At 64.3% G+C, this 57,043-nt stretch carries 48 protein-coding genes, 1 tRNA gene and 1 pseudogene (1 of these 50 running past the window's edge); 24 read left to right on the top strand and 26 right to left on the bottom strand.

The features are described from left to right. Both ADE01S_RS03610 and ADE01S_RS03605 read left to right on the top strand, forming a co-directional pair. On the top strand, positions 1-966 hold the 3' portion of the coding sequence (locus ADE01S_RS03610; protein WP_062680083.1) for a DUF4880 domain-containing protein. Its footprint begins 21 nt before the window's first position; only the last 966 of its 987 coding nucleotides appear in the window; the start codon falls outside the window, past its left edge; it ends in the stop codon at positions 964-966. Positions 967-1,031: 65 nt separating this feature from the next. After that, on the top strand, positions 1,032-3,431 hold the full coding sequence (locus tag ADE01S_RS03605; RefSeq protein WP_062680082.1) for a TonB-dependent siderophore receptor: 2,400 nt from the start codon (positions 1,032-1,034) through the stop codon (positions 3,429-3,431). Positions 3,432-3,447: 16 nt separating this feature from the next. On the opposite strand, the gene ADE01S_RS03600 is transcribed toward ADE01S_RS03605, so the two are convergent. Together ADE01S_RS03600 and ADE01S_RS03595 are read right to left on the bottom strand one after the other, a co-directional pair. Then, positions 3,448-4,026, bottom strand: a complete 579-nt coding sequence (locus ADE01S_RS03600; RefSeq protein ID WP_082775682.1) for an HD domain-containing protein — start codon at positions 4,024-4,026, stop codon at positions 3,448-3,450. Between the two features lie 46 nt (positions 4,027-4,072). Beyond that, complete coding sequence (locus tag ADE01S_RS03595) at positions 4,073-5,221, bottom strand: GntR family transcriptional regulator (protein WP_228468319.1); 1,149 nt, start codon at positions 5,219-5,221, stop codon at positions 4,073-4,075. 47 nt (positions 5,222-5,268) lie between these two features. Between ADE01S_RS03595 and ADE01S_RS03590 the strand changes: the two genes are divergently transcribed. From ADE01S_RS03590 to ADE01S_RS03560, 7 genes are all read left to right on the top strand, one after another. Then, on the top strand, positions 5,269-5,952 hold the full coding sequence (locus ADE01S_RS03590) for an amino acid ABC transporter permease (protein WP_062680081.1): 684 nt from the start codon (positions 5,269-5,271) through the stop codon (positions 5,950-5,952). A gap of 30 nt (positions 5,953-5,982) precedes the next feature. Further along, complete coding sequence (locus tag ADE01S_RS03585; RefSeq protein ID WP_062680080.1) at positions 5,983-6,627, top strand: amino acid ABC transporter permease; 645 nt, start codon at positions 5,983-5,985, stop codon at positions 6,625-6,627. A gap of 33 nt (positions 6,628-6,660) precedes the next feature. Beyond that, on the top strand, positions 6,661-7,389 hold the full coding sequence (locus tag ADE01S_RS03580) for an amino acid ABC transporter ATP-binding protein (protein ID WP_062680079.1): 729 nt from the start codon (positions 6,661-6,663) through the stop codon (positions 7,387-7,389). Between the two features lie 66 nt (positions 7,390-7,455). Then, positions 7,456-8,253 carry a transporter substrate-binding domain-containing protein gene (locus ADE01S_RS03575; RefSeq protein WP_062680078.1) on the top strand — a complete coding sequence of 266 codons (798 nt, stop codon included), beginning with the start codon at positions 7,456-7,458 and terminating at the stop codon, positions 8,251-8,253. A 17-nt stretch (positions 8,254-8,270) separates the two neighbouring features. Then, positions 8,271-9,836, top strand: a complete 1,566-nt coding sequence (locus ADE01S_RS03570) for a UxaA family hydrolase (RefSeq protein ID WP_062680077.1) — start codon at positions 8,271-8,273, stop codon at positions 9,834-9,836. Between the two features lie 33 nt (positions 9,837-9,869). Beyond that, complete coding sequence (locus ADE01S_RS03565) at positions 9,870-10,799, top strand: dihydrodipicolinate synthase family protein (protein ID WP_062680076.1); 930 nt, start codon at positions 9,870-9,872, stop codon at positions 10,797-10,799. Positions 10,800-10,909: 110 nt separating this feature from the next. Further along, the gene (locus tag ADE01S_RS03560) at positions 10,910-11,899 is read left to right on the top strand and encodes a tripartite tricarboxylate transporter substrate binding protein (protein ID WP_062680075.1); all 990 of its coding nucleotides are present in this window, start codon (positions 10,910-10,912) and stop codon (positions 11,897-11,899) included. A 30-nt stretch (positions 11,900-11,929) separates the two neighbouring features. Here ADE01S_RS03560 and ADE01S_RS03555 read toward each other — a convergent pair whose 3' ends face one another. Further along, complete coding sequence (locus ADE01S_RS03555; RefSeq protein ID WP_062680074.1) at positions 11,930-12,664, bottom strand: SDR family oxidoreductase; 735 nt, start codon at positions 12,662-12,664, stop codon at positions 11,930-11,932. Positions 12,665-12,775: 111 nt separating this feature from the next. Between ADE01S_RS03555 and ADE01S_RS03550 the strand changes: the two genes are divergently transcribed. After that, the gene (locus ADE01S_RS03550; protein ID WP_062680073.1) at positions 12,776-13,579 is read left to right on the top strand and encodes a LysR family transcriptional regulator; all 804 of its coding nucleotides are present in this window, start codon (positions 12,776-12,778) and stop codon (positions 13,577-13,579) included. Positions 13,580-13,869: 290 nt separating this feature from the next. On the opposite strand, the gene ADE01S_RS31090 is transcribed toward ADE01S_RS03550, so the two are convergent. From ADE01S_RS31090 to ADE01S_RS32025, 3 genes and pseudogenes are all read right to left on the bottom strand, one after another. Next, complete coding sequence (locus ADE01S_RS31090) at positions 13,870-16,968, bottom strand: SIR2 family NAD-dependent protein deacylase (RefSeq protein WP_082775688.1); 3,099 nt, start codon at positions 16,966-16,968, stop codon at positions 13,870-13,872. A 126-nt stretch (positions 16,969-17,094) separates the two neighbouring features. Continuing rightward, positions 17,095-17,327, bottom strand: a pseudogene (locus ADE01S_RS32260) (antitoxin VbhA family protein). A gap of 652 nt (positions 17,328-17,979) precedes the next feature. Beyond that, complete coding sequence (locus ADE01S_RS32025) at positions 17,980-18,588, bottom strand: hypothetical protein (RefSeq protein ID WP_242663393.1); 609 nt, start codon at positions 18,586-18,588, stop codon at positions 17,980-17,982. Positions 18,589-19,178: 590 nt separating this feature from the next. Here ADE01S_RS32025 and ADE01S_RS31075 point away from each other — a divergent pair. After that, the gene (locus ADE01S_RS31075) at positions 19,179-19,829 is read left to right on the top strand and encodes a hypothetical protein (RefSeq protein ID WP_075873273.1); all 651 of its coding nucleotides are present in this window, start codon (positions 19,179-19,181) and stop codon (positions 19,827-19,829) included. A gap of 195 nt (positions 19,830-20,024) precedes the next feature. Continuing rightward, positions 20,025-20,525: a hypothetical protein gene (locus ADE01S_RS31070; protein ID WP_242663394.1), complete on the top strand. Its 501-nt coding sequence runs from the start codon at positions 20,025-20,027 to the stop codon at positions 20,523-20,525. Between the two features lie 94 nt (positions 20,526-20,619). On the opposite strand, the gene ADE01S_RS31735 is transcribed toward ADE01S_RS31070, so the two are convergent. Further along, a complete protein-coding gene (locus ADE01S_RS31735) occupies positions 20,620-20,826 on the bottom strand; it encodes a hypothetical protein (RefSeq protein ID WP_062680071.1) in 207 nt (68 codons plus the stop codon). A 633-nt stretch (positions 20,827-21,459) separates the two neighbouring features. Further along, the gene (gene mauJ, locus ADE01S_RS31460; RefSeq protein ID WP_087881371.1) at positions 21,460-22,767 is read right to left on the bottom strand and encodes a methylamine utilization protein MauJ; all 1,308 of its coding nucleotides are present in this window, start codon (positions 22,765-22,767) and stop codon (positions 21,460-21,462) included. Positions 22,768-23,498: 731 nt separating this feature from the next. Between mauJ and ADE01S_RS31445 the strand changes: the two genes are divergently transcribed. Continuing rightward, complete coding sequence (locus ADE01S_RS31445; protein ID WP_165695616.1) at positions 23,499-24,587, top strand: hypothetical protein; 1,089 nt, start codon at positions 23,499-23,501, stop codon at positions 24,585-24,587. Between the two features lie 448 nt (positions 24,588-25,035). On the opposite strand, the gene ADE01S_RS31730 is transcribed toward ADE01S_RS31445, so the two are convergent. The 4 genes from ADE01S_RS31730 to ADE01S_RS03515 all read right to left on the bottom strand — a co-directional run bounded on the left by ADE01S_RS31730 (position 25,036) and on the right by ADE01S_RS03515 (position 28,583). Continuing rightward, on the bottom strand, positions 25,036-25,662 hold the full coding sequence (locus ADE01S_RS31730; protein ID WP_062680070.1) for an SEN1982 family lipoprotein: 627 nt from the start codon (positions 25,660-25,662) through the stop codon (positions 25,036-25,038). Positions 25,663-25,723: 61 nt separating this feature from the next. Further along, positions 25,724-26,851 carry a site-specific integrase gene (locus ADE01S_RS03525; RefSeq protein WP_062680069.1) on the bottom strand — a complete coding sequence of 376 codons (1,128 nt, stop codon included), beginning with the start codon at positions 26,849-26,851 and terminating at the stop codon, positions 25,724-25,726. A 134-nt stretch (positions 26,852-26,985) separates the two neighbouring features. Continuing rightward, positions 26,986-27,070: transfer RNA gene (locus ADE01S_RS03520), tRNA-Leu, on the bottom strand. Between the two features lie 121 nt (positions 27,071-27,191). After that, positions 27,192-28,583, bottom strand: a complete 1,392-nt coding sequence (locus ADE01S_RS03515) for a uracil-xanthine permease family protein (RefSeq protein WP_062680068.1) — start codon at positions 28,581-28,583, stop codon at positions 27,192-27,194. A gap of 220 nt (positions 28,584-28,803) precedes the next feature. Here ADE01S_RS03515 and htpG point away from each other — a divergent pair, with 220 nt between their 5' ends. The 4 genes from htpG to ADE01S_RS03495 all read left to right on the top strand — a co-directional run bounded on the left by htpG (position 28,804) and on the right by ADE01S_RS03495 (position 34,048). Beyond that, complete coding sequence (gene htpG, locus ADE01S_RS03510) at positions 28,804-30,702, top strand: molecular chaperone HtpG (RefSeq protein ID WP_062680067.1); 1,899 nt, start codon at positions 28,804-28,806, stop codon at positions 30,700-30,702. A gap of 184 nt (positions 30,703-30,886) precedes the next feature. Beyond that, entirely contained in the window at positions 30,887-31,771 is an 885-nt protein-coding gene (locus ADE01S_RS03505; protein WP_062680127.1) for a Rossmann-like and DUF2520 domain-containing protein, read from the top strand. Positions 31,772-31,973: 202 nt separating this feature from the next. Further along, the gene (locus ADE01S_RS03500) at positions 31,974-33,014 is read left to right on the top strand and encodes a Bug family tripartite tricarboxylate transporter substrate binding protein (protein ID WP_115598993.1); all 1,041 of its coding nucleotides are present in this window, start codon (positions 31,974-31,976) and stop codon (positions 33,012-33,014) included. A gap of 56 nt (positions 33,015-33,070) precedes the next feature. Continuing rightward, positions 33,071-34,048 (top strand): SMP-30/gluconolactonase/LRE family protein, encoded by a 978-nt coding sequence (locus ADE01S_RS03495; RefSeq protein WP_062680065.1) that lies wholly within the window; start codon positions 33,071-33,073, stop codon positions 34,046-34,048. 17 nt (positions 34,049-34,065) lie between these two features. On the opposite strand, the gene ADE01S_RS03490 is transcribed toward ADE01S_RS03495, so the two are convergent. Genes ADE01S_RS03490 through ADE01S_RS03465 form a run of 6 tightly spaced genes read right to left on the bottom strand, consistent with a single transcriptional unit; the run spans position 34,066 to position 41,580 of the window. Further along, entirely contained in the window at positions 34,066-36,180 is a 2,115-nt protein-coding gene (locus tag ADE01S_RS03490; RefSeq protein WP_062680064.1) for an acetate--CoA ligase family protein, read from the bottom strand. Positions 36,181-36,197: 17 nt separating this feature from the next. Next, positions 36,198-37,193 carry an acrylyl-CoA reductase family protein gene (locus tag ADE01S_RS03485; RefSeq protein WP_062680063.1) on the bottom strand — a complete coding sequence of 332 codons (996 nt, stop codon included), beginning with the start codon at positions 37,191-37,193 and terminating at the stop codon, positions 36,198-36,200. A gap of 18 nt (positions 37,194-37,211) precedes the next feature. Continuing rightward, on the bottom strand, positions 37,212-38,381 hold the full coding sequence (locus ADE01S_RS03480; RefSeq protein ID WP_062680062.1) for an acyl-CoA dehydrogenase family protein: 1,170 nt from the start codon (positions 38,379-38,381) through the stop codon (positions 37,212-37,214). Between the two features lie 3 nt (positions 38,382-38,384). Further along, entirely contained in the window at positions 38,385-39,353 is a 969-nt protein-coding gene (locus tag ADE01S_RS03475; protein WP_062680061.1) for a Bug family tripartite tricarboxylate transporter substrate binding protein, read from the bottom strand. Between the two features lie 17 nt (positions 39,354-39,370). Beyond that, positions 39,371-40,354, bottom strand: coding sequence for a Bug family tripartite tricarboxylate transporter substrate binding protein (locus ADE01S_RS03470; protein ID WP_062680060.1), 984 nt, complete (start codon positions 40,352-40,354; stop codon positions 39,371-39,373). Between the two features lie 59 nt (positions 40,355-40,413). Beyond that, complete coding sequence (locus ADE01S_RS03465) at positions 40,414-41,580, bottom strand: acyl-CoA dehydrogenase family protein (RefSeq protein ID WP_062680059.1); 1,167 nt, start codon at positions 41,578-41,580, stop codon at positions 40,414-40,416. Positions 41,581-41,772: 192 nt separating this feature from the next. Between ADE01S_RS03465 and ADE01S_RS03460 the strand changes: the two genes are divergently transcribed. The 5 genes from ADE01S_RS03460 to ADE01S_RS03440 all read left to right on the top strand — a co-directional run bounded on the left by ADE01S_RS03460 (position 41,773) and on the right by ADE01S_RS03440 (position 47,472). Then, positions 41,773-42,570 carry an IclR family transcriptional regulator gene (locus ADE01S_RS03460; protein WP_062680058.1) on the top strand — a complete coding sequence of 266 codons (798 nt, stop codon included), beginning with the start codon at positions 41,773-41,775 and terminating at the stop codon, positions 42,568-42,570. After that, positions 42,560-43,333, top strand: coding sequence for an IclR family transcriptional regulator (locus ADE01S_RS03455; protein ID WP_062680057.1), 774 nt, complete (start codon positions 42,560-42,562; stop codon positions 43,331-43,333). Before ADE01S_RS03460 ends, ADE01S_RS03455 begins: the two co-directional genes overlap by 11 nt. 157 nt (positions 43,334-43,490) lie before the next feature. Then, entirely contained in the window at positions 43,491-44,690 is a 1,200-nt protein-coding gene (locus ADE01S_RS03450; RefSeq protein ID WP_062680056.1) for an MFS transporter, read from the top strand. A 219-nt stretch (positions 44,691-44,909) separates the two neighbouring features. Continuing rightward, positions 44,910-46,241, top strand: coding sequence for an MFS transporter (locus tag ADE01S_RS03445; RefSeq protein ID WP_242663349.1), 1,332 nt, complete (start codon positions 44,910-44,912; stop codon positions 46,239-46,241). A 55-nt stretch (positions 46,242-46,296) separates the two neighbouring features. Beyond that, positions 46,297-47,472, top strand: a complete 1,176-nt coding sequence (locus ADE01S_RS03440) for a M20 aminoacylase family protein (protein ID WP_075873180.1) — start codon at positions 46,297-46,299, stop codon at positions 47,470-47,472. A gap of 113 nt (positions 47,473-47,585) precedes the next feature. Here ADE01S_RS03440 and ADE01S_RS03435 read toward each other — a convergent pair whose 3' ends face one another. The 4 genes from ADE01S_RS03435 to ADE01S_RS03420 are packed head-to-tail and all read right to left on the bottom strand — an operon-like array spanning position 47,586 to position 51,744. Then, entirely contained in the window at positions 47,586-48,896 is a 1,311-nt protein-coding gene (locus tag ADE01S_RS03435) for an MFS transporter (protein WP_062680055.1), read from the bottom strand. A gap of 32 nt (positions 48,897-48,928) precedes the next feature. Further along, complete coding sequence (gene dgoD, locus ADE01S_RS03430; RefSeq protein WP_062680054.1) at positions 48,929-50,077, bottom strand: galactonate dehydratase; 1,149 nt, start codon at positions 50,075-50,077, stop codon at positions 48,929-48,931. Continuing rightward, positions 50,074-50,727 carry a 2-dehydro-3-deoxy-6-phosphogalactonate aldolase gene (locus ADE01S_RS03425; protein ID WP_062680053.1) on the bottom strand — a complete coding sequence of 218 codons (654 nt, stop codon included), beginning with the start codon at positions 50,725-50,727 and terminating at the stop codon, positions 50,074-50,076. Before ADE01S_RS03425 ends, dgoD begins: the two co-directional genes overlap by 4 nt. Positions 50,728-50,736: 9 nt before the next feature. Beyond that, on the bottom strand, positions 50,737-51,744 hold the full coding sequence (locus ADE01S_RS03420) for a 2-dehydro-3-deoxygalactonokinase (RefSeq protein ID WP_062680124.1): 1,008 nt from the start codon (positions 51,742-51,744) through the stop codon (positions 50,737-50,739). Between the two features lie 307 nt (positions 51,745-52,051). Here ADE01S_RS03420 and ADE01S_RS03415 point away from each other — a divergent pair, with 307 nt between their 5' ends. Then, on the top strand, positions 52,052-52,870 hold the full coding sequence (locus ADE01S_RS03415; protein WP_062680052.1) for an IclR family transcriptional regulator: 819 nt from the start codon (positions 52,052-52,054) through the stop codon (positions 52,868-52,870). 18 nt (positions 52,871-52,888) lie between these two features. Here ADE01S_RS03415 and ADE01S_RS03410 read toward each other — a convergent pair whose 3' ends face one another. From ADE01S_RS03410 to ADE01S_RS03395, 4 genes are all read right to left on the bottom strand, one after another. Further along, positions 52,889-53,509: a glutathione S-transferase family protein gene (locus tag ADE01S_RS03410; protein WP_062680051.1), complete on the bottom strand. Its 621-nt coding sequence runs from the start codon at positions 53,507-53,509 to the stop codon at positions 52,889-52,891. Between the two features lie 17 nt (positions 53,510-53,526). Then, entirely contained in the window at positions 53,527-54,105 is a 579-nt protein-coding gene (gene ampD / locus ADE01S_RS03405) for a 1,6-anhydro-N-acetylmuramyl-L-alanine amidase AmpD (RefSeq protein WP_062680050.1), read from the bottom strand. A gap of 97 nt (positions 54,106-54,202) precedes the next feature. Further along, positions 54,203-54,466: a PP0621 family protein gene (locus ADE01S_RS03400; RefSeq protein ID WP_062680049.1), complete on the bottom strand. Its 264-nt coding sequence runs from the start codon at positions 54,464-54,466 to the stop codon at positions 54,203-54,205. A gap of 1 nt (position 54,467) precedes the next feature. Continuing rightward, on the bottom strand, positions 54,468-55,310 hold the full coding sequence (locus ADE01S_RS03395) for a cytochrome C assembly family protein (protein WP_062680048.1): 843 nt from the start codon (positions 55,308-55,310) through the stop codon (positions 54,468-54,470). Positions 55,311-55,416: 106 nt separating this feature from the next. On the opposite strand from ADE01S_RS03395, the gene ffh reads away from it, so the two are divergent. Continuing rightward, the gene (gene ffh, locus ADE01S_RS03390; RefSeq protein WP_062680047.1) at positions 55,417-56,823 is read left to right on the top strand and encodes a signal recognition particle protein; all 1,407 of its coding nucleotides are present in this window, start codon (positions 55,417-55,419) and stop codon (positions 56,821-56,823) included. Positions 56,824-57,043: the final 220 nt, after the last annotated feature.

Raw genomic sequence — 57,043 nt, 5'->3', positions numbered from 1 at the left:
GGCATCGATCCGCGCGCGCTGGATGGCGCCATCGAATGGTTCCTGGTGCTGACTTCCGGCACCGTCACCGACGCCGACCAGGCCGCCTGGCTGGCGTGGCGCCAGGCCGATCCGGAACACGAGCGCGCCTGGCGCCGCACCGAGGCACTGACCCGCCGCTTCGAGGCCTTGCCCGAAGGCGCGCTGCCCGTGCTGGCGCGTCCGCGCTCGCCGGGACGGCGGCGCGCCCTGGTCAAGCTGGCGGTGTTGGCGGGGGCGGGCGCGGCAGGCTGGTCGGCCTGGCGGGAGACGCCTTGGCAGACCTGGACCGCGCAATACCGTACACCGGCCGGCGCCAGGCGCGAGCTGGCCCTGGCCGACAACTCGCGCATCGTGCTCAACACGCGCACCGCGATCGACGTGCTGTTCGACCGCGCGCAGCGCCTGGTTGCGCTGCATGCCGGCGAGATCCTGGTGGACGCGGTGCCGGACCGGGGGCCGGAGCCACGGCCCTTCGTCGTGCGCACGAGCGAAGGTTTCATCATGACCGCCAGCGCGCGCTTCGTGGCGCGGCACGACGAGCGCGAGTCCCGGGTCCAGGTGCTGGCCGGCGACTTGCGCGTGCAGCCGCTGGGCGCGTCCCGCGCCAGCGTCGTTCCGCCGGGGACCGGGGTGGCATTCTCGGCGGCGCGGGCGGCCTCGCCCGAGGCGCTCGCCGGCGATCCCTCGGCCTGGGCGCGCGGCATGCTCCAGGTGGACGGCATGCCCCTGGCGGAATTCCTCGCGGAACTGCAGCGCTATCGCCCCGGCTGGATCGACTGCGCGCCCGAGGTGGCGGACCTGCCGATTTCGGGCTCGTTTCCTTTGGCCGACACCGACCGCGCGCTGGCCGCGGTGGCCGACACGCTGCCGCTGCGCCTGCGCTACCGGACCCGCTATTGGGTCTCGGTATTGCCCCGCGACGGCGCCGGTTTGTCTTTTTTGTAACGGTGACTGGCACTTTTCGCGTTTCGTCTGGCTATGAAGGCAAGACCAACGATGGAGTGTCCTTCATGTCCTCGCGTATTCCTCCGCGGCGCGCGCGCCGTTCCTCCCTCGCCCTGCGCGGCGCCATGGCCTTCGCGCTGCCGCTGGCGGGTCTGGCCGCGCCGGCCGGGGCCCAGGCGCCCGCGGGCGCGGTCAGCGTCGACATCGCGGGAGGGCCGCTGGGCGCCGCGCTGGCGGCCTATGCGGCCAATGCCGGCGTGCTGCTGTCCTTCGACCCGGCGCTGACGCGGGGCTTGCAGACGCCGGGCCTGCGCGGCACCTATCCCTTCGAGGACGGGTTGCAGCGCCTGCTGGCGGGCACCGGCCTGGCGCCGCAACGCCGGGCCGACGGCGGATATACGCTGCGTCCGGCCCCGCAGGGTACGACGACCCTGCCGGCCGTGACCGTGCATGGCGCGGCCGAGACCGCGTGGGGGCCGGTGGACGGCTATGTGGCGCGTCGCAGCGCCACCGGCACCAAGACCGACACGCCGCTGATCGAGACGCCGCAGTCCATCTCGGTGGTGAGCCGAGAGCAGATCGAGGACACCGGGGCGACGACCCTGGGCGAGGCGCTGCGCTACACCCCGGGCATCCTGTCGCAGGAGGGCAACGACCGAACCACGGACGGCTTCGTCATGCGCGGGTTCCAGATCTCCGGCTACGGCGGCGTCTATCGCGACGGCATGAAGTACATGGCCAACATCTACGACGGCACGCAGGAGCCGTACGGCATGGAGCGGGTCGAGGTACTGCGCGGCGCCGCGTCCGTGCTGTACGGCCAGGCCTCGCCGGGCGGCCTCGTCAACGTGACCAGCAAGCTACCCACCGCCGAGCCGCTGCACGAACTGCGCGCCTCGCTCGGCACGCATTCGCGAGCCGAACTCGCCACCGACCACGGCGGCAGGCTGAGCGAGGACGGCGCCTGGACCTACCGCCTCACGGCGCTGGTGCGGGATAGCGACACCATGGTGGACTACGTGCCGGACGACCGCGAATACATCGCGCCGGCGCTGCGCTGGCAGCCTTCGGCCGCCACCTCGCTGACCCTCCTGGGCACCTACCAGCGCACCCGCTCCGCCTACGTCTACGGCCTGCCGGTGGTGGGATCGCTGGAAGACTCCTCCCAGGGGCGGATCCCCACGCGGCGCTTCACCGGCGAACCCGACTACGACAAATCGGAGACCCGCTACTACGACCTCGGCTACCGTTTCGAGCACGCCTTCAACGATGCGCTGACGGTGCGCCAGAACCTGCGCTATTTCTCGTCCCGCAACGACTTGCCCTCGGTCAACCTGGGTGGATATGTGCCGGGAACGGGCGATACGGTCATCCGCCGCGGCGCGCAGGACCGCGTGGACGACTCCGACAATTTCGTGGTCGACACCCAGCTCCAGGCCAAGGCGCTGACCGGGCCGCTGGCGCACACGCTGCTGGCAGGCGTCGATTTCTCGCACAGGCGCCACCGCTCCGAGCGCTACAACCGCTCGCTGGCGCCGTTGAACCTGTATCACCCGGTGTATGGGGCCGAGCCGGGCGTCCGCGTGCCGGCGCTCAACAGCTCCGCCACCAGCGACGACCGCATCGGCGTCTACCTGCAGGACCAGATGAAGATCGCCGACAAGTGGGTCGTGCTGCTGGGCGGCCGCTACGACTGGTCCACCGAGCGCACCCGCGCGCTGTTCTTCGATGCGAAAGAAAAGACCGACAGCGAAGCCTTCACCGGCCGCGCGGGCCTGGTGTACCTGGCCGACAACGGGCTGGCGCCGTTCGTGAGTTTCAGCCAGTCGTTCGAGCCGACCAGCGGCGTCGACCGCGGCGGCTCGCCATTCAAGCCCACGCGCGGCGAACAGTACGAAGTCGGGTTGCGCTACCAGCCTGCCGGCAGCGATACACTGATCTCCGCCTCGGTCTACCAGCTCACGCAGAAAAACGTGCTGACGCCGGATCCCCTGTTCCCGACGGACTACCAGGTCCAGACCGGCGAAGTGCGTTCGCGCGGCTTCGAGCTGGAAGCGCGCACCGCCGTCGGCGCGCATGGCCGCATCATCGCGTCCTACGCCTACACCGATGCCGAGACCACGCGCAGCAACGACCCCGCGCAGGTCGGGCAGCGGCGCGGCATGACGCCGCGCAACACGGTATCGCTCTGGGGCGACTACCGCCTGGCCGCGCTGGGCATGCCGCAGCTGCGCGTGGGCGCCGGCGTGCGCTACATCGATTCCACGCTGGGGCTCTTCAACACCGCGGTCGAAGTGCCGTCCTACACCATCGTGGACGCCATGATGAGCTACGACGCCGGACCGTGGCAGTTCACGGTGAACGCCAACAACCTGACCGACCGCATCTACGTCGCCTCCTACTCCTATGGCGCGTTCTACGGTCCGCGGCGCAGCGTGGTCGCGTCGCTGGCGTATCGCTGGTAGGGCGGGCACACGCTCGCTAGCGCTGCTCCTGGAAATGCTTGAACACCCATCGCTCGCAAACCGCCCACAACTGCGGCGCGCCCCGGGCGATGGCCGGCCCATAGCGGGCCAGCACCTGCTCCAGCGAAACGCCGTTCTCCTTCCACGTCCCGCCATCGGTGAATACATTCGTGAGCAGAGGCTGGAATCGATCCAGCGCCTTCGCGAACTTCGCATCCTCGCTCTGCGCGAGTTCGAATTCCCGCCAAAGGCCAAGCAGCGCGTCGCCTTGCGGCGGCGGCAACAGGCCGAATATCCGCTCGGCGGCACGGGCCTCCTGCTCGGCCTGCATCTCGCCTGATGTGCCGCCGTGGATCGGGAAATCCCCGACGTCGATCTCGACGATGTCATGCAGCAAGAGCATCTGCATCACGCGATGCGCATCGATCGGCCCGTGCGCGTACTCGCTCAGGATCAAGGCATACATGGCCAGGTGCCAAGAATGCTCCGCCGAGTTTTCCCGCCGGCTGCCGTCCAGCAGGGGTGACTGCCGGGCGATGGTTTTCAGCCTGTCGATCTCCCGCAGGAAAGCCAATTGCCGTTCTAACTTATTCAATCGCGTGATCCTCTTGGCATCCGGTTTGCCGCCGGTCCGGCATCCATCAACTGACGTATGACAGCCGTGGCGCCGGCACCCGTTGCTGTACCAGTCCAACCCGTTCGACCACCTTCTCGCAGGATGCTTCCAGGTGCAGCCTCAGCGCTTCTTGCGCTTGCGCCAGGCGTCCCTGCTCCAGCGCCTCAATGATCTCCAGGTGCTCCTGCATGAACGGGTCGAGGTTAGGCATGGGCGCCGCCGCGCCCAGCACGTGCTTGCTGAGCGTGAGAATGCAGCGGGTCCGCTGCAGGCTTTCGAGGATGCTGTCGTTGGAGCAGTGGCTGAGCAGTTCGACGTGTAGGTCGTGCTCCATCCCGTCCAATGCCGCCCGCGTAAGTTTGGGATAGCGGGACTTGGCTTTGCGCAGTCGTTCGGCCATGCCCGCGAGCTCCTCGGGTGGCGTGTTGCGGGCCGCGCCAGCCAGCGCCGCGGGTTCCAGCAGCCAGCGTAGTTCATAGAGATTGCGGATGCGCCGTTCATCCAGCGGAGTCACCGTCCAGCGCTGCCGGTCATCCTTGCCTACCAGCCCCAGGCCCTCCAGCCGCAGGAGCACGTCGCGGGCGGCGGTTCGGCCCGCTCCGAAGTGCCGTGCCAACTCGACCTCGTTGAGTCGGTACGAGCCGAATACGGAGAGATGCACAACGTCGTGCTCTACGGCGTGATAGATGCTCTCCCAACCCTGGGGCTTGCGCACGGGCTCCGATAGGTCTTCCAGGCCCAACATCTCCGCGGACAAAGGCAGCCGAACGGGGGAACCGCCATCCCCCTCGCCGCCCGCCAGAAGTCCTCTGCCGTCAAAACGCCTGGCCAGGCCCTCTGCTTCAAGTTCGCGCAATGCCTGGCGCACAGGACTGCGCGTCACTCCCAGCAACTCGGCCAGAGGTCCTTCAAGGAGAACAATGCCTTGCGGAAGCTTGCCTGCGGCCAAGGCGCCGCGCAGCAGATCGGCGACTCGGGCATAGAGAGGGGCCCGGGAATTGGCTCCGAGGGCAGACGTTTCAAGAGAGGCAGCGGACGGATGTTGCTTCACGGTGGCGAAATATTGTGTATCTGCCCACATCGTACGGTAGTCCGTCCTCGTCGGGTTCCAGGCTAGGGAAAACGAGAATGGCTGTTGCCGGCAAAGTTCGTTTAATTTGGTTTTTGTCGGCATTAGTCATTTAGTGAATTGCTATTGCAGCTTCCTCTTTTCTCGACACCATGGCCTACGATTTCGATTTCAGCTTTCTGCCTACGCACTGGGATGTCCTGCTCGCCGGAGCCTGGTCGACGGCGCGCATGTCCACGGCGACCATCGTCCTCGGGTTTGTGCTCGGCGCCGTTCTGGCGATACTGCGCACCCAGGGCCCCGCTTGGGCGCGTCGGGCTGTCGTCGTGTATGTGGATGTGATCCGCAACACGCCCCTGGTAATCCAGGCGTTCTGGCTGTTCTTCGGCCTGGCATCCTTGCAGATTCGCGTGCCGGCCGTCACCGCTGCGGTAATCGCGTTGACGATCAACGTTTCGGCCTATACCGCCGAGATCGTGCGCGCCGGCATCGAGTCAATCCCCCGCGGCCAGATCGAGGCGGCTTCCTGTCTGGGCATGAGCCGCTGGAAGGTCCTGCACCTGGTGGTCCTGCCGCAGGCCGTGGAGCGCATGTACCCGGCGCTCGTCAGCCAGTTCGTGCTGATGATGCTGGCGACGTCGATCATGTCGCAGATATCGGTAGAAGAGCTGACCTCCGCCGGCTATGGCGTCCAGTCGGAGACCTTTCGCGGCTTCGAGATCTACCTGGTGGTGGCTGTGCTCTACCTGGTCATGTCCTGGCTGTTGCGCCTGCTGATGGCAGGCCTCGCGCAATTCGCATTCCGCCGTCGCCGCCGTCTCGGCACCTCTCTGTAAATCCCGATTTCCTCCTCGAAGGAGCAGGCGATGCTTGGCATTTCCCTCGAACAACTGCAGTTCATCCTGCGGGGCGCGGGCTGGACCTTGCTGCTCTCGTCCATGGGCTTTCTGGGCGGGGCGGTGGTGGGCCTGCCCCTGGCGCTTGCCCGCAGTCGCGGCGGGCGCTTGCTGCGCGGGGTGACGGGCTGCCTTATCCAGCTGGCGCAGGGCATTCCGTTGCCGGTACTGATGTTCCTTTGCTACTTCGGCATCAGCATCGCCGGCTACGACCTGCCGAGCCTCGTGGCGGCCGGTCTGGCAATGACCGCGTACTCCGGCGTGTTTCTCGCGGAAATCTGGAAAGCCTGTATCCAGGCCGTGTCGAAGACCCAATGGGAAGCGGCGGAATGCCTGGCGCTGCGCCCCATCCAGCGCGTCTGCTACGTCGTGCTTCCCCAGGCCGCGCGAATCGCCGTCGCGCCCACGGTCGGCTTCCTGGTGCAGATCGTCAAGAACTCCTCATATGCCGTGGTCATCGGCTTCTTCGACCTGACCTATTCGGCGCGGGTGGTGAACAACTCGACGTTCGAACCTTTCGCGGTGTTCAGCATCGCCGCCGTCCTGTATTTCGTCATCTGCTATCCCCTGTCGGTGCTGTCGTACCGATTGGAAAAGCGCCTGAAGCGCGCATAGGCACACAACAACAATCACAGGAGACCGGTCTTCATGGACGAGATCATTTGCTTCAAGCAGGTCAGCAAGTCCTTCGGCGATGTGCAGGTGCTGAAGGAAGTCAGCTTCTCGGTCGGGCGTGGGCAGGTGGTCGCCCTGATAGGCCGAAGCGGCTCGGGCAAGACCACGGCTTTGCGTTGCATCAACGGCCTGGAGGAGATCCAGGGCGGCCAGCTTCAGGTCTGTGGCCGGTCCCTGGAACGGGGCAATGTCGATTTGCTGGCCCTGCGCCAGGAAGTGGGCATCGTATTCCAGGCCTACAACCTGTTCCCCCATCTGACGGTGCTGCAGAACATCACGCTTGCGCCGCGCAAGGTCAAGGGTATCGCGGCGTCCGAGGCCGAGACCTTGGCCATGCAGATGTTGGGCAAGGTCGGGCTGCAGGACCGCGCCCATTATTACCCGGAGCAGCTTTCCGGCGGGCAGCAGCAGCGTGTTGCCATTGCCCGCTCGTTGGCCATGCAGCCGAAGTTGATGCTGTTCGATGAAGTCACGTCGGCACTGGACCCGGAGCTGACCGGCGAGGTGCTGCGCGTGATCGAGAACCTGGCCAGCGAAGGCATGACCATGGTTCTGGTCACCCATGAAATGGCATTCGCAAAATCCGTCGCCAGTCAGATCCTTTTCATGCACCAGGGTGTCGTCTGGGAGCAAGGCGACGGCCAGATGCTATCTCAGCCGCGTACCGCCGAATTGCAGCAGTTCGTTGCCAACGGCCTGTAGCAGGCCAAAAACGGGGCGACCAAGCCAGCAATGCGCCCCGCCAAAAAACTCCAGGGAGATATCTCAATGAAATTCCGGTCCCGGTTCTTTGCCACGCTTTCGGTTTCCCTCTTGTTGGTCGCGCCTTTCGCGGCCCGGTCCAACACGCTGGAAACCATCAAACAGCGCAACAAAATCATCGTCGCCGTCGATATCAGCGCGCCGCCTTACGGCATGCTCGATGATCAAGCGCGCCAGACGGGCTCCGACGTCGAGGCAGCCAGGTTGCTCGCCCAGGATCTGGGTGTCGCCCTGGAGATCGTTCCGGTCAACGGCCCCAACCGCGTACCGTTCCTGTTGAGCCGCAAGGTGGACGTGGTATTGGCCTCCTTCTCCATCACCGAGGAGCGCAAGAAGGTCGTCGCATACTCCGAGCCGTATGGGGTTGTTCCGGTCCTCGTCGCCGGGCCGAGTTCGGCCGCGGTCGCCAGCTTCAGCGATCTGAGCGGCAAGACGATCGCGGTCACGCGAGGAACCACCAGCGATCAGGAGCTTTCCCGCGGCCTGAAAAACATCCCTGGCGCGCAGATCGTTCGCTACGAGGACGACGCCACCACGAATACCGCGGTCGCCACCGGCCAGCAAGACTTCCTGGTCGGCGCGCCGAGCGTGCTGCCGGCCATCAAGAAGGCCAATCCGGCGCGCGACATCGTGCCCAAGTTCATCGCCAAGTCGTACCCCTACGCAGTGGGACTGCGCAAGAACGAACCCGAACTGAAGGAATGGCTCGACGGCTGGGTCGAGACGAACCTGAAGAACGGCAAGTTCAACGAAATCTACCAGCGCTACTTCGGCATGCCGTTGCCGGCCGAGATGCAGCGCTGACCGTCAAGGAGAATTCCATGCTCAGCAACCATGCGGGAAGCCCGCGGCCGCCTGTCGGTGCGGCGCGCGTGATCCGGCTGCACCCGCAAGACGACGTGGTCGTCGTGCTGGACCAGATGATGGCCGGCACGCCGGTGGATAGCGAAGGCGTGACCGTGGCGGGCCTGATCCCGCCCGGCCACAAGATGGCGACCCGTAGCATCGCGCAGGGAGAGGCCGTGCGGCGCTACGGTCAAATCATCGGCTTCGCTACCCAGCCCATCCGTCCCGGGCAGCACGTCCACACCCAGAACCTGTCCATCGGCGATTTCGCGCGCGACTATGCCCATGGCGTCGACGCCCGCCCCACCCGCATGGCCGCCGAGCCCGCTACGTTCCAGGGCATCGTACGGGCCGACGGCAGGGTGGCCACGCGCAACTACATCGGCATCCTGACCAGCGTGAACTGCTCGGCCACGGTCGCTCGCGCCATTGCCGATCATTTCCGCCGCGACATTCACCCGCAAGCGCTGGCCGGTTATCCCAACGTCGACGGTGTCGTGGCGCTCACCCATCACAGCGGCTGCGCCATGGATGCCGCGGGCGACGGCCTGAAGATGCTCCAGCGGACCCTGGGCGGATACGCCGTCCACCCCAACTTCGCGAGCCTGCTCATCATCGGCCTGGGCTGCGAGACCAATCAGATCCCCAGCCTGCTCGCCACCCAGGGGCTGAGCGACGGCTCCAATCTGCATACCTTCACCATCCAGGACACCGGCGGCACCACGCGCACGATCGCCCGCGGCATCGAACTCGTCCGCGAGATGCTGCCCCAGGCCAACGCCGTCTCGCGGCAACGCATGCCCGCCAGCCATCTGCGCATCGGCCTGCAGTGCGGCGGCTCGGATGGCTACTCCGGCATTTCGGCGAACCCGGTGCTGGGCGCGGCCGTGGACCTGCTCGTGCAGCACGGTGGCACTGCCATCCTGTCGGAAACCCCGGAAATCTACGGCGCCGAGCATTTGCTGACGCGCCGGGCCCAAACGCCGGACATCGGCCGCAAGCTGGTCGAGCGCATCCGCTGGTGGGAGGAGTACTGTGCCCGCAATGGTGCCTCGATGGACAACAACCCCTCGTCCGGGAACAAGGCAGGCGGCCTGACGACGGTACTGGAAAAGTCATTGGGCGGCATCGCCAAGGCCGGTTCCACGAACCTGGTGGAGGTCTACCAATATGCCGAGCCGGTGCGCGCGCGCGGCCTGGTCTTCATGGATACGCCGGGCTATGACCCCGTGTCGGCCACTGGCCAGGTGGCTGGCGGTGCGAACCTCATCTGCTTTACCACCGGCCGCGGTTCGGCCTACGGCTGCGCGCCCGCGCCCTCGTTCAAGCTGGCCACCAATACGGCGCTATGGCAGCGGCAGGCCGACGACATGGACCTGAACTGCGGCGGCGTGCTGGACGGCACGAGCAGCATCGCCGAGCTGGGTGAAGTGCTGTTCGGCCGCTTGCTGGAAACCGCGTCCGGAAAGCCGTCGCGCAGCGAGCTTCACGGCTACGGACAGCAGGAATTCGTTCCCTGGCAGATCAGCGTCATCACCTGACCCGCCCATTCTCATTGATCATGGAGGAGCCTCATGGCCAGACACAAAAACCCTCGTTATTGCGGCATCTATCCCGTCGTTCCGACGATCTTCAAGGAGGACGGCGCCCTCGATCTAGAGGGGCAGCGGCGCTGCGTCAACTTCATGCTCGACTCGGGCGCCGACGGCGTATGCGTCCTGGCGAACTACTCGGAACAGTTCCTGCTGGCCGATGACGAGCGTGAAGTCCTGACCCGTCACGTACTGGAAGCCGTTGAGGGGCGCGTTCCCGTGATCGTGACGACCAGTCACTTCAGCTCCCGGGTATGCATCGAACGCAGCCGCCGCGCCCAGGAAATGGGCGCGGCCATGGTGATGGTGATGCCGCCGTATCACGGCGCAACCTTCCGCGTGGGCGAAGCGCAGATCCATGAGTTCTACGCGCGCCTGTCCGACGCATTGAAAATCCCCATCATGATCCAGGATGCGCCGGCGGCCGGAACCCCGATGCCGCCGGCATTCCTTGCCCGTATGGCCCGGGAGATCGAGCACGTCTCGTACTTCAAGATGGAGACTGCGGGCGCGGCCGGCAAGCTGCGCGAACTCATCGAACTTGGCGGCGACGCCATCGAGGGCCCGTGGGATGGCGAAGAGGGCATTACGCTGCTGGCGGATCTCGATGCGGGCGCCACGGGCTCGATGACGGGCGGAGGCTTCGTCGACGGCATCAAACCCATCATCGAAGCCCACCGCGAGGGCGACCATGACCGGGCCTTCGCCCAGTACCAGGCCTGGTTGCCCCTGATCAATTACGAGAATAGGCAAGCGGGCTTTCTGGCAGCCAAGGCGTTGATGAAGGAGGGGGGTGTCATCGACTGCGACGCCCCTCGGCACCCGTGGCCGTCGCTGCATCCCGAAACCCGCAAGGGATTGCTGGCTACCGCTAGCTGGCTGGATCCGTTGGTGCTGCGCTGGGGGAAGTGAGGGGGGGAGGGAGCAGCCGGATTGCAACTTCCCTCGTTAAGTTTATAGTCTGACGCCTTTCACCAATGAGCGTGGCTGCCGCACAGCGGCCGATCAAGGAGGAGACAACGATGACGATGCTATCCAGCGCCAAGCTGGGCAAGGCGGTATTAGGAGCGGCGCTGACTGCGTTGACGTTTGCCGCGACGGTTTCGAGCGTGCACGCGGACGACTATCCTTCGCAGCCGATCAAGCTGATCGTGCCCTTTGCCGCCGGAGGCGGCAATGACGGGATCGCGCGTCTTCTGGGGCAGCTGCTGTCCGATGGCCTGAAGCAGCCGGTGGTGGTGGAGAACCGTCCCGGCGCGGGCGGCAAGCTGGGCGTGGAGCAGGGCCTGCGGGCGGCGCCCGATGGCTACACCCTGACCTTGATTTCCAATAGCTATTCCGTCAACCCCAGCCTGTACAAGCTGCCGTTCGATCCGGTGGAGGACATGACGCCGATCGGCATGATCGCGCGCGCGCCCTTCTTCGTGTCGGTCAATCCCAGCGTGCCGGTGGACAGCCTGGGTGACCTGGTGGCCTTGGCCAAGAAGAAACCGGGCGGGCTGACCTATGCCTCATCGGGCACGGGCGGGATATCGCATCTGGCGATGGAGGCCTTCTTGAAGACGGCCGGTATAACCATGGTCCACGTTCCCTATAAGGGGTCCGCCCCGGCGCTGACGGACACTGTCTCTGGCCAGGTCAATGCGATGCTGACCACGGCGGGTTCGACGCTGTCTTATCGCGAGGACAAGCGCCTGAAGGTGCTGGCCGTGACCTTGCCGCAGCGCGTGTCCTCGGCGCCGGATATCCCGACGGTGCGCGAAGCCGGCGTGCCGTACGACGTGACGGTGTGGTACGGCATTGTCGCGCCCAAGGGTGTGCCGCCGCAGGTGCAGGCCAAGCTCAACGCCGCGATCAATGCGGCGGTCGTGAAGCCCGAGATGGCCGACCGCCTCAAGGCAACCGGGGAAGAAGCCGCGCCAGGCAGTCCGCAGGACTTTCGCGATCAGATCGTCAAGGAGATTGCTTTGTGGGGCAATGTGGTGCGTGAGGCGGGCGTGACCGTTAATTGATCGACTCTGCTGCTTGCGGCATCTCGCGTACTACGCCTGCTGCCGCGTGGCAGCCAGAACGATTTCGCGCACGCATACGCCGTCCGGTTGCGCGTAGGCGTAGTGGATGGCGTTGGCCACGTCCTCGGCGGCCAGCACCTTGCCGCCCATCTCGGCCTTCCACGCTTCATAGCCCGTCTTGATGTCGGCATCGGTGGTGTGGCCCAGCAGCTCGGTCTCCACGGCGCCCGGCGCGATCGTGGTCACGCGCACATTGTGCGCCGACAACTCCTCGCGCAGGTTCTCCGACAGGCCGTGCACCGCGAACTTGGTGCCCACGTAGGCCACGTGGTTGGGGAAGGTCTTGCGGCCGGCCACCGAACTGATGTTGATGATATTGCCGCGCTTGCGCTGGACCATGCCCGCCGCGACCGCATGCACGCCGTTGAGCACGCCTTTGACGTTCACATCCAGCATCCGGTCCCATTGGTCCGGGTCCTGCCGCGTGATGTCGCCCAGCAGCATGACGCCCGCGTTGTTGATGAGCGCATCGGCCGGGCCGAAGCGCGCTTCGCCTTCCCGCACGGCGGCGGCCAGCGCGGCGCGATCGGTCACGTCGACCGACAACGCCAAGGTATCGGACAGGTTCAGCGCCTGCATTTTTTCCAGCCGGCGAGCCAGCAGCAGCAGCGGGTGGCCATGCGACGAGAACAGGCGGGCCGTGGCCAGGCCGATGCCGGAACTGGCGCCGGTGATGATGACGAGCGGCTTTTTCGAGAGAGACATGGTGGGCTCCAGGTATCGGTTTTATGTATGCTTAGGTGTCGGGAATCATTCTATGCCTGCGAATAATCCATGAGAAATGGTTTATTCCTTTGGAAGAAATCGGAAAATCTTATGGATAGCCGTCAACTCAAGGCCTTCGTCGCCGTCTTCGAAGAGCGCAACATAACGGTTGCCTCCCGCCGCCTGCATCTGAGCCAGCCCGCCCTGTCGGGCACGATCAAAAGCCTGGAAGACCTGCTGGGCACGCAATTGTTCACCCGCCAGGCGCGAGGCGTGGCCGTGACGGAGGACGCGCGCATCCTCTACCCCCAGGCGCGCCGCATCCTGTCGCAAACGGACTCGATGACGCAGCAGTTCCGCCATGGCTCGCAAGGATCCCGCATCGAAATCGGCGTCGGCGCGGATATCGCCGGCCAGGACATCGCCGCCTTCATGCATGCGGCGCGGCAAGGGGTGCCGGCGCTATTCGTGAGCCTGCTTGAGGGCTGCGACGGCGATGCCCGGCTCGCGACCGAAGACGAGCGCTGCGAGGACGAGCTGTTCCTGCCGCTATCCGTGGATCCCTATGTGCTGGCCGTCCCCGCAGGCAGCGACACGGAAGCCGCCTTGCCGTGGATCGTATGCCCGGGCCATCCCACGCATCAGCGCCTGCTCCCTTTCTACGGCGCCGCGGCCAGCATGCCGGCCGCGCATGCCGGGTCGCTGCGCCTGGCACTGGAGTTGGCGGCGGCCGGCGCCGGCATGTGCGTGGCGCCGGAGTCCCTGGCCCGAAGCCTGGCCGGCGTGGAGATCCGGCCTCTCGACGGACTGGAAATGTCGCGCCGCGTGGGGCTTTGCTATGCGGTGCAAGCGCTGGACAAACCCGCGGTGGGCATGCTCGTGGAGCAGTTTCGGGGGCGGGCGGTGCCGGCTTAGCGCGGCAAATGAAAAAAGCCGTTGGCGGTAACGCCAACGGCTTTTCAAATTCTGTTGCCCGGGGCCGGAATCGAACCGGCACGCCTTGCGGCGGGGGATTTTGAGTCGGTGATTTACAGTGTTTCTACAGGGAAATGGGGCGAATTCTAGCGTAGGTTGAAATAGGTAAAACCAGTTTCAAATCAGTGGGTTAGCGTATTTTACCTGAATTGGTGAAAACTGGTCACTGTACCTCTACTGTACCTAAAATTCGATACAGTAGAGGTACACCAACGCACACACTAATGGCATTATTGAATGCCACGAAATGTCGCTGCTGGCCCCATATAGTTGAATCCGACACTGAACTTTATGGCGTCGCCTCGTTGATACTGTTGCCAAACATCGGCCTTAACTTGGGAACAGTGTAGGTAAATCGAGCGCTGCTGACCATATGGCGACAACCACGCGTAATCGCTTTCGAGGCGAGATATCGTACCTTCAAATATCTTTATTGAACCCTGTTCACGTATCCGGCCAGTAATTGCAATTTTCGTTTCAAATGGAACGCGAGCAACTTTCAGTTTAGAGAAGCTTGCCATTGCGTCATCAATTTTTCCATTCAAATAGAGGCGGCGTGCATACCAGAACTGTGATGTATAGTTTGTATCACCTTCGGTAAACGAGCGGCGCCAGCAGCTTTCCGCTTCAACGGTTTCTTCTGGAAAGCGGTTTTCAAGAAGTCTTGCAAGGGCCGAATTAAGTAGTTTGTCACCAGGCAGTACTTTGAGTGCATCGGCAAGTGTTTTACGGGCGCTGGGAAATTCTCCTTCGGCTTCTTGCATACGACTTAGAGCTTTGGCGATATATATGCTGGCAGCGTTTTTAGATATAGCAGTAGTTAATGCTTTTTTTGCACGCTCTTTGTTATTCAGTAACTTGGAAAAATCAGCTTCTGCTGCCAGTAAGTACTCGTCATTTCTAAAACGCTGTAAGCCTTCGCTCAATGATTGTTCGACTTGCTTAGTCGCGGCTGTGACATCCTCTTCTGCTGGTTCCGACTGTTCTAGTACCTCGCGCAAATGCCCCATCGCTAGTTTGACAAGGGTTACGTGTCCATGGCTGCTATTTGCGGTGGAGCCTATCAGGCGTGATGCATGTTGACGAGCCTTTTCAAGATGCATGTTCCGTTGGACATCTGTCTTAGAGGCTTCCGCGCGCACCATTTCTAACTCAGACATCGTGTGCGTGATGGATTTGTCATGTGGCAATAATTGTCTCGCATCAGCTAATAAGTCATTCGCTCGGGTTAGGTTTCCATTTGGACGGCGCATCTCATAGATAGCATGCTGCTGAAACGTGTAGCCATCGTCGTGGCTCGCTTCATGAGCCGCACGAAATATTTCCTCTATTCTCAATGGGTCTGAGAATTGGTCTCTCAAGTTTTTGGCGCGAATTGTTTCCCTGAACGCAGAACGGTCAGGAGTGTAGCCAACATCAATCTCTTTCAATATAGACATATACAGATCGAAGCGGTCTTGTTCTTGCGGCAGTGCGCGCTCAAAAACAATCTGAGCAACCCAGGGATGTCTTGCGCGATAGGCCATGTCTAGCGCAGGCTTGTATTCCTCGGATAATACAATGGACTCTAATGGTGAAAAAAAGTCTTGTTTGAAGTCCTTAAATGACACGCCGGTGAGTCGATAGATTAAACCGGCCCTCACTGGCACATTTAGTCGATTAAGTGCGCAGACAAAGAGATATATTCGACGGGCTCGGTCACTGACTATGTGCTTGTATTCATCAAATACAATATCTGGGAAATCGGCTCCGCTAGTGATCTCGTACAATGCAACTAGCAACTGCCGATCTGCATATGAAAGAAAAGCTTCTCGCCGCTCCAATTGCGTTTTAGTTGACAAAACTCCTAAACATTTAAAAAAATCCAGTTTTTCGATAAGAGAGTCGATTTCCAATGATGAGAGCGATCTAAGCTGATGTGTTCCGTCCAACATTGGGGACAAGTCTTGACCGTCTACATTCCATTCGTTGCTCCGTTCGGTGCCTATAACCGTGACTGGAAGGTTTTTGTTTCGAGCGGCATTAAGAAAACTCGATAGCTCAGTTGATCGGCGCGCAACTCCATCAATAAAGATATAAATTCGCTCTTTCAATAGATCGCACAACTCTGCTACAGGTCCAATCAGCAGGCGAGCGTCGGACCGAAGATATAAAACTATCTTCTCAAATGTTATCCCCGCTTCATAAGCAATCCGTTTTAGAAGCACGGTCTTTCCGGATCCCGCATAGCCTTTGATGAGATAAAAGTCCGTTGCTCTGGGTCGATTTGGTTCGTCTACAAGTATCACCTCAGATAATACGGTGTCGGTCAGTGTCCTCTTCGCATCATGCGCAGCAGCAATTGAACCCCATCCATATGATGCTCCTTTATAGAATGCTTGGGGATTAGGCGTTTCTGGTGGCATACCCCCGAAAACGTACATTACGTCGTTCGTAAGAAATGCTAAAAGTTCATCTGAAGGGGCTGCGTGAGTGGCGAACTTTGCTGCAATTGGGTGGCTATGAACAGTAGATTTTATTCCACGTAATGCTTTGGGGATTTTGCCTTGCAGCTCTGTCATAAACTCATCGAAAGTACCACTTATAGTGGTGATCCTTTTATCTGCCCAGATTCGTTGGTCCCGTTCGGACGGATTGGGTGTCACCACGTATTGCATTGGCCTGGAAACTTCCGGGCGATTTAGCTGTAGAAGTATTGAGCGAATGTCACTGTCTTCTATTTGATAGCCTACGTACACCACGCTGTACTCACCTGCATATTCGGTAAATCTGTGGAAGAGTTTTTCTCTTCCAGTCATATGGCTTACGTATTGGTCGATTGTCAGGATAAGCGGATAAGCAACTTCGTCCACCATCGAAATGCAGCCATGTAGTTTCAACAGTGGTACGGCATCCGGCGCGCGCAACTCGTGATCAATTCTGTCGGAATTCCTGAGAATTGGGACTAAGGTCTGAAGTCGACTTTTGTTTTCTGCGTATGCCTTTTCGAGTATCTGGTCATAGTTTGTTGTTACAACCGCGGCCCACCGGAAGTCAGCGATAGCTTTGTGCGTGTTACTAGGGTTGTACCGCTCAAAAATCTGAGCAATGTATCGCTGTACCGTCCGGAGATCGGACTCTGCAATGCAATACTCGCCAATAAGCGAAAGCGCCTTGTCAAGAGAATCACCTCCGAGGAATTTGTCCGAAAGCAATTTACCTAGTTCCTTTCCTGAAGGAGGGCTTTCGGGTGCGCTCGAGGCTTTAGCTCCCCATGATGCACCAGCACCTAAAAACAAGATTACTTTTCCCGCGCGGATCTGATCAATTAGATAGGGAGGAATGTTCATTGTGCAGTGATAAACAAATATATGAATTAGTTGAACATCGGGGATTTGAGCAATAAATTGGGGCGTGTAAAACAAAAACCGGCGACAGCCTATCCTGCACTAGTCCCCAAATCCTAAATCTCTTCGTCATGACGAAGACTTTGAGAGTGCTAATGCGTCAGCGCGCGGCTGCACAAACTCTTGCAGGCTTATCGACCATCGACGAAACGCTGAGCGTGGGCCTCATCTGCTTCACTGAGCGAGAAACCTTCTAGACCGACGGAGGCCCGCGCATAGTTAGCTGCCGATTGCCGGCGGCTGCGTTCGGTACCCGATATGATTTTTTGGGGCTGTTGCCTGCATTTACCCTTGCCAGCCATGGTGTCTCCTTGCCGTAGGTAACTCGATCTTACAAGAAGTATGGGTAATCTGGTTTAAATACGCGCAGCCACAGAGGTGGTGCACTGAGTGTCTTGTTTTACCTGCTATGGACCCTAATATCGGCTGCGTACTAGCCGTAGTTTCCAAAGAGGCTTTGCCTCTCTGGACTCTCCACCCTCGCCGGCGGGAGCCTCGGGGGCAGGGGTTGCGGGCTCTGGCCCGGAACTCCTGCCCCCGGGCATGGCGTAGGGCGCTCCTGCCGCGTCAAGGGGCCGTGTCCTCGCCCTGTGGGCTGCGGGCCGCACCAACCCCTCGACCCGTCATCCGCTCGACAGCACTGCTACTGACGTCGTTTGGCCGGAAGAGGTGTCAAGGGCGGGACCGGAAGCCGCAGCCCGAAGCGCAGCGCAGGGAACGGGTGAGGATCCCGGGCGAAGCCTTCACCCTTGATGCCTCTGGAAGCCATGCAGCCTGTCGGCGGGGAGAGGAACAAGGCGAAGCCGCTGGGCCTGCCCCCGCGGCCAGTCCGGCAAGAACGGACGCGGGATGCAACCGAAGGGGTTGCCCAAGCGTAGCGCGGCGATATGTGCGGCCATAAATGAAAAGGCCTCGCTGATGGCGAGGCCGATGCGGACGCAACATGCACATCACTTACCGTTGACGGAGCCGCCCGTTGCCGGTACCCCAGTTCTTGCCCATGTTCTGCAAGACGTGTTGCCGATAGGCCGGATTCCACATGGTGTTGCCTGCAATCATGTGGTTGGTTCGGCCAGCAGTAACCATCATGCCCGACTGCATATCGCGGCGAGTCGTTCTGGAATTCACCACGTTGCCAATATCCTGCGCCATGCTCTTGAATGTCACCGCGTCAAAGGCGATGGCGCCAGCCAGTTTTTCACCGAAACCACTCGCTTTTCTCTGTGCCAAGAGGACGGTCAAGGCAAGAACGATGATCTGCACTCCACGTATCATGACGGGTATGCAAGACAAGTCGTTAGGGGAAATCTTGGAATGACGCCCGGTAATGTCCGAGTCCAGCGCTTTCAATTGAATGCCAACGGTCGTGATTTTGCGGTGGGTGACATCCATGGTCATTTTGGTCGGCTTGAGGTCGCGCTGGCTGCCGTAAAGTTCTCGCCAGAAAAGGACCGATTGCGTCCACGGCGGTGGATGGTTGGATGCCTGCGTTGGTGAGGTGCGAGCGCCTTGCCGCTGGCTATCGAGGTGGAAACGCCGAGTGGCGTGGTCGGTATGGTTCACGCCGACTTCCCCTATGACGATTGGCAGGCTATTCACGGCGCTATCTTCAGTCCAGAGGACGAGGATGCCTGCCTATGGTCCGTAGATAGTTATCGAATGCAGTACTCCCAGCCTGTCCGCAATGTACGTGCGGTGGCCCATGGACATATGACGCTGCGCCAGCCTGCACAGCTTGGCAACGTTTACTACATCGATACAGGTGGATGGCAGGATGCGGGGAGGTTTACGTTGCTGGACTTGCATACGCTTAAGTCGTGGCCGCGCTAATTCCATTCTCCTATCTCTGAAGGGGCGCGCAGCCGCTAGGTCCGGCACACGATCAGAATAGGGAAGTAATTTGATAGGGCAAAAGAATGGTTCATCGCCGATTTCCGAGAAAGGCTTCTCGCCTGACGTTTTCGAATTGCGCAGCGGCAGCCAGCGCGAAGACCTGATGATCTGGCGTGCCACTCGGTCGCCGCGTAGGCGGCGATGCTTCGCTCAGGAAGACATACGGCCGAGTTCGGCCATAAGTGGCCATTCGACATTGATTCCATATGGTGTAGGATCGTCTGTTAAATCGCGTTACTGCGCCATATCGCACAGCACTCATGACTCAGTTTGACTTATCGCTTTTGTCCGATGACACCGCAGAGGTGGATATGTGGGATTGGATGGAAGTTCGTACAGAACCGCTTTCTGCGGCGGACTACCTTTCATTCGCTGCGCTCGATTTGGTCGACGGGAAGACTCCCCGGCATCTGGTCAATGCGCTTTCTAATGCCAAAAAAGCTCTGCATCTACGTCTCGAGGACCTTTGCTTAGGGTTCGGTGGAGTAAATCTGAAGAGCCGTAGAACTTTCCCCGATTTGATAAGGTATATCCGCGAGTGTGGGCTTGTTGCTCCTCGAGTGCTAGATCGATTGAATGCACAACGCAATGCGGTTGAGCACGATTACATACTTCCGATTGAACCTGATGTTGAGACGTTCGTAGATGTAGCTCACTTATTTGTGGCTGCCACTGATCGATGGGTGTCCAGACGCCCATGTCAAATTGGCTGTTCGGGCATCGAGGTTTCTATTAATTCAATGGAATGCTACTTGACTAAAATCACTTTTGATTGGCATCAAGGTATGGTCGCACTTGATTTTAAGGAATCTAAATCCACCGCCAGAGCACTAAGTCAAAGGATTGAGTACAAGTCTCCTTCCGATGATTTTTTTAAATGCGTGAGATTTGCTGTTCGCCACTCGGATTAGATCTGTTGGATCTGGGAAATGGGTGTTAAATTCCAATTTCTCTACTTAGATGCTGAGAAATTGGAGTCTGAAGTGATATTTACTCGTTAATTTTGTGAAGTCACTGAGCGAGGCATCTTGATGCGGGATACTGCCAACCAGTGGGAGCGATTTTTGGACCCTGATGTAGTCAGGCCATCTCTCTTCATGGCGACTATGTTCATCACTACGTTTGAAATCCTTCAGGATTCGATCGTCGACGATCTTCGTAGCCTCTATACGAGTGAATTTGATGAACGTGGGCCCACCGTCGACTCCGAATATCAATCTAAGGTGTTGTCAAAGAACAAAAGCCCACTTTACGCATCGCTCCACTGGTTGAGAGAGAATGACGCAATAAGCGACGAAGATTTAGCAACTTTCGAGCAACTGAAGAAAACTCGAAATCTACTTGCTCACGAGCTCTTTGGCATAGTTACCGGGCAAGTTGAGTCTTCGCACGAAGTTCAGTTCGATGCGCTTGTGGCACTCCTGCGAAAAATTGGCGTCTGGTGGGTAATTAATGTCGAAATACCGACCAATCCAGACTTCGATGGGAAAGAGATCGATGAAGAGGGCATTGTTCCCGGCACAGTCCTAACACTTCAAATGCTTATTGAGGTGGCCTCGGGAAACACTGAGTTGCTTGAAAGTTGGCGTAAAGCGCGCGCGAAATAGAGGGGCTGGTCATCGCCAGTTCGAATCCGGCAACCGCACCGAAAAAGTGAGAAGGGCCGCCCGCTTGGGTGGCCCTATTCACTTCCACCCTCGACTAGCCGCCCTCGTCATCGAGAGCCTTTAGCTGCGCTTCGATGGCGTCTCGTTGCTCAGCAGCCTTGCGGACCGCAGCCTCTGCCGCGACTATCGCGGCTGGTCCTTCTCCTGCCGCCTTCAGCAGGTTTTCGCCTGCCAGGCGGGCCGCGATGACGCTCTCCGCGTACAGTGGCTTCAGAGACTCGAACTCGTTGGTCTTGCTCACTTACCCCTCCGTTTATGTAAGCCAAGTGCTCACAAGGCTATCGTCACGACCTACTTCGGAGCAATGCGTCGGTGGACTATCGATGTCTATCAATATAGCTCTTGCCTTCAGTTGGGAGACTCCTGGAGTGAACAGTTACGGTATGAATAGGTGTGGGCGGATCGCATGAATTGGCCGTTACGTTCGCTGATAATCCATGCGATGGTATATGTAAGAACCCACCGATCTCGTTCGCCGGGGCTCATGTTGATAGTGAACCAATTCCCCTCTTTATCGTCTGCGAACAGGTAGTTTTTCGCGACTCTATTGTCAGCTAGCGTTTCGCGATTGCTAGAGGTTCTCTGCGGATATACAGTAAGATCCGGCCCCGCCACCGCATTTGCCTGAAAGGGACGTCGGTATAAGGAAAGGATTGCGCCATTCCAGTCCAAGCGGACGTACTTGCCAATTTCTGGGTGGTCGTACCGACTGTGACATTCGATGGTGAAGGTGAGTGCTTTCGCATTGCTCACACATGCCAAGGCCACTAGAAGAAACGTTGACTTTCGAAGCACGGGTACTTTTTCTTTTTTCAGACGAATATAGATAGCCGGAAACGCTCGATATACGCATTGTCGGGATCGAGCTCAGGCGCTAACTCAGTGTTGCCAGCAGTTTTTCCAGCTCCGCTATTTGTTCTTCATACCACTGATAGTTGACAGTTACATTAACGGGAATATATGGTTTTGTGCAAGCAATCAATTGGTTGATCTCTTCGTCCCAGACTTCCACGCGACCATTGATAAGAACGCAGCGCTGGAATTTCAGCATTAGAATTTCACGCTCTACGCCAGCGCGGGAACTACGGTCTACGCGGACACCCAGTCCCTCTATGGGATCAGTGCGTAGTTCGTCCTCCCTAATGTCGACGCCAAGGCAAACTTGGATCGTCTTGTCCGCATTTGTGAAGAAGGCTAGGAAGCCTCCATCAGCTTGATGCAACTCGGACACAGCCATAGCTTCAAACGCGAAAAATGAACCACCACGCCGTGCGACGAGCGTAATTCGATCCGGAAGATCAACTTGTTGATTCTCCCCGATAGGGGCGTTACTCAATACTGCATCGAGCTGATCCGGCTTAAGTGCCGCTCGAAAACCGTCGACCGATCCCTCAAGTATCGATTTGGCTCGCTGTCGGTTGTAGAGTGAAAATCCCTCCTCAATTGCGATTGCCGCCAAGCCTTGAATTACCGGAATGTCCTTATGAATTCTTTCATGATCGGCCACGCGATCAGGGTTGATGAAGCTTTCTAGCTCCGCATGAGCGATGGCGTTCCTACCTTCTTGATAGAGGTATGTGCCGATGTCGACATCGGGATGGCCCAGCTCTTTTATCCGTTTCTTCGCATCATCTGTATGTAGCTTCCCAAGAGCTTGCTTGATCCAACTGCCTCGTTCAGCTCCTTTTCTATGAATCGTCGCAATGGTTTTATAGAAGCTCAAAAATGCGAAGAACGGATTGCCAATTGAAAGTCCTTCACGGTAGAACGCGAGGGCACATAAGGCAATTTCGTTGTCGGTGTCGGGCAATCCATTGGGCTCAAAGAAATCTTGAATAACTCTTCCCCTGAATTTACCCACTCCATGTGGCAACCCTCCACCCACCCAGGAGAAAACTTCAATCTTTGAGTTTTCTCTCCAAGCAAGTGCGCTTGCGAATCGGAGAATCTGCTCTCGCGCTTCCCTCAAGCTCAGTTGATATGGCTGGGCGTTAAAAGCAATGCTAGGTTCGCTGCTTTCCGTAGCCGCTTGCATCACAAAATCGCGCCCGCCGAATGTGACTACTTGGTCAACTTTCGGCCAGGGGAGATGTGTTTCGATCCCCGCCACGACCCAATTCCCCGGGGTTTTTAGTAGCGCGGTTGCTTCAGCACGAAAATCCCGCAGATAGGGTTTTGTCATAGAGCGGGCTCGAAGGGTTATGTCGTGAGTGGCTTGGGCTATCAGTGCCCCTCACTGACTAAGAATCTTTGAATACTACTCCGTGTCATAGACTGTCGCATGGCATCACTGGGCGGCCCGTGTTAGGTCCGGCCGTGTTGGCGCCCTGGTACTGGCCGGTCCTTCAGCGAGCTTCCGGGGCTCGTCTTGACAAAGATAAATACGTTATTATCCGCGCACGGTCACCTCAGGCAATATTTGGCCTGTCGGCATCACCAGCCGCCATTTCGGTTTTCGGCGGCCAAAACAGCCGAGGCCCGCCCGACCTGACGATCGGGGCAGCCCCTCTCTGCGAAGCTCAGCAGGTACGGTTGCCTCGTAGCATCCGCCGCGGTGGTCACTTCCGCCTGGAGCGCATAGATGGGCACCCCACTCGCTCCCGCGGTAAGACATGCTGGACCTAGCCCGCAAGGCTAGTCGAGATGACGCGCAGACCGAACCGTCCCAAGGGGAGCGCAGTCGGCGCTGGTGTGTTCACGCCGGACCAGCTCGCCAAGCCCCTGGAGCAACTCGACCCATGCGACTCCGGCAAGGGCGAGCACGACCGCTTGCCCACATGGCACTGACGCACTGAAGCTTGAAGCTGGCTGCGCCGTGTTCATGGGACGGCCCGTGATGGGTCGCCCCATTTTTGGAGTGATCGATCTGCTAAGTTAGTATCAGAGGGTTGATGCGGACTATGGGGGAAGGGCTTGGAAATTCTCATAAAAATGCCGAATGACTTTCCGTATTTTCAGTTGCAGGAGGTCGCTAGTTTCTTGGAACAAGCCGGCGTCTTCGTTCCTGGATACATCCCTCCTCCTGTTGGTATGTATGACGTAAATGGATTTATCCACCATGCCTGGGTAGATAGGTTAGAAACCATCTTGCTACCAGACCGAAACGTTGTATCCAGGATGGCCCAACTCGCTCAAGGAAAGCTGCTGAGTGAAGATCCAAGCGGGCAACGGCGAATAGCTGCAGCCATACTCGCTTTCGCTCAATGCTTGGAGATAAAAATAGAGCCCTCGGTAGCCTTTCATGAATTGGCACCGACGCAGGGAAATGACGTCGCGCATGACGAACTAGCGTGGTTTCGTGTTGCCGACAATGGCAACCCGCATGAATGGGTGTCTATTGCTTTGGAGCAAGCAGATCGAATTCAAACAATTGGCACACCCAAGGGTATTGAACCCGTAGATCTTGCAAAGCCTCTAATGCGCTGGCGGCGAAATTACGCAGTCATGTTGAAGATAGCTTCGCTTGAACTCACGCCAGCCTTGACACCAGTTGATCGAGTTCTGACGCTTCTTCACTGGATGTACTCAGATTTCATCATCGCAGGGCCGGCCGCGATATTCGCCTGCGTATATTTCGCCCCCTTTAAGCCGCCACGGCAGGGGCTATTGAAAAGGCTCCAATCTCCTAATCGGGAGAAGGCGCTTGCTGGGGTGAGAAATGCTACGTGGGATGTTACCCACATCAGTGATTTTGTGAGACGAATCAACGAGGAGCCAGAGGAAAACCCCACGCGCTTTATCTTCGCCACTCTCGATGAAGGCTTGCGCATCATTACAAACCTCGTGATCGGACAATACCCGGATGCTCCACCATCGGAAGGACTCGCCTTGTCGCTACAGCAATGGTGGCCTATCGACGATGCAAAACGAATCGCCGACACCTTGCATGGGTATATAGGACGAACACGAGATCCAGGCTGGTGGGATCAATACAAAGGCCGAGACTACGTCAGCGAGATAATCGCACATGGCGAACGAACAATCTTGGATTGGAAACCATGATGATGAGTTAAGACGGGACTCCCGAACCCAGTAAAACGCGACCTAATAACCCTACGTACCACAATGTATACCTACGCATTTCGGTATCGGCATACAGGGTGGACTTGCCCTTGTCGGGCGTGGGCCTGCGCTCGACGAGCGCCTGGGCGATCTTCGACTTGGTGCTGACTCCTTGTTGGCGGCCACGGCAGGAACACGCTTTCGCAACTCAAGGTGTTGTGTTGAGTCGTACCATGTAGACCGGCAAGAGCCATTAAGTCGTGTATTTCCCTTACCGTAAGCGGCCCCGGAGCATCTGATTTCAACTCATGGCAAGATGTGCGCGGCCCGACTCGTGATGAGAAGGCCGTAAGCCCCCCAGCCACCTTGCAGATCGGCGTAGCACCAAAGAAAAGGCCCTTCACTCATAGGTGAAAGGCCTTTCGTTTCAGAACTGACTCAGAGCAGTTTATCCGCGCTTGAACAGGCGCTCGTGCATCCATCCATCGTTGGTCAGGATGACAGCCGCCTTACCCTGTATATCTCCCTGAGTCTGTTCCGCAAAATTCTTGTAGTTGGCACGCATGCTTTCCGATTTGGCCCAATCATCTGCACCCTCTACTTTGTAGCGGTAGTTCACTTGCGACAGCTTTACGCCCATCATGTCGCTGGGTTCAGTGAAGTTGCTCACTTCCACAACGGTGTACTTGCCGGTGCAGAAGGCTTCTTGTCCAGCCATCGTGTTGGCACCATTGGCGACGAGGAATTTCTTGCCGGTGTCAGTGATTTGGTACTCGGTGGCCGGCTCCATCTTGTTGCCAAACATGGCTTTGACTTCGGTGTCTCGCTTCGTCAGCAGCCCGGCATCGACCAGCGCGTCGGCGCGCTTCTTGCTCTGACCGCCCAGCATGTCTTGATTCGCCAGGGTGAACGGCAAGCCCTTAGCAGGAATCGCAGCGCATAGACCCTTTTGAGTGTCCAGGTATGCCTGTATGGCCTTGCTGAAGTTGCTCTTGTTGGCGTCTTTGGCGCTGCCGCACGCGGCAAGGGTAAGGGCAAGGCTGCTGATGGCGACGATCTTGATAGCGGTATGCAAAACTAGCTTCCTCCGTAGGTTAAGACAATCGGTTATTCATTATGGCAACGCGATGGAGCGACTATGCGTTGTTCTCTGTTTGGGAGTCGGCCTCACTCCGTTGTTTAGAAGTGGACGGCGCGCGACGCGCGAGGCGGTCCAGCTTCTGCACCAGGTCTTCGGCCCGCAGGTGCGTATAGCGCTTGAGCATCTGCATCGACTTGTGGCCGCTGATAGCCGACACCTCCTGATCGCTCAAGCCGGCTTCCACGAACCGGCTGACAGCCTCGTGCCGCAGGTCGTGAAAGCGGAAGTCTTCAAGGCCCGCTGCTCGCTTGGCATCGGTCCATGCTTTGTCGAACAGGTAGGGGCGTCGTATGCCGTCCCGGCCGGGTTCGCCGAAGAACACCAGTTCGGTTTCGGCTGGGCGCAAGGGGTTGGCCAGTGCCTCGGTGAACACTCGCGTTGCCTCGGCAGTCAGAGGAACGGTGCGGGGAGAAGAGTTCTTGGTGTGCTCCAGCCGCACGACGCGCCGCTCGATGTCCACTTGCCGAATACGCAGCGTCGCAATCTCGGACAGCCGCATGCCGGTTTGAACGGCAATGCGGACGATCCATCCGAACATCGGGTTCGAGTGCTTATCGACGGCTTGCAGCAGCCTGGTCTGTTCTTCGGGAGTCAATCGCCGGTTGCGGCCCGAGCCGGGGGCAGGGCGACGAATGTTGGACACGGGATTGAAGGGCAGGCCGATGCCCCATTCCTTGATCGCGACGGTGAACAGGTGGCCCAGCAGTGCCAGTTCCAAGCGTACCGTGTTGTTACTGCGAGGCCGTGGCTTGCCGTTTTTGTCCGGGTCGCCGGCCAGTCGCATGTCACGGAACTGCGCCACGATTTCGGCGTTCAGAGCGGCCAGCGAATATTTGCCAAGATGCCGGATGATGACCTGTGCCTTCTTGTGTTCGCCGGCTTGGGTGGAGGCCCGCTTGGTGGGCGTGACTTCCTTGAGGTAGCGGGTCAGCGCCGCTTCGACGGTCATGCGCTCGGCCGGTGCTCGCTGGATGTATACGCCGCGCACCATTTCGTCTTCGGTACGGCGCGCCCAGTCTTCGGCGTCCCGTTTGGTGCGGAACGTCTTGGCCGTGGCCGGCCAGCCTGTCTTGCGAATGAGGGCTTTCCAAGTGCCCGAGGAAGTCTTAACGATCGTAGCCATGAGTACTCCGTATGGGGCTAGCGCCGCATCACTGTACCGAAACTGTACCTGACCACAACTTTAGGAAAATCCCCCGGTGCGGGGCTTGTACTGCGAAATCTTCTAATGGCTTGAATTAGCAGAAGATTTGGGGATGGTGCCCGGGGCCGGAATCGAACCGGCACGCCTTGCGGCGGGGGATTTTGAGTCCCCTGCGTCTACCAATTTCACCACCCGGGCTTAGGAGGTCGCGGGCCCGTCCAGGTGACGGTCGCGGGAGAAGCGAAGACGGCGATTATATGCGGTCTGGGGAAAATTGTCAGGCAAGGGGCGGAATAGGCCCCTTGCCCGGCGCTTGCCCTTACTTCTTCTCGGGCAGGAACCAGTTCATGACCAGCGCGCAGATGCCGCCGGTGGCGACGCCGGATTCCAGCACGTTCTTCACGGCGTGGGGCAGGTGCGAGAGGATTTCCGGCACTTGCGAGACTCCCAGGCCCAGGGCCAGGGAGACGGCGATGATGAGGAGCGCGCGGCGGTCGAGCTGGATGCCGGCCAGGATGTTGATGCCGGACGCGGCGACCGCGCCGAACATGACCATGGCGGCGCCGCCCAGCACGGGTTCGGGCACGGCCTGAAGGATGCCGGCCACGGCGGGGAACAGGCCCAGCAGGATCAGCATGCCGGCGATCCAGACGCCGATGTGGCGGCTGGCAATGCCGGTGAGCTGGATGACGCCGTTGTTCTGGGCGAAGACGGAGCTGGGGAAGGTGTTGAACACGCCGGCCAGCAGGGAGTTGGCGCCGTTGACCAGCACGCCGCCCTTGATCCGCTGCATCCACAGCGGGCCTTCGACCGGCTGCTTGGAGACCTTGCTGGTGGCGGTGACGTCGCCGATGGCTTCCAGCGAGGTGACCAGGTAGATGATGAGCATGGGCACGAACAGCGACCACGAGAAGCCCAGGCCGAAGTGCAGCGGGGTGGGAACCTGGAACAGGGCGGCTTCGCGGGCGCCGGTGAAGTCCAGTCGGCCCATGTAGGCGGCGGCGATGTAGCCCACGGCCAGGGCCAGGACGAGCGCGGTGCTGCGGACCCAGACGACCGGCACGCGGTTGAGCAGGATGATGGTGCCCAGCACCAGGCCGGACAGGGTCAGGTTCTCGGCGCTGGCGAAGGTGCCGTTGCCCATGGCGCTGTAGCCGCCGCCCATGCTGATGAGGCCGACCTTGATCAGGGTCAGGCCGATCAGCAGCACGACGATGCCGGTGACCAGCGGGGTGATCAGGCGCTTGACGAAGGGCAGGATGCGGCTGATGCCCATCTCGACGAAGGAGCCGGCGATGACGACGCCGAAGATCGCCGCCATGACGGCCTCTACCGGGGTGCCTTGCTTGACCATGACGGAGCCGCCGGCGATCAGCGGGCCGACGAAGTTGAAGCTGGTGCCCTGCACGATGAGCAGGCCGGCGCCCAGGGGGCCGAAGCGCATGCACTGGACGTAGGTGGCGATGCCGGAGATGACCAGCGACATGGACACGATCAGGGTGGTGTCGCGGCTGGACACGCCCAGGGCCTGGCAGATCAGCAGGCCGGGGGTGACGATGGGAACCAGGATGGCCAGCAGGTGCTGCAGCGCGGCGATGAAGGCGACCGGGGGCGCCGGGCGGTCGTCGGGGCCGTAGACCAGGTCGTGGCTGGGTTCGTCGGCGTCGGGGGCGCCGTGGGGAGCGGGTTGGGCAAGGGAGGCGGGTTGCATGGCGGAGGGCCGGCCGGGTCGGGGTACGGGAGGAAAGAGCGGGATTTTAGCGGGGAAGGCCTCCGGGCGCCCCGGGGGAAGGCCCATCGGGGGACGGGCCGGGCTTGAAAACCCCTTATTGGCCCCCACATCAATAGGGTTTCCCGAAGACCGCGCGGGCGCCATGCCCCGGTTGCCGGGATTGTCATGTCCCTAATTTTTTCGACCTCTATATAGAACCATGAGCCAAACCGCCACGTCTTCCGCGTCCGAAACCCTGGGGTTCCAGGCCGAGGTGAAGCAGCTGCTGCACCTGATGATCCATTCGCTGTACAGCAACAAGGAAATCTTCCTGCGCGAGCTGGTGTCGAACGCATCGGACGCCTGCGACAAGCTGCGCTTCGAGGCCATCGACCGTCCGGAGCTGCTCGGCGGCGACGGCGAGCTGGCGATCACGGTCGGCTACGACAAGGCCGCCCGCACGATCACGATCTCGGACAACGGCATCGGCCTGTCGCGCGAAGAGGCGGTGGCCAACCTGGGCACGATCGCGCGCTCCGGCACCCGCGAGTTCTTCTCGCAGCTGACGGGCGACAAGCAGAAGGATGCGCAGCTGATCGGGCAGTTCGGCGTGGGCTTCTATTCCTCGTTCATCGTGGCGGACAAGGTGACGGTGGTGAGCCGCCGCGCCGGCGCCACCGAGGCGATCCAGTGGGAGTCGGACGGCCAGGGCGAGTTCACCATCGCCGCGGCCGAGAAGGCCACCCGCGGCACCGACGTGACGCTGCACCTGCGCGCCGACGAAGACGAACTGCTCAACGGCTGGAAGCTGCGCGAGATCCTGCGCCGCTACTCCGACCACATTTCCCTGCCGATCCGCATGGCCAAGGAAGAGTGGGACCAGGAGAAGGGCGAGCAGGTCAAGACGGACGAGCTGGAAACGGTGAACCAGGCGAACGCGCTGTGGGCCCGCAGCAAGTCCGACGTGACGGAAGAGCAGTACCGCGAGTTCTACAAGACGGTCTCGCATGACTACGACGATCCGCTGGCCTGGACGCACAACCGCGTGGAAGGCCGCAGCGAATACACGCAGCTGCTGTACGTGCCCAAGCATGCGCCGATGGACCTGTGGGACCGCGACGGCCGCCGCGGCGTGAAGCTGTACGTGAAGCGCGTCTTCATCATGGACGACGCCGACCAGCTGCTGCCGTCCTACCTGCGCTTCGTGCGCGGGGTGATCGATTCGGCGGACCTGCCGCTGAACGTGTCGCGTGAAATCCTGCAGGAAAGCCGCGACGTGCGGGCGATCCGGGAAGGTTCGGCCAAACGCATCCTGTCGCTGCTGGAAGACCTGGCCGAGAACAAGCCGGAAGACTACGCCACGTTCTGGTCCGAATTCGGCCAGGTGCTGAAGGAAGGCGCGGGCGAGGACGCCGGCAACCTGGAGCGCATCGCCAAGCTGATGCGTTTCGCGTCGACGCACACGGGCGATCAGGCGCAAACCGTGTCTTTCGCCGACTACGTGTCGCGCATGAAGGAAGGCCAGGACAAGATCTACTACGTGACGGCGGACACCTTCGCCGCGGCCAGCAACAGCCCGCACCTGGAAATCTTCCGCAAGAAGGGCATCGAGGTGCTGCTGCTGTCGGATCGCGTGGACGAGTGGATGCTGTCCTACCTGCGTGAATTCGACGGCAAGTCGCTGGTGTCGGTGGCCAAGGGCGGCCTGGACCTGGCCGAGCTGGCCGACGAGGAAGAAAAGAAGCACCAGGCCGAAGTGGCCGAGGACTTCAAGCCGCTGGTCGAACGCCTGCAGAAGACGCTGGAAGACCAGGTCAAGGAAGTGCGCGTGACGCTGCGCCTGGTGGATTCGCCGGCTTGCGTGGTGGTGGGGCAGAACGAACTGAGCCCGCACCTGCTGCGCATGCTGAAGGCCGCCGGCCAGGAAGCGCCGAACGTGAAGCCCGTGCTTGAAATCAACCCCGAGCACCCGCTGCTGGCGCGCATCCGCGCAGCCGAGGATGGCGAGTTCGACCAATGGGCCCGACTGCTGCTGGACCAGGCCCTGCTCGCCGAAGGCGCGCAGATCGCCGATCCGGCCGCCTTCGTGAAGCGCCTGAACGCGCTGCTGCTGAAGTAAGCGGCCCGTCCGCGCTGCCTGGCCCCCGGGGCCGGCGGCGCGGCGGGATCGCGCCGTCCGCGCGCGGTGGACGGCGCGGCCTGCGCGGGGCGCGATGGCGCCCTGAAAAAAATGCAAAGGGCGGGGGCGGGCGCAGGCGTTATCCTTCGGGGCAGACGCCTTGTCGGACCAAGCCGAGCCTCCCATGCCCCACACCTCCATCCCTCTCTCTCGACTCAAGATCGGTTTCATCGGCGCGGGCCGCCTGGGCCGCGCCTTGGCGTGGAGCCTGGATACGGCCGGCTGCCGCGTGCATGCGGTCGCCAGCCGCGGCGCGGCGCGGGCGGCCGAGCTCGCGGCGCCCATCGCGCATTGCGCCCAGTACCCGGCGCAGCAGCTCGCCGACGAATGCGACCTGGTGTTCATCACCACGCCCGACGCGACCATCCAGGCCGTCGCGGACGGGATCCACTGGCGCGCGGGCCAGGGCGTGGTGCATTGCAGCGGGGCGACGGAAGTGGCGGTGCTGGCCAAGGCCGCGGCCGACGGCGCCATGACCGGGGGCTTTCATCCGATGCAGACGTTCGCCGATCCGGCGGCGGCGGCGCGCTCGCTGCCCGGCTCCACGATCACCATCGAAGCGCAGGGCGAGCTCAATGGCATGCTCCTGGCGCTGGTGGAACGCCTGGGCTGCGCCGCCAACCAGCTGCCCGCGGGCGCGCGGGCCCGGTATCACGCGGCCGCGGGCTATGCCTCGCAGTACATCAATGTGGTGCTGGGCGAGGCGGTGCGCATCTGGCAATCCTGGGGAGCGACCGAGGCGCAGGCCCTGCCGGCGCTGCTGCCCATGGTGCGCGGCACGCTTGCGTCCATCGAAGCGGCGGGGGTGGCCAAAGGCATGCCCGGCCCGGTGTCGCGGGGCGACGCGGGCACCGTCGAGAAGCACTTGGCGGCGCTGGGCGAACTGGATGAGGATACCTTGCGGCTCTATCGCGACCTGTGCCTGCGCAGTGTGTCGCTGGCGTTCGCGGCGGGCGGCATCGATGCCGATAAGGCCGCGCGCATCGAGGGCATCCTGCGCGCGGTCTAGAGGCGGAGGACCCCTTCCTCCGTTGCGGGCCGGCGGCGCGGGCCAGCCATCGTCGTTTGCCATGGCGGCCCGAGAATTTACGATGCCATCGCCGCTGGTAATTGCGCGATTATTGCTGCCACGGCAGGGGCGGCCCCATCTTGGGCAGCGCGCCTTTTCCGCCATAAGAATCCCGCAGCCCTCGCGGGGCATGGAGAGAGACATGACACATCGCGCATTCATGGAGGCGCGGCGGCGGGTCGTGCGCGGCCTGGCCCTGTCGCCCTGGATGGCCGGCTCGCTTGCCGCTTCGGCTGCCGGCACGCTCGCCGCCGGGACCGCCCGGGCCAGCAGCGGCGGCGCCGGCAACTTCCCTTCCCATCCCCTGACGTTCATCGTGCCCTGGGCCGCGGGCGGCGGCGGCGACATCGTGGTGCGCATGCTGACCACCAAGCTGAGCGACCGGGTGGGCCAGCCCATCGTCGTGGAGAACCGCGGCGGCGCCACGGGCACGATAGGCAGCGCCCAGGCGGCGCGCAGCAAGCCCGATGGCTACACAGTGGTGTACGCCACGGCGGATTCGCACTTCATCTTTCCGCAGCTGTACAAGCAGTCTCCCTATGATGCGCTGCGCGATTTCTCGCCGGTGGCGCCCATCGGCTACTTCCAGTTCGGGCTGGCCGTGCATCCGTCCATCCCGGCGCGCAATGCGCAGGAGTTCCTGGCGCTGGTCCGCCAGTCCCCGCGCAAATACACCTACGGCACGTGGGGCGTGGGCAGCACGGCGCAGCTGGTGATGGAGAATTTCAAGACCGAGCACGGCCTGGACATCCTGCATGTGCCTTACCAGGGCACCGCGCCCGAATTGCTGGGCCTGGCCTCCGGACAGGTCGACGCGGCCATCCTGCCCATGCAGATCACCGACGGCTATGTGAAGGACGGCAAGATCCGCATGCTGGGGCTGGGCTCGCCCGAGCGCTACGCCACCTTGCCCGATCTGCCGACGCTCAGGGAGCAGGGGATGGACCTGGACCTGCGCAGCGCGGTCGGGTTGCTGGGGCCGGCCAACATACCCGCGCCCATCCTGGCGCGCCTGAACGACGAGCTCGGCAACGTGATGCGCGACCCCACCGTCCAGGACAATCTGCGCACCCAGTACATCGTGCCGCAGATCATGAAGACCGACGAGTACCGCGTCTTCCTGCAAAGCGAATACCAGCGCTGGGGAGGCATCGTGCGCAATTCCCGCGTCCAGATCGAGTAGGCCGCCCGTCGCCGTTCGCAGCGAACCCGCCCACGTCCACAGGAGCCCGCCCAGCCATGACAGTCCTGCAGCAACCCCTGCCGCTCATCGGCAATCACCTGAACCGTCCCGAATCGGTCATCGCGCTTGCCGACGGGCGGCTGTATGCCTGCGACCGCCTGCGCGGCGTGGTGCGCGCCGACCGGGATCCGGTCGATCAGCCGGCCGTGGAGTGGCCCGCGGACGAGTTCGTGGCCAATGGCATCGCCTTGCTGGATGACGGCACCTTCCTGATCGCCAACGTCGGTCCGCGCGGCGGCGCCTGGAAGCTGGTGGCGCCGGGCCGGCTGGAACCCTTCCTGACCGAAGCGCAAGGCCTGCCGCGCTCGCCGCTGAACTTCCTGTTTCCCGACGAGCACGGCAACGTCTGGCTGTCGCTGTGCACGCAGCTGGAGCCGCGCAGCCGGGCGTTCCATTCGGAGAACGCCGATGCCATGATCGGCGTGCTGCGCGCGGGCGCGAGCCGGATCGAGATCGTGGCGCGCGGGCTGGGCTTCAGCAACGAGTTGCGCGTGGATCCCACGGGGCGCTGGCTCTACGTGAACGAAACCATTGCCCGCCGCCTGTCGCGCTTCGAGATCCGGCCCGGCCCCAGCCTGGGCCGGCGCGAGCTCGTGTGCGAGTTCGGGCGCGGCACCTGGCCGGACGGGCTGGAGTTCGACGAGGAAGGCGGCATCTGGCTGACCAGCGTGGTCAGCAACCGCGTGCTGCAAGTGGACCGGCACGGCCGCTGCGCCGTGCATCTCGAAGACTGCGAAGAGACCGCCATCGATGCCGCGGAACGGGCGTTCGCCGCCAACGCGTTCGGCTTCGAGGAAATCAGCACGGGCAAGCGCTACGGCCTGCGCAATCTCTCCAGCATTGCGTTCGGCGGACCGGACCTGCGCACGGCCTACCTGGGCAGCCTGTTCAATACGGGCATTTCGGTGTGGCAGGCGCCGGTGGCAGGGGCGAAGCCCCTGCATTGGAACGTGGGCAGGACGGTGCTGGACTGAGCCGGCCGGCGCGGCCCTCAGGCCGCCGCGTCGGCGCGCAGCACCACCGCGTCGAGCGCCAGCGCGCCCTGGCCCTCGGGCAGGGCCAGCAGGGGATTGATCTCCACCGAACTGAAGTCCGCGCGCCGCGCATGGGCGAAGCGCGACAGGGCCGCCAGCGCGTCGGCCAGGGCGCCGATGTCGCAAGGGGGCGCGCCGCGCGCGCCTTGCAGCAGCGCGTGGCCCTTGATCTCGCGGATCATTTCCAGGGCGACGTCGCGGCCGAAGGGCGCCAGGCGGAAGCTCACGTCCTTGAGCACTTCGACGAAGACGCCGCCCAGCCCGAACATCACCACCGGCCCGAACACGGGGTCGCAGTGCACGCCAGCGATGCATTCCACGCCTTTAGGGGCCATGGGCGCGACCAGCACTCCATCGATTTGGGCCTCGGGGCAGTGGCGCCGCACCGAGCCCATGATGCCGGCATACGCGGCCCGCAGCGCCTCCTCGCCCACAATATTGAGTTTGACGCCGCCCACGTCGCTCTTGTGCACGATGTCCGGAGACACCACTTTCATGGCCACCGCGCCGCCCAGCGCGGCCGCGGCGCGCACCGCGGCATCCTCGTCGACGGCCAGCGTGCAGGGCGTGGCGGGAAGCCCGGCCTGGCGCAGCAGCTCCATGGCCTGGACCTCGTTGTAGGTGGGCAGCAGCGGCGCGTTTCCGGCGGGAGCGGGCATGTCCGCACAGGAGGCCGAGCCGGCCTCGTCCGCCAGGCCGGCCACCGCGCCTATCGTGCGGATGGCGGCGCTGGGATCGGGGAATACCAGGCAGCCCAGGCGTTCCAGTTCGCGGCGGCGCGCGGGCGGGAACAGGGCGCTGATGGCCAGCGGCACGCCGGGGTGGCGCGCCTGCATGTCGCGGGCGAAGGCTTCGAAGGTGGGCCACAACGCTTCGGACGAACCGGCCGCAGCCAGGAACACGGCCAGCGCATCGTAGCGGCCGTCGGCCAGGATGTCGTCGGCGGTGGCCAGCAGCAGGCCCGGTTCCGAGACGGCCTGGCCGGTAACGTCCACGGGGTTGCGGGCGCTGGCGAAGGGCACGCGTTCCAGCAGGCGGGCCTGCGCGGCGCCGGCGGGTTCGGGCAGGGCCAGCCCGGCGTCCTGGGCCTCGTCGGCCATCAGCGCGCCCACCCCGCCGGAAATGGTGAAGATGCCCAGCCGCCTGCCGGCGGGCGGGCGTTTCCAGGTGTCCAGCGCATAGCCCAGGTTGAAGAACTCTTCGATCGTGCGCGCGCGCAGCGCGCCGTACTGGCGGAACAGCGCGTCGTAGACCGCGTCGTCCCCCGCCAGCGCGGCGGTGTGCGAGGCGGCGGCCTGCGCGCCGGCCTGGGTGCGGCCGATCTTGGTGACGACCACGGGCTTGCCGGCCGCCCGCGCCGCGGCCAGCGCGCGGCGCAGCCTGGCGCCGTCGCGGCAGCCTTCCATGTAGGTCATGATGACGCGCGTGTCGGCGTCGTGGGCCAGCCATTCGATGCAGTCCGCGACGTCGATGTCGGCTTCGTTGCCGGTGCTGATCCAGTGCGACAGGCCCAGACCGCGCTCGCGCGCCATGCTGTACGCGTAGGCGCCGAACGCGCCGCTCTGCGACACCATGCCGATGCCCCCGGGCGGCACGATGCCGTTGGCGGGGGCGGGCGAGAAGGTGGCGTAGACCTTGCGCCGCACGTTCATGAAGCCCAGGCAGTTGGGGCCCAGCAGCCGGATGCCGCGTTCGCGGGCGACGGCGCAAAGCCGTTCCTGCTGCGCGGCGCCGGCCGGCCCGGTTTCGGAGAAACCGGAAGTGAAGACTACGGCGGCGCCGATTCCGCCGGGCCGGGCGCGTTCCAGCGCCTGCGCGGCCTGGGCCGCGGGCACGGCCAGGATGGCGAGGTCGACGTCTCCGTCCAGGGCGTCCAGGCCGGGAACGGCGGGCAGGCCCTGGATGGCGTCGGCGCGCGGGTTGACGGGAACGATGCGGCCCTCGTAGCCGTGCTGGCGCAGCAGCGTGACGGGCATGGCGCCGATCTTGCCGGGCGTGGCGGAGGCGCCCACGATGGCGATGCCGCGCGGGTCGAAGAGGCGGGACAGGGAGGAGTCGGGAAGCTGAGTCATGATGCGGGCAAGGAGGTTCAGGAGAAGCGCGCCACGGCGCGGCCGATGCTGCCGCGTTCGAGCATGGCGGCCAGCGCCTGTGGCAGATCGCTGGGGGCGATGACGCGGGCGATGCGATCCAGGCGGGCCGGGCGGTACTCGGCGGCCAGCTTGTTCCAGACCTGGCGGCGCAGCGGCATCGGGCTGTTGGCGTTGATGCCCAGCAGCTTGACGCCGCGCAGGATGAAGGGGATGACCGAGGTCGGCAGTTCCGCGCCGCCGGCGTTGCCGAAGGCGGCGGCCACGCCGTCGGGGCGCAGGCTGGCCAGCGCGTGGGCCAGCAGCTCGCCGCCGACCGAATCGATCACGCCGGCCCAGCGCGCGCTCAGCAGGGGTTTGATGCCGGCCGACAGGTCGGGCGGCGCGATCACGTCGTGCGCGCCCAGCGAACGCAGATAGCCTTCCGCCTCCGGCTTGCCGGACATGGCGCACACGCGATAGCCCCGCTGGCTCAGGATGTCGATGGCGATGCCGGCGACGCCGCCGGTCGCGCCGGTGACGAGCACCTCGCCTTGGTCTGGCCTCAGGCCGCAGTGTTCCATCCAGTGCAGCGAGAGCGCGGCGGTGTAGCCGGCCGCGCCCAGCACCGCCGCGTCGCGCAGGCCGATGCCGGCGGGTAGCGGCAGCACCCAGTCGTGGCGGACGCGCGCGTATTCGGCATAGCCGCCGTCGCAATCCACGCCGATGCCGTAGCCGTGCACGACGACTTCCTGGCCCGGTGTCAGCGCCGGGTCGGCGGAATGCAGCACGGTGCCCGAGAGATCGATGCCGCCGATGCGCGGATACTCGCGGACGATGCCGCCGCGGCCGGCCTGGGCCAGCGCGTCTTTGTAGTTGAGGCCGGCGTAGGCCACCTTGATGAGCGTGTCGCCGGCGGACAGATCGTCCACGCGCAGGGTGTCGAAACGGCCTTGCGGGGGCGCGCCCGCCGCGCCGGCATGCAGGCGGTAGGCCTGGAAAGTCGGGTGTTCCATCGTGATCTCCTGGGTAGCCTAGGGCTGGGCCAGCAAGCGGCGCGCCAGCGTGGCGCGATGCAGTTCGTTGGCGCCGTCGTAGATGCGGAAAGGGCGCATTTCCTGCCAGACCATGGCCACGGGCGTGTCGTCGGACAGGCCCGATGCGCCCATCATCTGCACCGCGCGGTCCGCCACGCGGTTCACGGCTTCCGATACGAAGACCTTGGCCATGGCGCTGTGCTGCTTCACGGACAAGCCTGCATCCATGCGGCCGGCGCAGTCCAGCGTCATGAGCCGGCTGGCGTGCAGGTCGATATGGGAGTCGGCCACCATGGCCTGGATCTGTTGCAGGTCGGCCAGGCGGGCGCCGAAGGAGTCGCGCCGCGCCACATAGGCTTGCGCCGTTTCGAGCGCGCGCCGGGCGCGGCCGATGTAGCGCATGCAATGGGACAGCCGCGCGGGTTCCAGCCGCAGCTGCGCGTACTCCAGGCCGCGGCCGGGCTCGCCGAGCACCGCGTCTTCGCCGACTTCGCAGCCGTCGAGCAGGATCTCGGCGTGGCCGCCGATCTGGTAGCCCGTTACCATGCCGATGTCGCGCACGACGCGGTAGCCCGGCGTATCCGCCGGCACCAGGAACAAGGTGACGCCTTCTTCCGCTCGCGCCAGCACCAGCGCGAAATCCGCGCCCACGCCGCCGCTGATGAATTGTTTGTGCCCGTCGAGCACCCATCGCTTGCCGCGGCGCGCTGCGCGCGTGCGCAGCATGGACGGGTCGGAACCGGCGCCGGGCGCGGGCTCGGTCATCGCGAAGCAGGCGCGCTGCTCGCCGCGCACGAGCGGCGCCAGGTAGCGCGCCTGCTGGGCAGGGCTGCCCAGGCGAAGCAGGGTCAGCATATTGGGCTGGTCGGGCGCGGCGCAATTCAGCGCGGCCGGGCCGAGGAACCCGCGGCCCGCTTCTTCCAGGACGCGGGCCAGGCCGCGCCAGTCCAGCCCCAGGCCGCCCCATTGCTCGGGCAGTTGCGGCGCGTACAGGCCGGCGTCGCGGGCCTGTACGCGCAGGCGGGCCACGCTGCGGTCCAGCGCGGCGACGTCGCGGGCGATGGCGGGAGACTCGGCCGGGATCGCGACCTCGTCCACGAAGCGGCGCACGCGTTCGCACAGGTCCTGCACGCGGTCGTCGTCATGGTGTTCTTGCTTGGGATGCATGGGCTATTCCTCGATCTTCACGCCGGCCTGTTTCACCACGGCGCGCCAGCGGGCGGTTTCGTCGGCGATGTGCCGGCCGAAAGCCTCGGGTGTGCCGCCCGTGGGCGCCATGCCCAGGCCGGCGAAATAGCTGCGCACCTCGGTGTCGGCCAGCACCGCGTTGATGTGGCGGTTCAGCTGGGCGATCACGTCCTTTGGCGTGCCGGCCGGCGCCATCACGCCCCACCAGGACGACGCCGCCAGCGGCACGCCCAGCTCGGCCAGGGTAGGCACGTCGGGCAGGTCGGGATTGCGCGTTTGCGCGGCGATGGCGACCGGCCTGAGGCGGCCGGCCTTGACCTGCGCATACACCGGCGGCAGGTTGTCGAAGCTCATCTGGACCTGGCCGCCGACCAGCGCGGTGGCGGCTTCGCTGCTGCCCTTGTACGGGATGTGGCGCAGCGCGATGCCGGTCTGGTGCGAAAACTGCTCGCCCGCCAGGTGCGGGATGCTGCCGGTTCCGGCGGTGGCGTAGGTCAGGCCCTGTTGCTGCGCGGCCGCGCGCTTCAGGTCGTCCAGGCTGCGCCAGGGGCTGGCGGCCGGCAGCAGCAGGTAGACCGGCACGTCCGTGGCCCACACGACCGGCGTCAGGTCGCGGCCGACGTCATAGGGCAGTTTGGCGTACAGCACGCTGTTGGTCGCCAGGTTGGCGGTGCCCATCAGCAAGGTGTAGCCGTCGGGCGCGGCGGCCGCCACATAGGCGGTGCCGATCTGCGTGGCGCCGCCGGGCTTGTTCTCCACCACGACGGCCTGGCCGAGCAGCGGCGCCAGTTTGCGGGCGATCATGCGGGCCGCGGTGTCGGTGCCGCCGCCGGCGGCGTAGGGAACGATGAGGCGGACGGGCTTGTCGGGATACGCGGCGGCGGCCGCGCCTGCGGTGGCGGCGAGGGCGAGCGCGCACAGGGCGCGCAGGCTGCGGGTGATGGCATGCATGGCGGTCTCCCCGCGGCCTACTGGATGCGGGTGCCGGTGGACTGCACCAGCTTGGCCCACCAGGCGGTTTCATCCGCGATCTGTCGGGCGAACTCGGCCGGCGTGCTGCCCAGCGGTTCGGCGCCCAGTTCCTGGAAGCGCGCGCGCAGCGTCGGGTCTTGCAGCGCCTTGACGACGGCGGCGTGCAGCCGCTCGATCACCGCCGGGTCGGTGCCCGCGGGCGCCATCAGGCCCTTCCAGGCCATCACCACGAAACCCTTCTGGCCGGCCTCGTCGAAGGTGGGGATGTCGGGCGCGGCCGTGGCGCGCTGGTCGCTGGGCACGGCCAGCGCGCGCAGGCTGCCCGCCTTCACCTGGGGCAGCAGCGCCGGCATGTTGTCGATCATGAAATCGATGTGGCCGGCCACCAGGTCGGTGATGGCGGGGCCGGTGCCTTTGTAGGGCACGTGCTCGGCCTGCAGGCCGGCCTGTTGCTTGAGCAGTTCTCCCGCCAGTTGCGCGGGCGAGCCGTTGCCCGGGGAGCCGAACGACAGCTTGCCCGGATGGCTGCGCGCGTACTGCAGGAATTCCTGCAGCGTCTTCACCGGCATGGACTGGGTCACCACCATCAGGTTGTGCTCGCGCTCCAGGCAGCTGATGGGCGCCAGGTCCTTGGCGGGGTTGAACGGCATGTTGGCGTACAGGCTGGGGTTGATCACGGTGGGGCCGGCCGCCGCCAGCAGCAGCGTATAGCCGTCGGGCGCGGCGCGCGCGACGAAGTCCCCGCCGATGTTGCCGCCGGCGCCGGGCTTGTTTTCCACGATGACGGGCTGGCCCAGGATGGGATGCAGCGCTTCGGCCAGCAGGCGTCCCAGGATGTCCGTGGAGCCGCCGGGCGCGAACGGAATGATCAGCCTCACGGGCTTGTCGGGATAGGCGGCCGCGGCCTGGGGCGGCAGCGCCGCGCAGATGAATGCGGCGGCCATGGCCGCGATCCACTTCGGCAGGTGCTTGTGCAGCATGGGAGTCTCCTTTGGTTGGTCGGGCCGCCGGCTTCTTGCGGCTGCGGTTCCCGTGGGCCTCAGCGGCCCGGTGTGTAACCCGCCTGGGTCAGGGTGTGGCGGGCGATGGTCAACTGATGGATCTGGCTGGTGCCTTCGTAAAGGCGGAACAGGCGCACGTCGCGGTAGAAACGCTCGATGCCGTGGTCGGCGATATAGCCGTAGCCGCCATGCATCTGCACGCAGCGGTCGGCCACGCGGCCGCACATCTCCGAAGAGAAGTACTTGCAGATGGAGGCGTTGAGCGTCACGTCGCGGCCTTCGTCGCGTTCGCGGGCCGTTTGCAGCACCAGCGCGCGCGCCGCCTGGATCTCGGTCTGGCAGTCGGCCAGCATGGCCTGGATCAGCTGGAAATCCATCAGCGGCTTGCCGAACTGCTGGCGCTCGGCCACGAAGCGCAGGGTGTCGTCCAGCATCCGGATGGCGGGCCCGATGCAGAGCGCGGCCAGGTGGATGCGCTGCTTGTTCAGGACTTTCATGGCGGTCTTGAAGCCCATGCCTTCCTGGCCGCCGATGATGTTGGCGGCCGGCACGCGGCAATCCTGGAAATGCACGGCGGACACGGGCGAACCCGCCTGGCCCATCTTGTCGTAGGGCTGTCCGGTGGACAGGCCCGGCGTGCCGCGTTCCACGATGAAGGCGGTGATGCCCTTGGCGCCCGGGGCATCGGGATCGGTGCGCGCCATGACGGTGAAGAGGCCCGCCAGCGGCGCGTTGGTGATGAAGCACTTTTCGCCGTTCAGCACGTAGTCGGCGCCGTCGCGCGCCGCGGTCGTCAGCAGCGCGGTGGCGTCGGAGCCGGCCTGCGGCTCGGTCAGCGCGAAGCAGCCGGTCAGTTCGCCGGAGGCCAGGCGCGGCAGGTAGCGCGCCTTCTGCTCGTCGGTGCCGTCGGCCACCAGCGCCTCGGAGCCGATGCCGGTATTGGTGCCCACGCGGGCGCGGAACGCCACCGAGCATTGCGACAGTTCCATCGCGGCCAGGACCAGTTCCTCGGTGGTCATGCCCGCGCCGCCGTACTGTTCCGGGATCGAATAGCCGAACAGCCCCTGCGCGGCCATGTCGGCGACCAGGTCCTGCGGCACCTCGTCCAGGCGGGCGACCTCGGCTTCGCGCGGCGCCAGCCGCTCGCGCACGTAGCGGCGCAGCGATTCGAGGAATTGGGGGAAACCGTCGGGGTCCCTGATCATGGCTAGTCTCCGTGTCGTCGAGGCGCCGAGCCTTTCCTGTCCGCTGCGGCGCCGTAGTGAATCCAGGCTAGCAAAAGGCCGGCGGATATGAGACAAGTGTTTCGCTATCTTGAACGCGATGTGTCCGCGACTGCTCTATCATCGACGTGACGGGCCGCGCTTCCGGGCGGCCCCGCTTCCAGGACCGCGACCATGACAGCCAGCCCGGGCGAGCGCCACGCCGACCCCGCTTTCGCCACCACGCTGGCGCACGGGCTGTCGGTGCTGCAGGCGTTCCGCCATGGCGAGCCGGCGCTCAGCAACCGCGAGCTGGCCGACCGGACCGGGCTGTCCAAGGCCACCATCTCGCGCCTGACCACCACGCTGATGCAGCGCGGCCTGCTGCGCTACGACGCCGGCCTGCGGCGCTACCGCCTGGGCCCCGCGGTGCTGTCGTTGAGCTATCCGCTGCTGGCCAGCATCAAGGTCCGCCAGATGGCGCGGCCCCTGATGAAGCGGTTGGCCGACGTGGCGGGCGGATCCGCGTCGCTGGGGATGCATCACGGGCTGAACATGGTCTACCTGGAAACCTGCCGCGGGCACGATGCCGTGTCCTTCCGCCCGGACATCGGGGCCTTGCTGCCCTTGCTGCCGTCCGCCATGGGCCGCGCCTGGCTGGCGCAGGGCGTCGGCGGCGAGGCGGAACCCGTGCTGGAGGCGCTGCGGCGCCAGGACCCGGCCGCCTGGCGCCGCTACGCGCCGGACTGGGAACAGGCGCGGCGCGACCTCGCCGAGTCCGGGTATTGCGTGGGGCAGGGCGATTGGCATTCGGACGTGCACGCCGTCGCCGTGCCCTTGCGGGCGCGGGTCGACGGCCAGGCCCTGGTGTTCAACTGCGGCGTGCCGGTGGCGCGGCTGCGCCCGGGCGACCTGCGCGGCCGCATCGCCCCGCGCCTGGTGACCCTGGTCGCGCGGGTCGAGAAAATGCTGGAGCGCGAACATGGGGCATGAACGGGACCGAGAGTTCACCACCACGCTGGCGCGCGGCATCGATATCCTGGCCTGCTTCCGGGCGGACCGCCCGGTGCTGGCCAACAAGGATTTCGCGCAGCAGACCGGCCTGTCGCGTAGCGCCGTCGCGCGCCTGACCCATACCCTGGTCGAGCTGGGCTTCCTGCAACGCGAGGGCGAGCCGGCCCGCTACCGGCTGGGCGCTTCGGTGCTGGCGCTGAGCTACCCCCTGCTGGCGAGCATGCAGATCCGCCAGCTGGCGCGCCCGCTCATGAAGCAGCTGGCCGATCACGCGCGCGGCGCGGTATCGCTGGTGGTGCGCGACCGCCTGCAGATGGTGTACGTGGAAACGGCGAGGTCGAACGAGGCCTTGCAGACCCGGCCGGATATCGGCGCCTCGCTGCCCCTGCTGTCCAGCGCCGCGGGCAAGGCGTGGCTGGCGCGGGCCCCGGACGAGGAGCGGGCGGCGGTGCTGAACCAGCTGCGCATCGCCGATGCCGCGCACTACGAAGCGCATTTCCCCACCCTGGCGGGGGCCCGCCGCGATCTGGAGCGCAAGGGCTATTGCGGCAACAACCAGCAATGGCGCCCCGACGCCTACGGTTTCGCCGCGCCGCTGAGCCGGCCCCATCAGTCCCTGCTCTACGTCTTCAACTGCGGCGTGCCCGCCAGCGACGGCCCCTACCGCGAACGGGCGGCGGACATCGGGCCGCGGCTGGTCGCGCTGGCGCGGGAAACGGAACGCCTCCTGGGGTATTCGTGACTCCAGGTCAAAAGTGTTTCGCTGGTTTACCCCTATTTCTGCAAGGATGGACCCGGCATACTGGCCGCCTGTCATTCGATCGGCCCACGCCGGCGCGCCAACGACCTTCCCGGTGCGCCTGAATTCCCGGTCGGCGCTATAACCGAGGAACTCCCGCATGAACCCCCAAGACACTCAACCGGTAAAGGCCGGCCTGCCGCTGCTGGCGCTGGCCGTCGGCGCGTTCGGCATCGGCGTGACCGAGTTTTCCCCCATGGGCCTGCTGCCCGTCATCGCCGAGGGCGTGGACGTGTCCATTCCCAGCGCGGGGATGCTGATCAGCGCCTACGCGATCGGCGTGATGGCCGGCGCGCCCTTGATGACGCTGGCCTTCTCGCGCTGGTCCAAGCGCAAGGCGCTGATCCTGCTGATGGCCATCTTCACCATCGGCAACCTGCTGTCGGCGCTGGCGCCCAACTACACGACGCTGCTGCTGGCGCGCCTGGTCACCAGCCTGAACCACGGGGCGTTCTTCGGCCTGGGATCGCTGGTCGCGGCCAGCGTGGTGCCGCGCCACAAGCAGGCGAGCGCCGTGGCCACGATGTTCATGGGCCTGACCATCGCCAACGTGGGGGGGGTGCCGGCGGCCACGTGGCTGGGGCAGGCCATCGGCTGGCGCATGTCGTTCGTGGCGACCGCCGTGTTGGGCCTGATCGCCATGCTGGCCCTGTGGCGAGCGCTGCCGGCGGGCGAGGCCGGGCGTCGTCCCAACGTGCGCCACGAGCTGGCCGTGCTGAAGAGCCCGGTCGTGCTGATGGCCCTGGCCACGACGGTGCTGGGCGCGGGCGCCATGTTCACGCTCTACACCTACATCGCCCCGACCCTGGCCGCCATCACGGGCGCCTCGCCCGCCTTCATTACCGGCATGCTGGTGCTGATCGGCCTCGGCTTCACGCTGGGCAACGGGCTGGGCGGCCGCATGGCCGACCGCTCGCTGGACGGCACGCTGATCGCCTTCCTGGTGCTGGTCATCGCCGATCTGCTGGCCTTTCCGTGGCTGGCTTCCACGCAAGTCGGCGCGGCGGTGTCCCTGCTGATCTTCGGCGTGGCGACTTTCGCGGTGGTGCCCCCGCTGCAGATGGGCGTGATGCGCGCCGCCAAGGACGCGCCCGGTCTGGCCTCGTCCGTGAACGTCGGCGCTTTCAACCTGGGCAACGCGGTGGGCGCGGCCGCGGGCGGCGCGGTGATCTCCGCCGGCCTGGGCTATGCCGCCGTGCCGATCGCCGGCGCCATCATCGCCGTGGCCGGCCTGGCGCTGGTGCTGCTGCAACGCGCCGGCAATGCGCGCCGCGGCAAGCTGGCGGCGCAGGGTTGCTGATCGGGCCGGCGCGGCGCCGGTCCCCGCTCGCCTATGCCGCCAGGCGGGTTATGTAAGTCAGTCCGAGATTTTTTGCCCACACCACGTGGGCCAGGGTTTCCCCAGGTTGTAGCCGTTTCTCCAATGTCTATTCTTGTATATACAAGATGATGGAGAGGCGGCGCACAGCACCGCCGTCTATAGCCGCCTCAGGGCGGCTCTCCTCCGGAAGTGTGTTGCGTGATCAACCGGAATGAAGGGAAAACCGTGGAAAGAACGGCGGCAACGGCAATCAACGGCTTCGAGGCAACCCCGGCCCGGAAGGCCGGCAATCGGCGTGTGATACTGGGCGCCAGCCTGGGCAACGGGCTGGAGATTTTCGATTTCACGGTGTACAGCTTTTTCGCCGGGGTGATCGGAAGACTGTACTTTCCCAGCGAGTCGGCCTACGGCTCGCTGCTGATGGCGGTGGCCGTGTTCGGCGTCGGGTTCATCATGCGGCCGCTGGGCAGCATGGTGCTGGGCGCCTATGCGGACCGCAAGGGAAGAAAGGCCGCCATGTTGGCGACCATCATGTTGATGGGCGCGGGCACCGCCCTGATCGCATTCGCTCCCACGCATGCGCAGATCGGTGTCCTGGCCCCTGGCCTGATCGTTGCGGGACGCCTATTGCAGGGGTTCGCGGCCGGTGGGGAAGTCGGTGCCGCAACGACGCTGCTGCTGGAATCCGCCGGCGCCAATCAGCGTGCATTCTTCGTCAGTTGGCAGTCGATCAGCCAGGGGATTGCCGCTTTGCTGGGCGCTTCGCTGGGATTGTTGCTGACTTCGATTCTGTCCGAGGAGGCGCTCTATTCCTGGGGCTGGCGCGTGCCTTTCGTCCTGGGGCTGCTGATCGTCCCGGTCGGCGTCTACATCCGGCGGCATATCGAAGAGACCTACACCGTGGATCCGGACGCCGCCCCGAAGGAAACCCCGGTCTGGGCGGTGCTGTCCGGCCACACCCGCGATCTGGTGCTGGGTATCCTGATGATCATGTCCGGCACCGTGATGGTGTACATCGTGTTGTTCTACATGCCAACGTACATGATGCAGACCCACCGCATCGCGGCGCCCACGGCCTATCTGTTCAGTTGCCTTGCCTCCATCGTGCAGGTGATAGCGGTCTATTTCACCGGAAGGTACGTGGACCGGTTCAGGAACAGCAAGAAAGCCATGATCGTCTCGATCCTGGTGGGCATGGCGATGGCTTATCCGACATTCCGAATGCTGGAGCTGCCTGACTATCTCTGGCTCGCGGTCGCTTTCCGCATGCTGCTCATCGTGGCGCTGGGCATCAACATGCTGACCAGCACCATGTTGATCGTGGAGGCGCTGCCGCGCGCCGTGCGGGCGACGGGGATGTCGATGATCTATTCGTTCGGCGTGACGATATTCGGCGGTTCGGCGCAAGTCGTAGTCACGTGGCTGTTGAAGACCACAGGCAATCCGATGGCGCCCGCGTGGTACGTGATCGGCATGCTGGCCGTCAGTCTTGCCGCGACGTGCATGTTCAAGGAACGCCATGGCCAATGACCAGAAAGAGGTTTGCGGGAACAACCGTTACTTTCCAGGACAGGGAGCCGGGATCATGAAAAATCCGCATCGAAGCATCGTTACCGGATTGCTCGATTCATTCGATGAAATGAAGCGCATTCGCCACGATATCCACCAGCATCCGGAACTGGGCTACCAGGAGCGCCGCACCGGCGCGATCGTCGCGGATTGCCTGGAGCGCTGGGGCTACCGGGTTCGGCGGCGAGTGGGCGGCACGGGCGTCGTGGGAACGCTGCGGGCAGGAACTGGCAAGCGATCCATCGGCCTGCGGGCGGACATGGATGCGCTGCCCATCGGTGAAGCCAGCGGCCGGTCCTATTCCAGCGTGCACGAAGGCGTCATGCACGCTTGCGGCCACGATGGGCACACCGCGATGCTGCTGGCCGCGGCCAAGCAACTGGCGGCGGACCGGGCATTCTCCGGCACGTTGAACGTGATCTTCCAACCCGCCGAGGAAGGGGGCGCGGGCGCGCTGGCCATGCTGAACGACGGCCTGTTCGATCAAGCGCCCTGCGATTCGGTCTATGCCTTGCACAACTATCCGACGCCGACCTTGAAATTCGGGCAGATGGCGATCGGCACCGGCGCGATCATGGCCTCGGTCGACAGCTTTATCGTGGTTGTCAGCGGCAGGGGCGGACACGCCGCGTCGCCACATTTCACGCGCGACCCCATCGTCGTTTCGGCATCGATCATCCAGGCGCTGCAGACGATCGTCTCGCGCAACCTCAGCCCCTACGATTGCGCCGTTGTCAGCGTGACCAGCATCCACGCGGAAGGGGCGTTCAATGTGATCCCGGGCGAACTCGAAATGAAGCTGTCGGTCAGGACCTACGACGAGGCGCAGCGCAGCCTGATCCTGTCCCGCATCCGGGATATCGTGCAGTCACAGGCCGCCTGCTTCGGGGCAAGCGCGCAGATAAAGGAAGCCGGTGCCCATTATCCCGTGCTGGTGAACGCCGAGGAGCCCGCGCGGGAGGCCCGCGAGGTCGCGCTGCGGCACTTCGGGGAGGACAGCGTCGCGGATCATCCGCCGATCATGGCGGCCGACGATTTCGCGTTCATGGCGCAGCGGGTGCCGGGGTGCTACATCAACATCGGGGCGGGCGAAGGAGCCGCGCTGCATAACGCGGGCTACGATTTCAACGACGACCTGATCCTGGTGGGTGGCAGTTTCTGGGTGCATCTGGCGCAGACGCTTTTGCGCTAAGCGGGCCCGGCCCGGCGCGGTTGGCAGGCAGGCGCCTGGCAGCCGTTCCCCGCGGGGAAAAGAAAGAGCGCCCGCAAGGGGCGCCCAGGACCACGGAAAAGACGGCGGCGGCGTCAAGCTTCGATCCGCTCCACCTTGCCCACCAGCAGGATGTACGACAGGGCGCCCAGCAGGGCCAGCGACGACACGTAGACGATCGCCGGGGCGAAGCTGTCCTTCGTCACCAGGAAGCCGATCACGATAGGCGTGCAGATCGAGGACAGGTTGCCGACGAAGTTGAACACGCCGCCCGTCAGCCCCAGCAGGCGCACGGGCGCCAGGGTGGACACCAGCGACCAGGTGATGGATGCCAGCCCGTTGCCGAAGAACGCTACGGCCAGGAAGAAAATGACCCAGGGCGTGGAATCGGTGAAGTTGGCGCCGATCATCGAGGTCGAGATCAGCAGTCCCAGGATGATGGGCAGCTTGCGCGCCAGCCCCACGGTGGCGCCCCGGCGGATCAGGAAGTCGGACAGCACGCCCGAGCACAGCACGCCGATGAAGGCCGCGAGGAAGGGCACCGAGGCCAGGAACCCCGACTTGATGAAGTCCATGCCGCGGTACTTCACCAGGTAGGTGGGGAACCAGGTCAGGAAGAACCACAGCGTGGAAGTCAGGCAGAACTGGCCGAGGTATACGCCCCACAGCTTGCGCTTGCTCATCACCAGGCCCAGGTCGTTCCAGCTGAACGGCGCCTTCTTTTCCCGCGCGCGGCGGTCCAGGTCGACCACGCCGCCGCCTTGCTGGATCAGTTCGATCTCGGCGGCGTTCGCGCCCTTGAACTGACGCGGCTCGCGGTAGATCATGAACCACAGCACGCCCCAGACTATGCCCAGCAGGCCGGTGCTGACGAACACCATGTGCCAGCCATAGTGATGCTGCAGCCAGGCCAGCACCGGCGTCAGGAACGCCAGGCCGACGAACTGGCCCGAGGTGTAGAAGCCGATGGCCGTGGCCCGCTCGCGCTCCGGGAACCAGGTGGTGACGACGCGGTTGTTGATGGGGTAGGCGGGCGCTTCCAGCGCGCCCACCGCCAGCCGCAGCACGAACAGGATGACGAAGCTGCCGGCGAAGCCCATGAAGAACGTGGCCGCGGACCACAGGATCAGGGCGGCCGCGTACAGCACGCGCGGGGACACGCGGTCCACCAGCCAGCCGCCGGGGATCTGCATGGCGGCGTAGGTCCAGCCGAAGGCGGACAGGATCAGGCCTTCGTGCACCGTGTCCAGGCCGAACTCGTCCTTGAGGGCGGGGGCGGCGATGGACAGGTTGCTGCGGTCGAGGTAGTTGATGACGACGGTGATGAACAGCATCACCATGATGAGGTAGCGGCTGCGGGTGGGGCGCTGGGCGCCTTGCAGGCCGGCGTGGGCGGCGGTGGACAAGGGAAGTCTCCTCTTTCTCTTTATCTATCGGCTTACCACTCGGCGAAGCTGCCGTCGGCGTGGCGCCAGATGGGGTTGCGCCAACGGTGGCCCACGGCGGCGCGTTCCTTGACGTACTCTTCGTTGACTTCGATGCCCAGGCCCGGCCCCTGCGGAATCGCGACCATGCCGTCTTCGTAGGCGAAGACTTCGCGGTTGCTGACGTAGTCCAGCAGGTCGTTGGCGGCGTTGTAGTGGATGCCCAGGCTCTGTTCCTGGATGAAGGCGTTGTAGCAACCGGCATCGATCTGCAGGCAGGTCGCCAGCGCGATGGGGCCCAGCGGGCAATGCAGCGCCAGCGCCACGTCGTAGGCTTCGGCCATGGCGGCAATCTTGCGCGTTTCGGTGATGCCGCCGGCATGAGAGGGGTCGGGCTGGATGATGTCCACGTAGCCCTCGGACAGCACGCGCTTGAAGTCCCAGCGCGAGAACAGGCGCTCGCCCAGCGCGATGGGCGTGGAGGTCAGCGGCGCCAGTTCCTTCAGCGCCTCGTAGTGCTCGCTCAGCACCGGTTCTTCGATGAACATGAGCTTGAACGGGTCCAGCTCCTTCATCAGCACTTTGGCCATGGGCTTGTGCACCCGGCCGTGGAAATCCACGCCGATGCCCACGTTGGGGCCGACGGCCTCGCGCACCGCGGCCACGTTCTCCAGGCACTTCTCGACCTTGTCGAACGAATCGATGTATTGCAGTTCTTCGGTGCCGTTCATCTTCACGGCGGTGAAGCCGCGCTCCACCGCGCTCTTGGCGGCGGCGGCCGTGTCGGCGGGGCGGTCTCCGCCGATCCACGAATACACGCGGATGCGATCCCGCACGTTGCCGCCCAGCAGCTGCGACACCGGCACGCCCAGATGCTTGCCCTTGATGTCCCACAGGGCCTGGTCGATGCCGGCCAGCGCGCTCATGTGGATGGCGCCGCCGCGATAGAAGCCACCGCGGTACAGCACCGTCCAGTGGTCTTCGATATTGCGGGGATCCTTGCCGATCAGGTAGTCGGACAGTTCCTCGACGGCGGCGGCCACCGAGTGCGCGCGGCCCTCGACCACGGGCTCCCCCCAGCCGACGATGCCCGCATCCGTTTCGATCTTCAGGAAGCACCACCGGGGCGGCACGATGTAAGTGGTGAGCTTGGTGATCTTCATGCTTGGGTCTCCTGGGCGGGATAGGCGCGTTGCCAGGCGGCGATGAAAGCGCGCGCGTTCCGGCCGACTTCGTTGGCCGACAGGCCGGGTTTGTACAAGGCGGAGCCCAGGCCGAAGCCGCTGGCGCCCGCCTGGGCGTATGAGGAAAGGTTGTCGGGCGTGATGCCGCCCACCGGCACCAGCGCGAGGGGCGGGCGCAAAACGGCGCGCCATGCTTTCAGCACGGCGGGGCCCAGTTGCTCCGCGGGGAACATCTTCAGCACGTCGGCGCCGGCGGCCAGGGCCGCGTAGGCCTCGGTGGGCGTGGCCACGCCGGGGCAGGACGCCATGCCCAGCTTCTTGGCGGCGCGGATCACGGCGGCGTCGCTGTGCGGCATCACGATCAGTTCGCCGCCCGCCTGCTGCACGCGGGCGCAGTCCTCGGGATCCAGCACCGTGCCGGCGCCGATCAGGCAATCGACGGGCAGGGCGGCGCGCATGGCGCGGATGCTGTCCAGCGGATCGGGCGAATTCAGCGGCACTTCGATCAGGCGGAAGCCAGCGTCGTACAGCGCCTGGCCGACGGGTTCGGCCTCGGCGGGCGTAATGCCGCGCAGAATGGCGATCAGGCCGCAGTGGGCCATGGCGGTTTGCAGACCGGGATGGTTCATGTTCGGTTCCTAGGAATGGGCCGGAGAGGTAGGAGCGACCAGGCCGGCGCTGACGGCCAGGTGCCACAGGCCGCGCTCGGTGGCGTGCTGCGCTTGTTCGGGCGTGCCCAGGCCGTAATGCCGCAAGGCCAGGATGTAGCGCTGGCACAGCGCGGGTTCGCCGCAGAGCACGATGCGGGGCAGTTCGCCCTGCTGGCGCAGCATCTCGGCCAGCGCCGCGACCTCGTGGCCGATCAGCAGGCCCGACAGGTAGTCGGCCTGCGATTGCGGCGCCAGCTCCCCGGTGAGGCCCAGGGCGCGGGTGCTGAATATGGTGGAGAGCACGCCGGCGCGGCCGGCGGGGGCGCCGGCCACTTTCAGGCCGCGCTCGAAGGCGGCCATGTCTGCGCTGGGAGCATCGGCCATGGTGCGCCCCAGGATGGTGTGGCCGCGCAGCGCGGCGTAGACCTCGCCCGTCATGAAGGTATCGAAGTGCGTGACGCGGCCGCGGCGCGCGCTGACCCACTTGGAATGGGTGCCCGGCAGGCCGATCAGCACGCTGTCCGCGCCGCCGTCCGCCTGGTCGAACAGCACGCCGAACACCTGGGTTTCTTCGCCGCGCATCACGTTGGGCAGGCCGTGGCGCTGGATCAGCCCGGGCACGATGCGCACCGGCGTCGCGCCGCCGCGTTTCACGACGGTGAGCCGCGTGCCGATGCGTTCGAGATCGACGGGCACGTCGAGGTAGGCGGCTTCCTGCCAGCCCTGGGCGCTGCCGACCATGCCGCAGGCGATCACCGGCAATGACGGCTCGGCCCGCAGCCAGTCGCCGCAGGCCTGCTCGAACGCCAGTTCGAAACCCGAGAGCGCGACGGTGGCCGCGCCGTCCTGCAAGGGCTGCGGCAGGCGCATGATGCCCCAGGGAAGGTGACGGGTATCCAGGGTGCGGCCGGCGGCATCCTGGCGATAGGCGCGCAGCGAGGAAGTGCCCCAGTCCAGCGCAATGAGCGCCGCGCGCGCGGGCGATCCGGTAGTCATCAAAAGTCTGTCTCGGCTCGGTCCGCGAAGCCGCCGCCGTTGCGGCGGGGCCTCGCGGGCCTTGTTGTCTGAGGCCCGGCCGGCATTCGGAAGCGCGGCCGGGCGATGGGAAAAATTCTAGAACAGCGCTTGAAAAATCTCAAAATATAGAATTAAATCCCATATATAGGGAATTTATGGGCTTCGGATTCGCGTCGGAAAGCCCTCGCAGCCGGGTATCGCCCGGAAATCCGGCCTGTTCCCCGCATGCCGGCGCGGGCGCGCCGGCTATGCTTGTTCCTTGCTTTGCCGCCAGCCCCGATTTTTCATGACCGCCACGCTCACACCCGATCATTCCCCCACCCTGGATCCCGACGCCGCCGCGCCCGCGGGCACGCAGACGCTGATGCGCGGCCTGGCCGTCGTGCAGGCCGTGTCCGATGGCGCGCGCGACCTGAAAGAGATCTGCGCCCGCATCGGCGTGGCGCGCAGCACCACGCACCGGCTCGCCAGCTGCCTGGTGCAGGAGCGCTACCTGCGGTCCTTGCCGGGCGTGGGCTATGTGCTGGGGCCGAAGCTGATCGAACTCGGTTTCCAGGCGCGCGAGGCCTTTCCGATGGCGACGCTGGCGCGCCCCTACCTGGACGGCCTGGCGGAACTGACGGGCGACACGATCCATCTCGCGGTGCGCGACAACGACGAAGTGCTGTACCTGGAGAAAATTCCCGGCAAGAAGGGGCTGGAGATGCGCTCGCGGGTGGGGCATCGCATGCCGCTGGCCGCCACGGGCGTGGGCAAGGCGCTGCTGCTGGATGCGGAAGAGCCGCAGTGGAAGGCGCTGCACCTCATCGGCTCGCCGGTGTCCTCGCGCGCGCCCGGCGGCCGCCAGACCTGGGAAGCCTTCCGCGACCGCATGCGCGAGTACGCGGCCCAGGGATACGCGTTCGACCTCGAAGACAACGAGCCGTCGATCCGTTGCGTGGCGGCGCCGGTGCGCGACGCCTCCAGCGGCATCGTGGCCGCCATCAGCGTGTCCAGCACGGTGCCGTACATGTCGCTGGAACGCATGCGGGAAATGGTCGCCGTCGTGCAGGGCGCGGCGGCAGGGATTTCCGCGGAACTGGGGTGGAAGGTGGAGCGCGCCTGATCGGCGCGTCCTCGCGCCTTATTCCAGCGGCAGCGTCAGCACGCCCTGCGGCGCGGGGCGCATCATGACGCGGCGGTACCAGGCCGACAGCGCCGGCGTGTCCGGGCGCTCGATGGGCAGGGCGAGCCAGCGGTGCGCCGAGCAGACCAGCGCGATGTCGCCCATGGTCAAGTGCCGGCCGGCGATGAATTCGCGGCCTTGCAGCGCCTGGTCCAGGATGAGGGCGCGCGCGTTCGAACGCTTCACCGAGTTCTCGATGGCCGCGTGGTCGCGTTTGTCTTCGTGCGTGCGGATTAGGCCGAGGAAGGCGGGGCCCATGGCGCCCTGCCATTCCGTGGCCTGCCAGTCCATCCAGCGGTCGGCGTCGGCGCGCAGGCAGGCGTCTTCGGGCCAGAGCGAGCCCACGCCGTAGCGCGAGGCCAGGTAGCGCACGATGGCGTTGGACTCCCACAGCACGAAACCGCCGTCGTCGATGACGGGCACGGTGCGGTTGGGGTTCAGCTTGGCGAATTCGGGCGTGTCGACCACGCCGAACGGCCCGCCGGCCTGCGTGAAGGTGTGCGGCAGGGCCAGTTCGCGCACGGCCAGCATGACTTTTTGAACGTTGACGGAAGTCAGGCGTCCCCAGATCTTCAACATAACCAGTCCTTTGGGTATCAGGCGGGCGGCAGTTGCCGCCGCGCAAAACCGCTGTCGCGCGAAAAGCGCGTCCAGTTGAAAGCGGGCCCGGGGTCCGTCTTGCGCCCCGGGGCGATGTGTTCGTGGCCCCGCGCCGCCGCCAGGGGGTGGCGCGCGCGCAAGGCGGGCATCAGCTTGCGCAGCGCCACGTATTGCTCGTCGGCGTAGGGCAGGGTGTCGGTGCCTTCGAGCTCGATGCCGATGGAAAAGTCATTGCAGCGTTCGCGGCCCGCGTAACGCGACACGCCCGCGTGCCAGGCGCGGTCGTCGGTGGAGACGAACTGGACGAGGTGGCCGTCGCGGCGGATGAAGAAATGCGCCGACACGCGCAGCCCGCGCAGGCGTTCCAGCCAGGGATGGGAGCCGTGGTCCAGCGTGTTCAGGAACAGCCCGGCGACTTCAGGCCCGCCGAATTGCCCGGGAGGCAGGCTGATGTTGTGCAGCACGAGCAGCGAAACCTGCGCGCCCGCCGGCCGCGCGTCGCGGTTGGGGGAGGGCAGGAGCGAAACACCCGGGGCCGGCGCCAGCCAGCCATGACGATCCAGAAGCAAGGCCATGGGAAGGGAGCATGTCGATGGAGTTCAACATGCATTATGCCGTGTCAGCGGAGCGGGTTGTCGAAGGCGGCCGACGCCGGGCGCCGGCGGCCCGTTTTCAGTGCTTGCGCGGCCCCAGCCGGGCGTGCTCGGCATTGCACCAGGTCTGGCCGTTCTGCAGCAGGGCCTCGGAGCGCGGCAGGTGGATGCCGCAATGGGCGCAGCGCACCATGGATTCCGGGGCCATGGCTTGCGGCGCCGGGTTGCGGGAGGCCTTGCCGCCCTGCGGGCCGGCCTGCCTGGCCGCCGCCATGCGGCCGGCGAGACGGGCCGCGAACAGCACCACGATGACTACGAAAATCCAGAACAGCAGCTTGCCCACGTCAACCTCGGTGCAGAATCATTTCCAGCACGAACCGGCTGCCGGTGTAGGCCAGAATCAGGAACCCGAAACCCGTCAGCGTCCAGCGCAGGGCGACGCGGCCGCGCCAGCCCCAGACGTGCCGGCCCGCCAGGAGCACGCCGAACGTCAGCCAGGACAGCAGCGTGAAGACGGTTTTGTGGTCGAACGGCAGGATCTTGCCGGTCAGCTTCATGGACGCCACCGACCCCGTGCCCACTGCCAGCGTCAGCACGATGAAGCCGATCCAGATGATGCGGAACAGCAGCTGCTCCTGCACCAGCAGCGGAGGCTGGGAATCCAGCACGCGGCCCACGATGCTGCGCTCGGCGGGCGCGTCCAGGGGGCGGTGTAGGTGGCGGTCCAGCAGCGCCATCATCATGGCGTGCAGGGCGGCGATGGTGATCAGGCCGTACGCCGCCAGGGCGATCAGCAGGTGCACGCGCAGCCAGGCGTCGTTGGCGTGGGGCACGTACTGCCCCTGGGGGAAGATCGCGGCCAGGCCGGCGGCCAGCGTCGCGGCCGGCAGCAGCAGCAATTGCAGCCCGTCGATGCGCACCAGCAGGCTTTCCAGCCAGAAGACCACCATGCCGAGCCAGATGGCGGCGGACAGGGCCAGCGCCCACCCGATGAACAGATGCTGGGCGCCCAGCATGGATTGTTGCAGCCCGATTCCATGGAGGACCAGGGCTCCCAGCAGGCACAGACGGGCGATCTTGCCTGTCTGTTCCACGCCGCCGGCGCCGGCCAGGCGGATCCAAAGCGACCCCCCGAGCACTGCGTACGCCAAGGCAGCCGCCGTGTGAAATACAATGCCTAGTGACATAGAAACCGTTGTCTGGATGGGGCCTGGGGGTGCGTGCCACCCGAAAGCGCGAAATCCGCGCCCGCGGCCACCGTTCAATCAACTAGTTTAAGCGGAAACGCCTCTCATGCTCGATAACCTAACTCAACGCCTGTCGCGCGTCGTCAAGACGCTGCGCGGGGAAGCCCGCCTTACCGAGGCCAACACCCAGGAGATGCTGCGCGAAGTGCGCATGGCGCTGCTGGAAGCCGACGTGGCGCTGCCCGTCGTGCGCGAATTCGTCTCGCGAGTGAAGGAAAAGGCGCTGGGCGAAGAAGTCGCCGGCAGCCTCAGCCCCGGCCAGGCCCTGGTGGGCGTCGTCCACAAGGAACTGACGGCCCTGATGGGCGGCGACCTGGGCGCCGATGCCGGCGAACTGTCGCTGGCCGTGCAGCCGCCCGCCGTCATCCTGATGGCGGGTCTGCAGGGCGCCGGCAAGACCACCACCACCGGCAAGCTGGCCCGCTGGCTCACCGAGGGCCAGCACACCCAGCACGGCCGCAAGACCGGCAAGAAGAAAGTGCTGGTGGTGTCCGCCGACGTCTACCGCCCGGCCGCTATCGATCAGTTGAAAAGCGTGGCGGCCCAGGTCGGTGTGGACTTCCTGCCCTCCGACCCCAGCCAGAAGCCCGAGGACATCGCCCGCAACGCGGTGGACCACGCGCGCCGCCACCACTACGACGTGCTGATCCTGGACACGGCCGGCCGCCTGGGCATCGACGAGGCCATGATGCGCGAAATCCGCGCGCTCCATGACCTGGTCAAGCCGGTGGAAACGCTGTTCGTCGTGGACGCCATGCAGGGCCAGGACGCGGTCAACACCGCGCGCGCCTTCGCGGACGCGTTGCCGCTGACCGGCGTGGTCCTGACCAAGCTCGACGGCGACGCCCGCGGCGGCGCGGCCCTGTCGGTGCGCCACGTCACCGGCAAGCCCCTGAAGTTCGTCGGCGTGTCGGAAAAGCTGGACGGCCTTGAGCCTTTCCACCCCGAGCGCATGGCGCAGCGCGTGCTGGGCATGGGCGACATCGTGTCGCTCGTCGAGCAGGCGCAGAAGAACATCGACATCGCCGAGGCCCAGAAGCTGGCGGCCAAGATCAAGTCGGGCAACAAGTTCGACCTGAACGATTTCCGCGATCAGCTCGGCCAGGTGAAGAAGCTGGGCGACATGGGTTCCCTGCTTGAAAAGCTGCCCGCCCAGTTCCAGCAGGCCGCCGGCCAGTTGCAAGGCGGCCAGGCCGAGAAGCAGCTGCGCCGCACGGAAGGCATCCTGAATTCCATGACGGCGGCCGAACGCGCCAAGCCCGAACTCATCAAGGCCTCGCGCAAGCGTCGCATCGCCGCGGGTTCGGGCGTGCCGGTGCAGGAGGTCAACCGCCTGCTGGCGCAGTTCGACCAGATGCAGGGCATGATGAAGCAGATGAAGAAGGGCGGCATGGCCAAGATGATGCGCGCCATGGGCGGCATGAAGGGCCTGGGCCGCTTCGGCATGAAGTAAGCCGCCGACGCCGCATGCTCCCCAAGAGGGCGCATTGCCGGTCGGACGGCCCGGCGGAAAGCGGCCTTTTCGCGCCGTACTGGAATGCCCCTTCGGGGGCATTTTTCATTGCGGATCCGGTGCGCAAAAAAATGGCCAGACGTTGCATCTGGCCAAGTCATCGCGGCGAGCAGGGGGCGCTGCCGCGATGCAAGCCGGAAAGCGCATGGGTGCCTTCCGG

The sequence above is a fragment of the Achromobacter denitrificans NBRC 15125 genome (genome assembly GCF_001571365.1).
In the GTDB taxonomy this organism is placed as follows: domain Bacteria; phylum Pseudomonadota; class Gammaproteobacteria; order Burkholderiales; family Burkholderiaceae_B; genus Achromobacter; species Achromobacter denitrificans.
This window is presented reverse-complemented; position numbering and strand designations above follow the sequence as displayed.

What these genes read in the sequence shown, in the direction of transcription:
- ADE01S_RS03605 (WP_062680082.1), top strand. Translation starts at nt 1,032, where the DNA reads ATGTCCTCGCGTATTCCTCCGCGGCGCGCGCGCCGTTCCTCCCTCGCC.
- ADE01S_RS03595 (WP_228468319.1), bottom strand. Translation starts at nt 5,221, where the DNA reads ATGCCGACAAAAACCAAATTAAACGAACTTTGCCGGCAACAGCCATTC.
- ADE01S_RS03590 (WP_062680081.1), top strand. Translation starts at nt 5,269, where the DNA reads ATGGCCTACGATTTCGATTTCAGCTTTCTGCCTACGCACTGGGATGTC.
- ADE01S_RS03585 (WP_062680080.1), top strand. Translation starts at nt 5,983, where the DNA reads ATGCTTGGCATTTCCCTCGAACAACTGCAGTTCATCCTGCGGGGCGCG.
- ADE01S_RS03580 (WP_062680079.1), top strand. Translation starts at nt 6,661, where the DNA reads ATGGACGAGATCATTTGCTTCAAGCAGGTCAGCAAGTCCTTCGGCGAT.
- ADE01S_RS03575 (WP_062680078.1), top strand. Translation starts at nt 7,456, where the DNA reads ATGAAATTCCGGTCCCGGTTCTTTGCCACGCTTTCGGTTTCCCTCTTG.
- ADE01S_RS03570 (WP_062680077.1), top strand. Translation starts at nt 8,271, where the DNA reads ATGCTCAGCAACCATGCGGGAAGCCCGCGGCCGCCTGTCGGTGCGGCG.
- ADE01S_RS03565 (WP_062680076.1), top strand. Translation starts at nt 9,870, where the DNA reads ATGGCCAGACACAAAAACCCTCGTTATTGCGGCATCTATCCCGTCGTT.
- ADE01S_RS03560 (WP_062680075.1), top strand. Translation starts at nt 10,910, where the DNA reads ATGACGATGCTATCCAGCGCCAAGCTGGGCAAGGCGGTATTAGGAGCG.
- ADE01S_RS03555 (WP_062680074.1), bottom strand. Translation starts at nt 12,664, where the DNA reads ATGTCTCTCTCGAAAAAGCCGCTCGTCATCATCACCGGCGCCAGTTCC.
- ADE01S_RS03550 (WP_062680073.1), top strand. Translation starts at nt 12,776, where the DNA reads ATGGATAGCCGTCAACTCAAGGCCTTCGTCGCCGTCTTCGAAGAGCGC.
- ADE01S_RS31090 (WP_082775688.1), bottom strand. Translation starts at nt 16,968, where the DNA reads ATGAACATTCCTCCCTATCTAATTGATCAGATCCGCGCGGGAAAAGTA.
- ADE01S_RS31075 (WP_075873273.1), top strand. Translation starts at nt 19,179, where the DNA reads ATGACTCAGTTTGACTTATCGCTTTTGTCCGATGACACCGCAGAGGTG.
- ADE01S_RS31070 (WP_242663394.1), top strand. Translation starts at nt 20,025, where the DNA reads ATGTTCATCACTACGTTTGAAATCCTTCAGGATTCGATCGTCGACGAT.
- mauJ (WP_087881371.1), bottom strand. Translation starts at nt 22,767, where the DNA reads ATGACAAAACCCTATCTGCGGGATTTTCGTGCTGAAGCAACCGCGCTA.
- ADE01S_RS03525 (WP_062680069.1), bottom strand. Translation starts at nt 26,851, where the DNA reads ATGGCTACGATCGTTAAGACTTCCTCGGGCACTTGGAAAGCCCTCATT.
- ADE01S_RS03515 (WP_062680068.1), bottom strand. Translation starts at nt 28,583, where the DNA reads ATGCAACCCGCCTCCCTTGCCCAACCCGCTCCCCACGGCGCCCCCGAC.
- htpG (WP_062680067.1), top strand. Translation starts at nt 28,804, where the DNA reads ATGAGCCAAACCGCCACGTCTTCCGCGTCCGAAACCCTGGGGTTCCAG.
- ADE01S_RS03505 (WP_062680127.1), top strand. Translation starts at nt 30,887, where the DNA reads ATGCCCCACACCTCCATCCCTCTCTCTCGACTCAAGATCGGTTTCATC.
- ADE01S_RS03500 (WP_115598993.1), top strand. Translation starts at nt 31,974, where the DNA reads ATGACACATCGCGCATTCATGGAGGCGCGGCGGCGGGTCGTGCGCGGC.
- ADE01S_RS03495 (WP_062680065.1), top strand. Translation starts at nt 33,071, where the DNA reads ATGACAGTCCTGCAGCAACCCCTGCCGCTCATCGGCAATCACCTGAAC.
- ADE01S_RS03490 (WP_062680064.1), bottom strand. Translation starts at nt 36,180, where the DNA reads ATGACTCAGCTTCCCGACTCCTCCCTGTCCCGCCTCTTCGACCCGCGC.
- ADE01S_RS03485 (WP_062680063.1), bottom strand. Translation starts at nt 37,193, where the DNA reads ATGGAACACCCGACTTTCCAGGCCTACCGCCTGCATGCCGGCGCGGCG.
- ADE01S_RS03480 (WP_062680062.1), bottom strand. Translation starts at nt 38,381, where the DNA reads ATGCATCCCAAGCAAGAACACCATGACGACGACCGCGTGCAGGACCTG.
- ADE01S_RS03475 (WP_062680061.1), bottom strand. Translation starts at nt 39,353, where the DNA reads ATGCATGCCATCACCCGCAGCCTGCGCGCCCTGTGCGCGCTCGCCCTC.
- ADE01S_RS03470 (WP_062680060.1), bottom strand. Translation starts at nt 40,354, where the DNA reads ATGCTGCACAAGCACCTGCCGAAGTGGATCGCGGCCATGGCCGCCGCA.
- ADE01S_RS03465 (WP_062680059.1), bottom strand. Translation starts at nt 41,580, where the DNA reads ATGATCAGGGACCCCGACGGTTTCCCCCAATTCCTCGAATCGCTGCGC.
- ADE01S_RS03460 (WP_062680058.1), top strand. Translation starts at nt 41,773, where the DNA reads ATGACAGCCAGCCCGGGCGAGCGCCACGCCGACCCCGCTTTCGCCACC.
- ADE01S_RS03455 (WP_062680057.1), top strand. Translation starts at nt 42,560, where the DNA reads ATGGGGCATGAACGGGACCGAGAGTTCACCACCACGCTGGCGCGCGGC.
- ADE01S_RS03450 (WP_062680056.1), top strand. Translation starts at nt 43,491, where the DNA reads ATGAACCCCCAAGACACTCAACCGGTAAAGGCCGGCCTGCCGCTGCTG.
- ADE01S_RS03440 (WP_075873180.1), top strand. Translation starts at nt 46,297, where the DNA reads ATGAAAAATCCGCATCGAAGCATCGTTACCGGATTGCTCGATTCATTC.
- dgoD (WP_062680054.1), bottom strand. Translation starts at nt 50,077, where the DNA reads ATGAAGATCACCAAGCTCACCACTTACATCGTGCCGCCCCGGTGGTGC.
- ADE01S_RS03425 (WP_062680053.1), bottom strand. Translation starts at nt 50,727, where the DNA reads ATGAACCATCCCGGTCTGCAAACCGCCATGGCCCACTGCGGCCTGATC.
- ADE01S_RS03420 (WP_062680124.1), bottom strand. Translation starts at nt 51,744, where the DNA reads ATGACTACCGGATCGCCCGCGCGCGCGGCGCTCATTGCGCTGGACTGG.
- ADE01S_RS03415 (WP_062680052.1), top strand. Translation starts at nt 52,052, where the DNA reads ATGACCGCCACGCTCACACCCGATCATTCCCCCACCCTGGATCCCGAC.
- ADE01S_RS03410 (WP_062680051.1), bottom strand. Translation starts at nt 53,509, where the DNA reads ATGTTGAAGATCTGGGGACGCCTGACTTCCGTCAACGTTCAAAAAGTC.
- ampD (WP_062680050.1), bottom strand. Translation starts at nt 54,105, where the DNA reads ATGGCCTTGCTTCTGGATCGTCATGGCTGGCTGGCGCCGGCCCCGGGT.
- ADE01S_RS03395 (WP_062680048.1), bottom strand. Translation starts at nt 55,310, where the DNA reads ATGTCACTAGGCATTGTATTTCACACGGCGGCTGCCTTGGCGTACGCA.
- ffh (WP_062680047.1), top strand. Translation starts at nt 55,417, where the DNA reads ATGCTCGATAACCTAACTCAACGCCTGTCGCGCGTCGTCAAGACGCTG.